The sequence below is a fragment of the Paenibacillus sp. N3.4 genome, from assembly GCF_008017805.1.
In the GTDB taxonomy this organism is placed as follows: Bacteria; Bacillota; Bacilli; order Paenibacillales; family NBRC-103111; genus Paenibacillus_E.
The window spans coordinates 115,344-173,014 of sequence record NZ_VRTT01000001.1 but is presented as its reverse complement, the minus strand read 5'-3'; the positions used below and the strand labels follow the sequence as shown (position 1 = coordinate 173,014).

At 44.9% G+C, this 57,671-nt stretch carries 44 protein-coding genes and 2 pseudogenes (1 of these 46 only partly in view); 36 read left to right on the top strand and 10 right to left on the bottom strand.

Going from position 1 to position 57,671, the window contains the following annotated elements:
• Positions 1-129: 129 nt before the first annotated feature.
• From FU659_RS36730 to FU659_RS00710, 6 genes are all read left to right on the top strand, one after another.
• On the top strand, positions 130-546 hold the full coding sequence (locus tag FU659_RS36730; RefSeq protein ID WP_261807530.1) for an efflux RND transporter permease subunit: 417 nt from the start codon (positions 130-132) through the stop codon (positions 544-546).
• On the top strand, positions 462-3,242 hold the full coding sequence (locus tag FU659_RS00725; protein ID WP_315971260.1) for an efflux RND transporter permease subunit: 2,781 nt from the start codon (positions 462-464) through the stop codon (positions 3,240-3,242). The genes FU659_RS36730 and FU659_RS00725 overlap by 85 nt, the downstream gene beginning before the upstream one ends.
• A 14-nt stretch (positions 3,243-3,256) precedes the next feature.
• Positions 3,257-4,543: an efflux RND transporter periplasmic adaptor subunit gene (locus FU659_RS00720; RefSeq protein ID WP_147945774.1), complete on the top strand. Its 1,287-nt coding sequence runs from the start codon at positions 3,257-3,259 to the stop codon at positions 4,541-4,543.
• Positions 4,544-4,579: 36 nt separating this feature from the next.
• Positions 4,580-6,160, top strand: a complete 1,581-nt coding sequence (locus FU659_RS00715) for a hypothetical protein (protein ID WP_147945773.1) — start codon at positions 4,580-4,582, stop codon at positions 6,158-6,160.
• The gene (locus FU659_RS34990; protein WP_187273819.1) at positions 6,157-6,294 is read left to right on the top strand and encodes a hypothetical protein; all 138 of its coding nucleotides are present in this window, start codon (positions 6,157-6,159) and stop codon (positions 6,292-6,294) included. The genes FU659_RS00715 and FU659_RS34990 overlap by 4 nt, the downstream gene beginning before the upstream one ends.
• 205 nt (positions 6,295-6,499) lie before the next feature.
• On the top strand, positions 6,500-9,013 hold the full coding sequence (locus FU659_RS00710) for a hypothetical protein (RefSeq protein ID WP_147945772.1): 2,514 nt from the start codon (positions 6,500-6,502) through the stop codon (positions 9,011-9,013).
• 157 nt (positions 9,014-9,170) lie between these two features.
• Here FU659_RS00710 and FU659_RS36725 read toward each other — a convergent pair whose 3' ends face one another.
• From FU659_RS36725 to fabF, 3 genes are all read right to left on the bottom strand, one after another.
• Positions 9,171-9,299, bottom strand: coding sequence for a hypothetical protein (locus FU659_RS36725; RefSeq protein ID WP_261807529.1), 129 nt, complete (start codon positions 9,297-9,299; stop codon positions 9,171-9,173).
• A 283-nt stretch (positions 9,300-9,582) separates the two neighbouring features.
• Positions 9,583-9,981, bottom strand: a complete 399-nt coding sequence (locus tag FU659_RS00705; RefSeq protein ID WP_147945771.1) for a helix-turn-helix domain-containing protein — start codon at positions 9,979-9,981, stop codon at positions 9,583-9,585.
• Positions 9,982-10,080: 99 nt separating this feature from the next.
• Positions 10,081-11,316: a beta-ketoacyl-ACP synthase II gene (gene fabF / locus FU659_RS00700; RefSeq protein ID WP_147945770.1), complete on the bottom strand. Its 1,236-nt coding sequence runs from the start codon at positions 11,314-11,316 to the stop codon at positions 10,081-10,083.
• Between the two features lie 228 nt (positions 11,317-11,544).
• Between fabF and FU659_RS00695 the strand changes: the two genes are divergently transcribed.
• From FU659_RS00695 to FU659_RS00645, 11 genes are all read left to right on the top strand, one after another.
• Positions 11,545-12,405 (top strand): helix-turn-helix transcriptional regulator, encoded by an 861-nt coding sequence (locus tag FU659_RS00695; RefSeq protein ID WP_147945769.1) that lies wholly within the window; start codon positions 11,545-11,547, stop codon positions 12,403-12,405.
• 361 nt (positions 12,406-12,766) lie between these two features.
• Complete coding sequence (locus FU659_RS00690; RefSeq protein WP_147945768.1) at positions 12,767-13,363, top strand: TetR/AcrR family transcriptional regulator; 597 nt, start codon at positions 12,767-12,769, stop codon at positions 13,361-13,363.
• Between the two features lie 42 nt (positions 13,364-13,405).
• Entirely contained in the window at positions 13,406-15,175 is a 1,770-nt protein-coding gene (locus FU659_RS00685; RefSeq protein WP_147945948.1) for a sensor histidine kinase, read from the top strand.
• Positions 15,147-16,754, top strand: a complete 1,608-nt coding sequence (locus tag FU659_RS00680) for a helix-turn-helix domain-containing protein (protein ID WP_147945767.1) — start codon at positions 15,147-15,149, stop codon at positions 16,752-16,754. Before FU659_RS00685 ends, FU659_RS00680 begins: the two co-directional genes overlap by 29 nt.
• Before the next feature lie 277 nt (positions 16,755-17,031).
• On the top strand, positions 17,032-17,901 hold the full coding sequence (locus FU659_RS00675) for an ABC transporter permease (RefSeq protein ID WP_147945947.1): 870 nt from the start codon (positions 17,032-17,034) through the stop codon (positions 17,899-17,901).
• Between the two features lie 15 nt (positions 17,902-17,916).
• Entirely contained in the window at positions 17,917-18,807 is an 891-nt protein-coding gene (locus FU659_RS00670; protein ID WP_147945766.1) for a carbohydrate ABC transporter permease, read from the top strand.
• Positions 18,808-18,867: 60 nt separating this feature from the next.
• Positions 18,868-20,406 carry an ABC transporter substrate-binding protein gene (locus FU659_RS00665; RefSeq protein WP_147945765.1) on the top strand — a complete coding sequence of 513 codons (1,539 nt, stop codon included), beginning with the start codon at positions 18,868-18,870 and terminating at the stop codon, positions 20,404-20,406.
• Positions 20,407-20,526: 120 nt separating this feature from the next.
• On the top strand, positions 20,527-20,733 hold the full coding sequence (locus FU659_RS00660) for a hypothetical protein (protein ID WP_147945764.1): 207 nt from the start codon (positions 20,527-20,529) through the stop codon (positions 20,731-20,733).
• Between the two features lie 14 nt (positions 20,734-20,747).
• Positions 20,748-21,383: a sugar phosphate isomerase/epimerase family protein gene (locus FU659_RS00655; RefSeq protein WP_261807528.1), complete on the top strand. Its 636-nt coding sequence runs from the start codon at positions 20,748-20,750 to the stop codon at positions 21,381-21,383.
• Between the two features lie 38 nt (positions 21,384-21,421).
• Positions 21,422-22,522, top strand: coding sequence for a Gfo/Idh/MocA family protein (locus tag FU659_RS00650; protein WP_147945946.1), 1,101 nt, complete (start codon positions 21,422-21,424; stop codon positions 22,520-22,522).
• 383 nt (positions 22,523-22,905) lie between these two features.
• A complete protein-coding gene (locus FU659_RS00645) occupies positions 22,906-23,118 on the top strand; it encodes a helix-turn-helix domain-containing protein (RefSeq protein WP_147945762.1) in 213 nt (70 codons plus the stop codon).
• Between the two features lie 124 nt (positions 23,119-23,242).
• Here the strand turns inward: FU659_RS00645 and FU659_RS00640 are convergent, their stop codons facing one another.
• Positions 23,243-23,734 carry a phage lytic cycle repressor MrpR family protein gene (locus FU659_RS00640; RefSeq protein WP_147945761.1) on the bottom strand — a complete coding sequence of 164 codons (492 nt, stop codon included), beginning with the start codon at positions 23,732-23,734 and terminating at the stop codon, positions 23,243-23,245.
• 477 nt (positions 23,735-24,211) lie between these two features.
• Between FU659_RS00640 and FU659_RS00635 the strand changes: the two genes are divergently transcribed.
• From FU659_RS00635 to phnE, 4 genes and pseudogenes are all read left to right on the top strand, one after another.
• The gene (locus tag FU659_RS00635) at positions 24,212-30,262 is read left to right on the top strand and encodes an immunoglobulin-like domain-containing protein (RefSeq protein WP_147945760.1); all 6,051 of its coding nucleotides are present in this window, start codon (positions 24,212-24,214) and stop codon (positions 30,260-30,262) included.
• A 118-nt stretch (positions 30,263-30,380) separates the two neighbouring features.
• A pseudogene (locus FU659_RS00630) lies at positions 30,381-31,586 on the top strand (hypothetical protein); the annotation flags it as partial.
• Between the two features lie 173 nt (positions 31,587-31,759).
• Positions 31,760-32,533: a phosphonate ABC transporter ATP-binding protein gene (phnC, locus tag FU659_RS00625; RefSeq protein WP_147945758.1), complete on the top strand. Its 774-nt coding sequence runs from the start codon at positions 31,760-31,762 to the stop codon at positions 32,531-32,533.
• Complete coding sequence (gene phnE, locus FU659_RS38645) at positions 32,530-34,104, top strand: phosphonate ABC transporter, permease protein PhnE (protein ID WP_397354787.1); 1,575 nt, start codon at positions 32,530-32,532, stop codon at positions 34,102-34,104. Before phnC ends, phnE begins: the two co-directional genes overlap by 4 nt.
• Positions 34,105-34,160: 56 nt before the next feature.
• Here phnE and FU659_RS00610 read toward each other — a convergent pair whose 3' ends face one another.
• On the bottom strand, positions 34,161-35,132 hold the full coding sequence (locus FU659_RS00610; protein WP_147945757.1) for a phosphate/phosphite/phosphonate ABC transporter substrate-binding protein: 972 nt from the start codon (positions 35,130-35,132) through the stop codon (positions 34,161-34,163).
• 372 nt (positions 35,133-35,504) lie between these two features.
• On the opposite strand from FU659_RS00610, the gene FU659_RS00605 reads away from it, so the two are divergent.
• The 4 genes from FU659_RS00605 to FU659_RS00590 all read left to right on the top strand — a co-directional run bounded on the left by FU659_RS00605 (position 35,505) and on the right by FU659_RS00590 (position 44,043).
• The gene (locus FU659_RS00605; RefSeq protein ID WP_147945756.1) at positions 35,505-37,523 is read left to right on the top strand and encodes an efflux RND transporter periplasmic adaptor subunit; all 2,019 of its coding nucleotides are present in this window, start codon (positions 35,505-35,507) and stop codon (positions 37,521-37,523) included.
• Positions 37,520-40,669, top strand: a complete 3,150-nt coding sequence (locus FU659_RS00600) for an efflux RND transporter permease subunit (protein WP_147945755.1) — start codon at positions 37,520-37,522, stop codon at positions 40,667-40,669. The genes FU659_RS00605 and FU659_RS00600 overlap by 4 nt, the downstream gene beginning before the upstream one ends.
• 36 nt (positions 40,670-40,705) lie before the next feature.
• Positions 40,706-43,567 (top strand): RCC1 domain-containing protein, encoded by a 2,862-nt coding sequence (locus FU659_RS00595; RefSeq protein ID WP_147945754.1) that lies wholly within the window; start codon positions 40,706-40,708, stop codon positions 43,565-43,567.
• Between the two features lie 176 nt (positions 43,568-43,743).
• Entirely contained in the window at positions 43,744-44,043 is a 300-nt protein-coding gene (locus FU659_RS00590; protein ID WP_147945753.1) for a DUF6509 family protein, read from the top strand.
• Between the two features lie 488 nt (positions 44,044-44,531).
• Here the strand turns inward: FU659_RS00590 and FU659_RS00585 are convergent, their stop codons facing one another.
• Together FU659_RS00585 and FU659_RS00580 are read right to left on the bottom strand one after the other, a co-directional pair.
• On the bottom strand, positions 44,532-45,302 hold the full coding sequence (locus FU659_RS00585; protein ID WP_147945752.1) for a hypothetical protein: 771 nt from the start codon (positions 45,300-45,302) through the stop codon (positions 44,532-44,534).
• Position 45,303: 1 nt separating this feature from the next.
• The gene (locus FU659_RS00580) at positions 45,304-46,440 is read right to left on the bottom strand and encodes a GGDEF domain-containing protein (RefSeq protein ID WP_147945751.1); all 1,137 of its coding nucleotides are present in this window, start codon (positions 46,438-46,440) and stop codon (positions 45,304-45,306) included.
• 171 nt (positions 46,441-46,611) lie between these two features.
• Between FU659_RS00580 and FU659_RS00575 the strand changes: the two are divergent.
• The 6 genes and pseudogenes from FU659_RS00575 (at position 46,612) to FU659_RS00550 (ending at position 53,124) form a co-directional block, all read left to right on the top strand.
• Positions 46,612-47,777, top strand: a pseudogene (locus FU659_RS00575) (glycosyltransferase family 4 protein).
• Between the two features lie 20 nt (positions 47,778-47,797).
• Positions 47,798-49,165: a metallophosphoesterase family protein gene (locus FU659_RS00570; protein WP_147945750.1), complete on the top strand. Its 1,368-nt coding sequence runs from the start codon at positions 47,798-47,800 to the stop codon at positions 49,163-49,165.
• A complete protein-coding gene (locus tag FU659_RS00565; RefSeq protein WP_147945749.1) occupies positions 49,071-50,567 on the top strand; it encodes an AAA family ATPase in 1,497 nt (498 codons plus the stop codon). Before FU659_RS00570 ends, FU659_RS00565 begins: the two co-directional genes overlap by 95 nt.
• Entirely contained in the window at positions 50,564-52,300 is a 1,737-nt protein-coding gene (locus tag FU659_RS00560; protein ID WP_187273816.1) for an ATP-binding protein, read from the top strand. The genes FU659_RS00565 and FU659_RS00560 overlap by 4 nt, the downstream gene beginning before the upstream one ends.
• A 65-nt stretch (positions 52,301-52,365) precedes the next feature.
• Positions 52,366-52,650 (top strand): hypothetical protein, encoded by a 285-nt coding sequence (locus FU659_RS00555; RefSeq protein WP_147945747.1) that lies wholly within the window; start codon positions 52,366-52,368, stop codon positions 52,648-52,650.
• Positions 52,651-52,692: 42 nt separating this feature from the next.
• Complete coding sequence (locus tag FU659_RS00550; protein WP_147945746.1) at positions 52,693-53,124, top strand: hypothetical protein; 432 nt, start codon at positions 52,693-52,695, stop codon at positions 53,122-53,124.
• Here FU659_RS00550 and FU659_RS00545 read toward each other — a convergent pair.
• Positions 53,062-54,096 carry a YkvI family membrane protein gene (locus tag FU659_RS00545; RefSeq protein ID WP_147945745.1) on the bottom strand — a complete coding sequence of 345 codons (1,035 nt, stop codon included), beginning with the start codon at positions 54,094-54,096 and terminating at the stop codon, positions 53,062-53,064. The two genes, FU659_RS00550 and FU659_RS00545, sit on opposite strands and share 63 nt — an antisense overlap.
• A gap of 162 nt (positions 54,097-54,258) precedes the next feature.
• Here FU659_RS00545 and FU659_RS00540 point away from each other — a divergent pair, with 162 nt between their 5' ends.
• The gene (locus FU659_RS00540) at positions 54,259-54,867 is read left to right on the top strand and encodes a DedA family protein (RefSeq protein ID WP_147945744.1); all 609 of its coding nucleotides are present in this window, start codon (positions 54,259-54,261) and stop codon (positions 54,865-54,867) included.
• 72 nt (positions 54,868-54,939) lie between these two features.
• On the opposite strand, the gene FU659_RS00535 is transcribed toward FU659_RS00540, so the two are convergent.
• The gene (locus FU659_RS00535) at positions 54,940-55,644 is read right to left on the bottom strand and encodes a superantigen-like protein SSL4 (RefSeq protein WP_261807527.1); all 705 of its coding nucleotides are present in this window, start codon (positions 55,642-55,644) and stop codon (positions 54,940-54,942) included.
• 282 nt (positions 55,645-55,926) lie between these two features.
• Between FU659_RS00535 and FU659_RS00530 the strand changes: the two genes are divergently transcribed.
• Positions 55,927-56,496 (top strand): xanthine phosphoribosyltransferase, encoded by a 570-nt coding sequence (locus tag FU659_RS00530; protein ID WP_147945742.1) that lies wholly within the window; start codon positions 55,927-55,929, stop codon positions 56,494-56,496.
• An 80-nt stretch (positions 56,497-56,576) separates the two neighbouring features.
• Positions 56,577-56,903 carry a hypothetical protein gene (locus FU659_RS00525; protein WP_147945741.1) on the top strand — a complete coding sequence of 109 codons (327 nt, stop codon included), beginning with the start codon at positions 56,577-56,579 and terminating at the stop codon, positions 56,901-56,903.
• 96 nt (positions 56,904-56,999) lie between these two features.
• On the opposite strand, the gene FU659_RS00520 is transcribed toward FU659_RS00525, so the two are convergent.
• Entirely contained in the window at positions 57,000-57,188 is a 189-nt protein-coding gene (locus tag FU659_RS00520; RefSeq protein WP_147945740.1) for a hypothetical protein, read from the bottom strand.
• A gap of 145 nt (positions 57,189-57,333) precedes the next feature.
• Between FU659_RS00520 and FU659_RS00515 the strand changes: the two genes are divergently transcribed.
• Positions 57,334-57,597, top strand: coding sequence for a hypothetical protein (locus tag FU659_RS00515; RefSeq protein WP_147945739.1), 264 nt, complete (start codon positions 57,334-57,336; stop codon positions 57,595-57,597).
• On the top strand, positions 57,584-57,671 hold the start of the coding sequence (locus FU659_RS00510) for an adenosylcobinamide amidohydrolase (RefSeq protein WP_147945738.1). 641 nt of this gene lie beyond the right edge of the window; 88 of the gene's 729 nt are visible here — the first part of the coding sequence; the start codon lies at positions 57,584-57,586; the stop codon falls past the right edge of the window. The genes FU659_RS00515 and FU659_RS00510 overlap by 14 nt, the downstream gene beginning before the upstream one ends.

Genomic DNA, 57,671 nt, shown 5'->3' with positions numbered 1-57,671 from the left:
TTATTTATATTTTCTTCACAGTTGGTTTTTCTTATTTGTTCATATTGGGTTCATATTTCACGTGTATCTTGTAGTAACGAACATTTGATGAAAATGTTGCAAAGCTATGGTTACGAAGGGAGTGCAAGAATGAATCGACTTACACAGTTTTCCATGAAAAATGTCTCGGCATTATTCATCATCATGATCATGCTTTTTGTAGGCGGATTTTATTCATCGACGCAGCTTAAAGTAGAGAACATGCCTAACGTTTCTTTCCCGGTAGTTGCTGTAACGACAACCTACACGGGAGCGCCCAAGGATGTCATGGATCAAATTACGGATCCGATTGAGAAGAAGTTGGCTAACATAGAGGATTTGGACTCTATGACTTCAACATCGAGTGACAATTTCTCCATGATCATTCTGATGTTTAAACAAAACGTAGATACAGACAAGAAAAAGCAGGCCGTTCAAGATCTATTGGCCGCGGTGACCCTTCCGGCAACAGCTGGACGCCGAAAGCATCCACCTTTGGTGCAGCATCCTTTCCGTCCAATTACTTAGTCGCTTATGCGGAGAATGGCATTAGCCAAACGGAGCTCGACAAGAGCTTTAAAGATAAAATTAAACCAGGACTTGAAGGCATCAAAGGCATAGACCATATGAACATAATTGGCGCCCGCGACACCTCGCTCGATATTGAGCTGGATGCGTCAGCACTTGAAGTTTACGGTCTTTCCCCGTCCCTCGTCAGCAACGCGATTAATTCGGCTGCCACGCAAAGCCCGATTGGCAGTGTCGAGATTAGTGGCAATAATAAGATGACGCGTGTAACAGGGAATATATCCAGCTTGTATCAATTAGAACAGGTAGAAATTACAACTCCTAAGGGCGACATTGTTACTTTGGCCCAAGTTGCCAAGGTTAAAGCAATTACGGAGTCTAATTTTAATGGCAGACTGGATGGCAAACCGGCAATTGGTATGATTTTGTACAAAGCTGGAAGCGCCAATGCCGTAGAATTTTCCAGTTCCATCAACAAGCTGATTCAGGAATGGCACACTTCGCTGCCGAATATCATGTTCAAAAACACCTATGATAGTGCGGATCAGATCAAAGAATCGATCTCAGGACTCGTGCGTGAAGGCATTATTGGCGCTGTTTTGGCATCACTTATGATTCTTATCTTCTTACGCAACGTTCGAATGACACTTATTGTTCTCGTTTCGATTCCACTATCCATTTTAATTACTTTACTGCTCATGTCACAGCTGGGCTTAACACTTAATACGATGACACTCGGAGGTATATTCATTGCCGTAGGCCGTGTCGTCGATGATTCCATCGTTGTTATTGAAAATATTTATGCATCGCTGGAAAAAGCGCAGGAACGCAAAGAATCCGTCATTGCGCTTGCCACAAGCCAAGTTTCTATGGCCATTACATCATCAACGTTGGCAACAGTAGGGGTATTTGCTCCGCTCGCTCTGGTAACAGGGGTGATCGGCGGTTTCTTCAGACCTTTTGCCTTGACGATTGCTTGCGCATTGCTATCTTCCTTAATTGTTGCCCTAACGGTTATTCCGATGCTGGCGAAACTGTTGGTACTGCGCAGCAAACCTGGAAAAGGGCATCATGATGAAACAAAGCCTACGAAATTAACGACTTTTTATGAAAAAGTGTTAACATGGAGTCTGAAAAATCGCATTAAAACTTTACTTCTGTCACTACTTTTGCTGGTAGTGAGCATTGGAGGAACGATTCCGTTCCTATCGGTCTCCTTCCTACCTAGCTCTAAACCGCCTACGACGATGTATTTCCAATTGAAAATGCCTTATGAAACTTCCTTCGAGGCTACGGACGCTAAGACAAATGAAATCGAAGGTGTTTTGTTAAACACCAAAGATTCTAACGGCGAGCCTGTGTTTAAATTCGTTGAAGCCTTAGTGGGCTATGCAGGTAAAGATGATGAACGAACACCTTATGCTTCACAGATTTTCGTTCAATTAAATGATAAAGTAGATCCGAATAAAGTGAAGGATGACATGAAAGCATTCATTCTCTCCGAGTTGCCAAATGGTTCAGAAGTTCAGGCAAAATCGATGGAAGGCGACTTCGGCACTTCATCCACTGATTTTGCATACACGCTGCAAGGTGATGATCAACTTCAGTTAGAGAAAGCAGCCAAGTTAGTCAAAGAGAAGCTGAGTACATTCCCTGAGCTTGCCGAAGTCGCAGACAACCTTAGCGATGCTAAAACGGAGATTGAAATTGCTGTCGATCAGAAGCAAGCAAGAGCTTACGGGTTAAGCGCATCGCAAGTTAGAGACACAGCACGAGTCTGGATTCAAAAGCAAAAGCTGGGTGACATGAAATTTGATAATATCGTCTATACCACAACGGTATCTTTGGACAAAACAGATAAAAATACGCTTGAGAAATTAGGCAATATTCCGTTGGCCGGACCGAATGGATCGACGATTTTGTTGAAGGAAGTTGCCAAGATCAATGAAATTAAGGGAGCTGCTTCCCTTTCCCGTGAAAAACAGCAGCAGCTTGTAAAAGTAACTGCAAAAATCAATGCAGCTGATAAAACCGGCGTAAGTGCCAAACTGAGCAAGGCGCTCAAAGAAGTTGAAATGCCGCAAGGTGTAACACCAAAAATTAGCGGTGTATCCTCTGACGTCAATGACAGCTTCAAACAATTATTCGTAGCTATGGCTGCTGCCATATTCGTTGTTTACTTGATCATGGTTCTGGCTTTTGGGAATGCGAGCGCACCTTTCGCCATCTTGTTCTCATTGCCGCTTGCTGTTATCGGTGGTCTCCTTGGCCTTGCCATAGCGAGAGAGCCTTTAACGGTTACCTCGATGATTGGTTTTCTCATGCTCATTGGTATCGTAGTTACCAATGCGATTGTCTTGATTGACCGCGCTCAACAGCTGCGCCATGAAGGCTATACGGTGAGGCATGCTTTGATTGAAGCAGGAAAAGTAAGGCTTCGTCCGATTATTATGACAGCCGGAGCTACCATTATGGCATTGGTACCCCTTGCTTTAGGGATTTCGGGAGAAGGTGGATTGATCGGTAAAGGCCTTGGCGTAGTCGTAATTGGCGGTCTGATAACTTCTACCCTCTTGACACTCGTTGTGGTTCCTATTATTTATGAGTTGATTGAAAGCATAAAAAATCGGTTCGGTCGTATGTTCAAACGCAATAAAAATAAAGAAACCATAACAACAAGTTCGTTAGAGGTATAAAGGGAGGCACACAGATGATCAACGGTAGTACGGAGAAGCGTAAATTCAAATATCGTTCAATGGGCGTAATCGTCTTATTGACAGCAGCAGTCGTTATGGCTGCCGGCTGCTCAGCGCCGGGAGCTAAAGGTGCGGCAACTGTGCAGTTAGCACCAAGAGCGATTAAAACGGATGTCATTAAGAAACAAAAAATCAGCAATCCTATCGAGCAGGTTGCAGATGTAGCTGCAGGAACAGCGCTTGATGTTGTTGCAAAGGCCAATGGAGAAGTAATCGAAGTATTGAAAAAACGGGGAGAGTACGTCGAGAAAGGAGACGTTCTGTTCAAGATTGATAACAAAGATGCGCTTTCGGCAAAAAGTAAGAGCGAGCTCTCTGTGCGAAGCGCGCAAGAATCGCTTCAACAAGCACGCGATAACAAAGTGAACAATCGGAAAGATCTGGCTGACAGCGTGACTAGATCCCAAACAGCTCTTAAGAACGCACAGCAGGATTACAATAAAATTCGTAATGATTATGATGCGGGACTTGTCACTCAGCATCAGGTTGATCAAACCAAACAAGCTTTGGACAGCGCTCAGATGAATCTGGATTCCGCGCAGAGCAAGCTATCTGCTTTTGATAACACGGATTCGATATCTGCGGCGCAAACGCAAGCGCAATCTGCCACGCTTTCCTTAGAGGATGCAACGCGTTCTTTGGATAATTATAGTGTGAAAGCACCGGGAAGCGGTGTGTTGACCGATTTTAATATCGTCGTTGGTCAAACCGTCAATGCAGCTGCAGGTAAAGTCGGGCAAGTGCAGCAGATTGATCCAATCAAATTTAAAACAGAGTTATCCGAAACGAACTATCAACTTGTGAAAGGCAAGCAAGAGCTTGTCTATTACAATCCGGACACACCGGATAAAAAAGGGACAGCCAAGATTAGTTATTTGGCGCCTTTGATGAGTGCTACCACAAAAACATTCACATTAGAGCTGGAAGTTCCGAATGCGGATCATCAGCTTCAACCGGGTAAACGATTTATGGTACAGTTAACGACAGATAAAGAAGAGCAAGTTGTTGCGATTCCATCACTGAGCGTTATCCGTGAAGCATCCGATACGTTTGTCTTCGTTCAACAAGGCGATCAGTATCAAAAGCGCAAGGTAAAACTTGGACGTATAAGCGGTGAATACCAAGAAGTGCTTGAAGGGCTTAAAGACGGCGAACAATTAGTCATCACTGGTCAGAATACATTGAAAGACGGACAAAAAGTAGAGACTACGCAGCCAACAACGACACCAGCAGCTAAGTAACCTTTTGCGAAATCTCAGAATGAGGAGTGTACGAACATGAAAAATAAACCGTGGAAATCAGGCTTAACCGCTTTGATGTTAGGGACAATGTTAGTTCAAGGAGGACTGCCGGTATTCGCGGCGGACGCGGTGCCAACCGTCGTCTCCGCGCCGACTGCCAATTACGGCTTGACGAGTGATATTCGAGCAGCAGTTAAAAATGTTGCTGTGACGCCTACTGCTTTAGGCTCGCAAATCTCTGTTACAGTTCGTCTATATAACGGGGGTACCACACAAAATCGTGTACCGGAACATGAGCTTCGTGTTCATACAGCAAGCGGTATCGTTTATACCCTGAAGCCAAGTGCTGGCAATAAAGATACGCTGCAACCTAGAGAAATCGGCGAACAAGTCTATATGACAACCGTAGATAGTAAAGAAATTACGCAAATTGATGAACTTTCCTTCGTAAATGTAGATATATATGCCTATCCGAAGCTTGAGACAACGCTGCTTTCGATACCAACGTCTTCGGTATGGTATGGAGATAGGAATCCAGCCTCGCAGAATCTGACTTTGCTGGATTGGAAGCAGGCATTCACAATCCCGGGAGTAAATTCAGGATTAGTGTATACCCCTGTAGAAGTTTCTATCCAAAATACGGCTGCGGGCCGCAGTGCGGTTGTGACTGTGCTTGCAGATAATCCGGGGGCAGGCCGCGAAACGGTTCCATCCTTCCGACTGGATGCGCAATCGGCGCTGAAGACCTATGAAGGGAAGCTGGCCGAAAAAGACGCTGTGGTCTTGGAAGCAGGTGAGAAGAAATACATTCATTTTGCGATACCTTTAGAAAATGGCGTTACGTTGTCTAATCTATTGGTCGTCTCCACGGATACTTTTGTGCCAAAAACACCAGGATCCCAAGCTATTACCCTAGCGACTGGAAAGCTAACGATGGCTTGGCCGAAAACTGATCAAGAGCAATCCGCCGCAGTTCCTTATTCAATCGGTCAACCGATTGCTTTTGATGCCTTAACCAAGGTCGTAGATAAGAAAACAGAAGTGTCGTTAATGGAACTTCATTTACACGAAAATCCAGGCGAAGGCTACAAGACGGCAGTTGCTAAATTTAAATTAACGAATACAAGCGATGTACCGACGGCGACGCCAGCCTTTTTGTCGGAGTTGACGAATGCGCAGGGAATCACATATCAAGGTGCTCGTCAAACGAATGTCACAACAATGTTAAATCCTGGACTCAGCTACGTAGTGAGTTATTCTTATATCGTACCGCAATCCGAAACAGGCAAGGATTTCTCCTTGAAGCTGCTTGATGCGCAAGCTGCGGCTCCATTTACGACAACAATCGCAGCTTTACAAACGAGCTTACAAGATGAAGCGACGGATGGCACAATTTCGTTGTACCCATTTGACTTGAAAATTAAAGAATTCACAGTGAACACCCAAACTACGGCACAACTCATGTATACTTACAAATTCCGTATGGATTTGGATATTACGCAAAAGAGAATGTGGTTGTGGATAACAATTTCTCTAAAATTAGATTTGAAATTGTTGATTCGGCAGGACGAGTTGTCGGTTCCAAAGATTCTGCATTATCAGGAACAAACAAATTGATTAGTGGCGTACAATTCGTAGATGCGAGTAATATTAGTTCTGAACAGTTCAGCTATCCCTTTACAGTCAACGTGTATGAGATCTTTGATACGCCAAATGGTACAGCTAAACGTTTATTGAAGGTTATTAAATAAAGATTTGCCAGTTTGACATAGAGGATTCAATCTCTTACTTAAGGGATGAATCTTCTTTTTTTTAATTGAACATAATTTCTGAGAAATACTTCCATCCATATAGTTCTCTTGGCTCATTCCATGTTAGAATAGGCAATAGGTTGAAAGCGCTGTACTACCGAAATCGTCTGTTGTTGAAGAAGGAGGCCGGCATGAGTAGGAAGTTATGGATACGTGGAGCAGTTGGATTGCTGCTAAGCGTCATCCTCATTATTTGCTATATGGCATGGGGGCGAACCATGAACGTCTGACGAGTGTATGGCCTGGTGGCCAAGCGACACTCAACCCACAACCAACGCCAACGCCATCCGAGTTGTTGTCTAGTTCGATTGAGCAAAGATTGAATGATATACGGGAGTGGAAGACAGCGGATCACCGTTTCACAACAGATGCGAAAGAGCCTCTTATTCTTTTACAGAATGATAAGCAAATTGTTTATATGCAAAATAATCAAATCCGGTACGAGTGGATCGGCGGCTCTGGTTTTCAAAATAATCCTTTACGATTCCCGTCAACAAGAACAGGCTATATATGGAGAAATGACAAAACCGCCTATATTGGGTTCCCTTTGACGAACGGGGAGCGCAAGCAGGGCGAATGGTATGAAATCAATCTCACTACTACTGTAAGCAACCCGCTTAAGCGTGTGGGGGATATGCAGATTGCTCCTGAAGGAATTCAGAGCATCACGTTTTCGAACAAACCGGCAGGAGCTTTATTTCTCGAAAAGACTGTCGACCACTACCAGGAGTATTGGATGAACGGACAAGGCAGAGGTCAGCTTTTCGTAAATGATTACTCCGCATCGCAAGATCGCACAAATATGAAACCTCCGGTAGTAAGTGAGGCGGATCGAACTGTTTTAACAAAGGTAAAAGAATTCGATAATTTAACCATTATGGAGGATGAACGAGGACTTCTCATCTATCAGAATGGTTCAGTCAGCCCAAGCATTTATAGACTATCGGGATATAAATTAGGAAGAACGCAGCCGATCAACATCGATACAGCTCTCCGCTCGCAACCTCCGTACACAGGGCCTAATGCACTTTTATTAAGCATAAACAGTATGGAAAACGGAACAGAGAAAGGTCTTCTGCTGCCTTCCACCCATCCAACTCCCTTCATTTTATCTGTCAGGTTAATGGAAGAAGGTTGGACATTACTCAGCGGTCTGAATTTGGTTCGCATGAAAAATGACATTCTTCAGACGATTTCTTATCCTAGCACTCAAGGTATGAAAAGCTTGGAGCCTCATGAAGTGGATTTATCGATGAAAGGCGTCACAGCTATAACACGCGACGGTTCGATGATGCAGGGAACCAAAGATGGAATAAAGCAATACCTATCCTTGTACGATTTAATGAATACGAGAGGCAGCATGCCAGAAGAATCTCTCTGGATGAGTACCTTGGCAGCAGGACGGATTTCGAAGAGCGAAAAGTCAGAGGGTCCGACGAAGGAAGTTATGCTCTTATTTCCTAAACGAGAGGCTCTCGAAAAGGAACAATCACTTAACGCAGCTATTCCTGAGCAATTGCAAAATGCGCTTAAACAGCGCGATTATTCAGGTAGCGGAGATGCTTCCAACAATCGGACCGTACGCCAAGTGGGAGAAGAATGGTACGTGTTGACTGGGGATCGCATGGAGCGCTGGGAAGCATCAGGCGGGTTGAAGGATATGGGCAAACTGCCTGTAAAGCAGCATTGCTCGATAAGCAATTATATGGTTTGCCAGTCTGCGGCAGATTTTATAAGCAAAGATGGTTATTGGTATGTGGCGGATACGTTTGGCAATCGCATTCTGAAGCTGAGTAAGAAATGGGAAATTACAGAAGAGTCCCCCATTCCGATGCCATGGAAAGTAGGCACTAATGAAAAAGGGGAGATAGAAGGATATGGTCTTCAGGGCATAACCTTGTTTACGAACGAATTGGAGAAGCTCTCTACGACCGCGGCACTTCCCCAATCAGTAAGCAAACTGCCTAAAGAAGAAGTGGCTGTGTATCCGGAAAGTTTGTATGAGGATCCAATTGGAGTGCAGTGGTTGTATGAGTCCAGTCGGCTCTACGTGTATGATCCGTTGAAGATGAATCTGCTTACGCATCATGTCGGATCGATGACAAATGCAGTAGGAAAGCCAAAAATCCTTTTATATATGAATAAGATGTTGCTCGTTTTTGACGATCATATCCATGTATTTGACACGAAAGGAAATTGGCAGAAAGAAATTACTTTCCCGCGAACGAAGCCGGACGGCATCTATGATGCAACACCCAAAGGTGAAAATTCGTATGTGTTAGATCGGGAAAAAGGTTTATTGTACATGATTCAAGGCTTCAGGTTATTGCGAATCGATTTAACCAGCGGTGCTGTAACCCCTTTGTTATGGCAACTAAATACGAATATGGGCAATCTCTTGATGGATCGAGAGAAGCTCTATGTAACTCTGCATACTGGGCTTGGAAACGAACAATCGGATTCAAACGAAGAGCTGATTATGATAGATGCCAAAAGTGGAGGGCTTGTGAGATGGAAAATCGGAGCTGGCTTCACAACGGATCACATAGGGAAGGATCACGAGCTTATTTTGTCGAAACCATCCGATTCAACTACTGGCAGTATCGCTAGCGGAAGCTATATGAGCTATAAGCTGAATGAGCAGGGCAGGCCTGAATAAGGGGACTGTTGACAAGATCCATAGATATGACAAAAGACCCGGCCGAAGTGGGGGGCCACTGAAAAATCTCCTTAAAAAAATAGTGAAAAAAGGTTCATCGTTAGAATTAGGGATTGACTTTAAACAATCAGGTTTGAATGGTCCTGTGAATTCGGATTCACCCGTTTTGACTGCGATGGTTGAACGATTGGATTAGGCAAGCGGACATAGCGGCCGTTATTTGCCCTTCATCCCTCGCCTTGCCCTTGCTTGCGGACAGAGGTTCCGTTAAGGGCAGTGAAATCATAGACATCGGCCTCTTATCGCTCGAATAGCGGCGGTGATGTCCGCTAAGCTCCCAAAGAGGTCATTCAAAACTACAATAGCGGCTCTAGAGTCCGTTCATCCTTCGGTTCGTTCATCATCCCAGCCCTCTTGCACTCTGAATCCTTTCGTTAAAATGTTGAGCCTAAAAAAGACGACTCTAAAATTCGAAAAATGAATTTGAGTCGTCTTTTTTGATACAACTATTTAATTCCTTCAGAAAACGGAAGTTTTTCAATAGCCTCCCGAAGTGGCCGAGTCTTTTGTCATTCTGAGGCATATAAATCCGTTTTGGTACTTTGACGGTCTTTCCAAAATAGGACGGTCAGCATGCGCTCGACCCATTCTTTATCTTCCGGTGTGAGTACGAAGCCATCGAACATCAATTCATTTTCCCGAAGGAAGCGGCGCAAATTAACGGGATTACTTTGGAATTCCTGTGTTGATGGTGAAGATTCCAGATATCCGGCAATTTCCATGAGTTCGGAATAGGACGTATTAAGCCCTTCGGATAGTTTCATTAAAACATCCGGCGATGGGATACCCCGATTACCGTTCTCAAGTTGGGAAATATAAGCGGCTGACACCCCAGAACGATCCGCTAATTCACGGATGGTGAAGCCTTTTAGCTTGCGCATATCCTTTAATTTATCGTAAAAATACATGAATTCCCACCTCACGCCTAAAAGTAAACATTAGTAAACATTATTATAGTATCAGTTTACTAAAGTAATTACAAGAAGACGAAAGATAGGATGGATCCGTTATCTGTATTTTTTGAAAATCAATACCGCATTATGCCCACCAAAGCCGAATGAGCTGGATAGCCCGTATTGCAGCTTGGCGTGGCGAGCAACTAAGGGGACATAGTCCAAATCGCATTGCGGGTCGGGATGTTCAAGATTAATGGTTGGCGGGATAATGTCGTTCTGCAGCGTTTTAATTAGGGCGACGGCTTCTACTCCGCCGGCTGCACCCAACATATGACCAATCATCGATTTATTGGCGCTGATCGGTACATTGTAAGCGCCAGAACCAAGCAAACGCTTGATGGCAAGGGTTTCCGATAAGTCTCCTGCAATCGTACTTGTTGCATGTGCATTAATCGTGTCGATTTGCTCTGGCACGAGCCCGGCATCAGCTACAGCATCGCGCATGGCTCGATACGCGCCCATGCCTTCGGGATCGGTCGCCACGATGTGGTAGGCGTCCGAGGTAGACCCATAGCCGACGAGTTCGGCATGGATATGGGCCCCTCGCCGCTCGGCATACTCGAGCGACTCAAGCACGAGCACGCCGGCGCCTTCGGCGGCGACAAAGCCGTCGCGCTGCGCGTCGAACGGGCGGCTCGCCTGCTCCGGCGCGTCACAGCGCGTCGAAAGCGCTGTGGCGTTGCCGAAGCCTGCAAGCGCTAGGTCGGTGACCGTCGCTTCAGCGCCTCCGGCAATAACGACATCCGCGCCTCCGCGCTGGATAAGCTTAAATGCCTCGCCAATGGCATTGTTCCCCGTGGCGCAAGCGGTCACCGGCGCCAAGGAAGGACCTTTGGCGCCGAATAAAATGCTGACCTGTGCAGCCGCCATGTTCGCAATCATCATCGGCACAACAACGGGACTGACACGGCCAGGTCCGCGCGACATCAACAACTTATAGTTATCGAGGATTGTGTGAATCCCACCGATACCTGATCCAATGTAAACACCCACGCGTTCCTCATTGTGTTCATCAATGACAAGCCCGGCATCATCAATCGCTTGCTTGGCGGCAGCAACAGCGAATTGGCAATACCGATCCATCCGCCTAACATCGCGGCGACCGATCGCTGCTTCCGCATCGAAATCGCGGACAAGCCCAGCGAAATCCGTTTTGTAGGCCGAAACATCCATCGTATCAATCTTCCGAATACCGGATTGTCCTTCGACCAATCGATTCCAAAAAGTATCTACATCATTACCCAGGGGTGTAATTACCCCCATACCCGTCACAACAACACGTTTCATTATAGGTTCCTCCTCAGAGTTTTCGAAGAAAACTTGCATCGTAAGCATGAACTTCAGAGTTTTCAAAGAAAACTTGCATCGTAAGCATGAACTTTAGAGTTTTCGAAGAAAACTTGCAGACTCATAGCTAACTTGTGCTATTAGCATGTCATAGGTATTATCCTATTACAAGTAATCGTTTATACTGGTATAATGACTTCTAGGATGAAGGTTAGGAGGCGTTAAAGAATGAAAACGAAGGAACGACTTCAGGCGTTGTCTGATTTTCTGACGGCACACCGAGCGAAGATTCAGCCCAATGAAGCAGGACTGCTAGGTGGAAGCCGCCGCCGAACGCCCGGCTTACGAAGAGAAGAAGTAGCAGCTATAGCGGGAGTAAGTACGACTTGGTACACATGGCTGGAGCAAGGCAGGGAAATTAAAATGTCAGTCCAAGTATTGGACCGGATCGCACTAGCATTGAAGCTGAATGAGGACGAACGCCAATATTTATTCATGCTGGCGTTGGAGCAGCCGGCACCGACCACTTTTATCGATGATATACCAAGTATTAGTCCCGCGCTTAGTCGGATACTTACCGAATTGCACGATTGTCCGACCATTATTTCGGATCGCAGATGCAATATTGTCGGGTGGAATCAAGCGGCAGCGGCTATATTTCTTGATTTTGCGATGATTCCTCTCGAACAGCGCAATATGATATGGCTACTTTTTACGCGCAAAGAATTGAAGACCCTCGCAGTGAATTGGAGCGATTTCGTAAAAGGATTTTTGGCGATGTTTCGTTCTTATTATGGCCAATATTTGGGAGATAATTGGTATAGTGAATTTATCGAACGAATCAGCGAGAAAAACGAAGACTTCCGCACATTTTGGAATCAAAGCGATGTCAGCTCGGCTCCGGAAGTTTTTATTGAATTCCGTCATGCCAAGGTCGGGAAGATGTTGTTTGATCTGACCACGCTTCAGGTGCAGGGTCGAACGGATTTGAGGTGCAGCGTGTATACACCATCTGTTGGGTCTGACACCGATTCGAAAGTAAGGCAGCTAATGAGCAAGCTAGAGGATCAAGATACAGAGGCGAAATAAAGCTGAAAGATGACGTGATTCCCAGGAAATGACTCGCAAGTCAGGAGTAGAAAGAGGAGGTTAATAGTCATGATAAGGTGGTGAGGGAGGTATAAGGTTTCGTCAAGAAAAAGACTTCATAATACGATGAATGAATAGGAGAATAAGGGGAGCCGACGAGATGTCGGTTGTTCTTTGTATATCGCGAATTGTAAACGCTTGCAATAGATTCAACTCTTCGATATAATCGGTTTACAGATAGGTGTTTACACTGTGTAAATAGAGTTGGCTTTGTAGTTTGTTTCTTTGTCGAGGAGTGTTATCGTGAAAAGCAGATGGGAACAAGAATTAGATAAATTAAGAAATAAACAGGCGGCAGGAAATGATACTAGCTGCACAAGAGCTTTTTTTGGAAAAAGATTTGTCAGGTGTAACCATGAAGGACATCGGGCAAAGATTGGGGATTAGTCGTGTTACACTTTATAAATATTATAACTCGATTGATGAACTAGCGTTTGAGGTTCAAATGAAGGTTCTTGAAGATTTATTTGGATTTATTGAGGCACAAAAGAGAAGCGGATCAGCCATAGAAAAAATGCGGAACTTGTTTTTAGCTTGGGAGGATTTTACCAAGAGAAGTCCCAGCCATTTGCGCTTTATTGGACTCTTTGATCACTATTATCTTGAGAAGTATCCAACCCGTGAGTTGGAGGAGAAGTATAAAGAATTCATCAAGAATGTCTTTCCATCACAGGTTTTGCTGATTAGGGAAGGTATTCAAGATGGCTCCATCCGATCAGATCTTGACCCAGCCAAGACTTCGGCCATGCTTGCAAACACGATGATGAGCATGACGCAGCGGATGGCATCTCGGGGAAACATCCTTCGTGTTGAGCAAGAGATTGATCCAGGTGATATGATCTTCCAGTTAATAGACATGATTATGGCCTATTTGAAATCCGAAGCGCCTTCGATCTGATTCAGCTGTATTTTCATGTGAGGGGAGTCCGTCAGCGTGCAAATGCGTACATTGCCTTTCTTAAAGTCACTGCGCTTTAAGCTGATATTCGGTTTGTTCAGTATTGTCATCCCCATTGTGGTTTTTATGATCTACAACAATTTGTATGCCATCAAGGTTGTTCGAAATCAAGTAGCTCAATCGAATAAAAATTTAATCAGCTTATACATGGGGCAAATCGACCGGAATTTGGATGAGGTGGACAAGTATTTATTTACTATCGCTGCGCAAGAGACAGGATTGCTCGTGCTGGATGTGCCTAGAGATCAAAATGCCGATCGATACTCTTTTGCCAAAATTCAATTAAATAATAAGCTCCTAAAAGACCTCCCGAATTATAAATCCATGGATATGTTCTTTGTTTACTCAGAGACGAATCATGATTTATTGACCGTCATGGGTAATCAAGTCAGTTATAGCACGCAGGAAGCCATAGAAAGTAATATGAATCAACTTTTTCAGGAGCAACGTGAGGGTACAAATCAGATCAACTTAACAGAATGGTTCATCCATAAGCTCGGAGGGCAATATTATTTGACCCGAGTGATCAAATATGGGAATGTCTATATCGGAGCGTGGGTGGATGAGAACAAATTAATGGTGCCGCTGAACCTGGTCGATCTGGGGAACAACGGTAGGGCACTGCTGGTCACAGACCAGTTTGAAGCAATGGACAACCAAGCATTTGTGCAAAAAAATCAAATTAACTTGAAGGATGTTGGAACCGATTACAAACTAACCGGAAATGATGAGAAATTTCTAGTCGTAGGTGAAAAATCCACAAAAGGTCGTTTCAGTTTAATGGCTGTCATACCGGACAGCATCATTCTGGAAAATCTTCCTTTCCTTCGCCGAATGGTATCTATCATTTTGATGGGGTCCATCGTTTTGCTTCCTTTCATTTTTATTGTTTTAAGAAAAATCATCTTGGTTCCGATTAATCGGATTATGATGGCTATGAGAAGAATTGAGGACGGAAATTTGGATGTCCGTATCACCTACCGTCCCTCTGTTATTGAATTTGACCAGATGAATCAATCATTCAATCGCATGATCTCGCAAATACAGGAATTGAAAATTAACGTTTTGGAAGAACAGTTAAATCATCAGAAGGCTGAACTTAAGCATTTACAACTTCAAATTAATCCGCACTTCTTTTTAAATGCCTTGAACATTATTTATAATTTGGCGCAGGTAAAGGATTTTACATTGATTCAGGAAATGACGCATTGTCTTGTACAATATTTCCGCTTTATGTTTCGAAGCAACTTGGCCTTCGTTGCTCTAAAAGATGAGATCCAGCATACCCTTAACTACTTTCGTATTCAGGAGATGCGGTTTCCGCAAAATTTAACCTATGATCTCTCTGCGCCTGACAACGTGATGGACGGCTTGGTTCCACCGCTAGTTATTCAAACCTTTGTGGAAAATTCGATCAAACACGCGGTTAGCATGGACAAACAGGTTCATATTGGTATTACCGTTGAAGCGAGAGAGGATCATAGAATCAAAATAAGGGTTCAGGATACAGGCAAAGGATTTCCCGAAGACGTTTTGGCACAGCTGCAGATGGAAATGGAAATCTGTAGCGGAGATGGTCATCATATCGGGATATGGAATGTGCAGCGTAGATTGCGCCTATTGTACCAGGATCAAGCGCAGATTACATTTTCAAATGGAGCAGTTCAAGGGGCCGTGATTGAAATTCTTATCCCCCTATGTGAGAAGGAAGGAGGCGACCACGATGCTTCAATTGCTGGTCGTAGACGATGAAATTCATGCTGTTCGCGGGATAAAAGCAGGGGTACAGTGGGAACTTCTAGGGTTTTCAAAGGTTCATGAAGCTTTTAACATACGACAGGCAAAGGAAATCTTTTTGAGCCAAAAGATTGATGTCCTAATATGTGACATTGAAATGCCGGAAGGTGACGGGTTTCAGTTGTTAGAATGGGTCAAAGAACATGCCATGGAAACCGAAGCTCTCTTCTTAACTTGTCATGCTGATTTCGGATACGCGCAGAAAGCGATTCAATTGGGAAGTATGGATTATATGCTCAAACCGGTCCGTTTTGCGGAATTGGAAAAAGCAGTTCGAAAAGCAATCGAACAATTGGAAAAGAAAAGGGACTTGGTCCAATTTAATGATACCTATAAGCATTACTATCAATTATGGGAATCGTATCAACCCATGGTTGTTGAGCGTTTTTGGCAGGATCTGATTCATAGGTCTATTCCTTCTAATAGGGCTCAAATTAAAGAAATTATGGCGAAGCAAAATATACCTTATTTCGAAACCGTTTCATTTTTGCCGATATGGATCAGTGTACAGCGCTGGCATAAAAAATTGACGCTTCGTGAAGAAAAAATAATGGAATACGCTTTACGCAATTCTTTGGAAGAATTGGCTGTAAGGAAAGAGGCCGGAGGCCAAATTGTTCAGGTGAAAAGCGGAGGATTGCTGGTCATTTTGTCCGTAGAACCTGATAGTAGGATGGATAAAGGGATGCTTAGCAGCGAATTGCAAGGTTACATCCATGCTTGCAACCAATACTTTTTCTGTGATCTTTGTTGTTATATCGGTGACTCCGTTCCTACGGAAGGAATGTTAGAGATGTTCGAATTATTAGTTACGATGGAATCTAACAACGTTACGCAAACGAATAAAGTATTTTTCTTGAGTGAACAACGATGGAGCTTCGATACGTTACCGCTGCCCAAAATGAACAGTTGGGCTGAAATGCTCAAGAATGGCTGCAAAGCCAAGCTGCTGAAAGAAATTGATTATAGTTTAAACGCGATGAGGCAGTTGGAAAGACTAGATGCTAAATTGCTGCGCGAATTTTACGAGGATTTTTTGCAAATGAGTCATCATGTCTTGCATTATAAAGGATTGAGGGCACATCAGGTTTTTTCAGAACAACTCCTGTCTTTGCAAGCATCGTCTATTACCCGTTCCATTGCTGATCTTAGACATTGGCTCACTACGATGGTAGAAGAGGCGACGAGTCATATTCACGCCAATGAGGAATGCCAAACTGTTGTTGAAAAAGCAAAGCAATATATCCATCAGCACATCAACGAAGACGTTTCTCGCGAGGATATCGCTAGTCATGTGAATATGAACCCGGATTACCTGACAAGAATCTTTAAAAGAGAAACGGGCTTGACGATTTCTGACTATGTTCTTCAGGAAAGAGTAGAGTTGGCAAAAGATTTGTTGATGAGGACGGATCTTCCGATTGGCAGTATTGCCTCATCGGTGGGCTACAATAATTTTTCGCATTTCTCTAAAATGTTCAAAAAAGCGACGGCGATCAATCCTCAGGATTATCGTAAATTAAATGACGCTTAACCTTTTCATGGTAATTGAAAAATGAGGTCGTTCCCTTCTCGGATTCGATCTTTTTTTGTTCAAAAAAGAAGTCGGAAATGCGATAACAGGAAGTCGTCAAACAGGTAGAGCGCACATCGTTAGTTAGATATGATGAAGATATAACGTAAGAGAGGGGAACAGTATGGGGACAACAACAACAAGTTCTGTGACAACGACAGCTGCAGAGATTTCGGTGAAGAAATTAATAGCCCGAAAAAAAGTGCGTAAAGTATGGAGGTACGCGCCTTTATTTGTCATGGTCCTACCCGAAATTATTTATCTGATCATCAATAATTATTTACCGATGTTTGGCTTGATTATCGCGTTTAAAGACATCAACTTCACGAAGGGGATATGGGCCAGCGATTGGGTTGGATTTAAAAATTTTGAGTATTTGTTCAAAACCTCCGATGCCATGCTGATTACCCGTAATACGATCCTGTATAACTCGGCATTTATTATCATCAATTTGGTCATCGCAGTCGGCGTAGCCATTTTGCTGAATGAAGTGAAAAAGAAGTTGTTTGCCCGTTTTTACCAAAGCGTGATTCTCATTCCATACTTGATTTCCATGGTGATTGTCGGTTATCTCGTACTTGCCATGCTAAGTGGAGAAACCGGTTACATTAATAAACAGGTTCTGCCATTGTTTGGAGTGGATCCAATCTCTTGGTATAGCGAAGCCAAATATTGGCCGTATATTTTGACCATTGTGAACATCTGGAAGCATGTAGGCTATTTATGCGTTATTTATTTGGCCGCGATTATCGGCATCGATCCTGAATATTACGAGGCGGCAAGGATTGACGGAGCGAGCAAATGGCAGCAGATCACGAATATTACAGTGCCTTTAATTATGCCGGTTATTGTCATTATGACACTGCTGCAAATTGGTCGTATATTCTACTCTGAATTCGGGTTGTTCTATCAAGTACCGCTCGACACGGGCGCGCTCTTTCCGACAACCAACGTTATCGATACGTATGTCTATAGGGCTTTACTGAGATTGGGCGACATCGGCATGTCTTCGGCGGCGGGACTTTACCAATCCGTTGTGGGATTCATTCTCGTTCTCATTTCGAATTATGTCGTGAGTAAGCGAAACAGCGATAACGCTTTGTTTTAATAAGGGGGAATTCAGTTGAAAATAAAACGCGATCTGTACCAATGGTTCATTCATGTTTTCTTTATTGGAATTGTTTGCCTCTGTCTGCTTCCGTTTTTTCTGCTCGTAATCACATCTTTTACGGATGAGATGACCATTGTACAGGAAGGGTATTCGTTCCTTCCGAGTAAATTGAGCCTAGCCGCTTACGAATTTTTGTGGAATGATTCCGCAAACATATTTCGTGCTTATGGAATCACCATTTTGGTGACGGTAGTTGGTACGTTTGTAGGACTATCGATTACGGCTTTATGCGCCTATCCCTTATCCAGAAAGGATATGCTGATTCGCAAGCAGCTCTCGTTTATCGTGTTTTTCACACTGCTGTTTAACGGCGGCTTGGTTCCCACCTATCTGGTATACACACAATTGTTCGATATGAAAAATACGCTGCTTGCCTTAATTATTCCTGGTTTGTTATCAAACGGATTTTTCGTGCTCATCATGCGAACTTTTTTTATGAATTCAATTCCTACTCCAGTTATTGAATCAGCATCGATAGATGGTGCCGGGGAATTTAAAATCTTCTTCCGGATCGTGCTTCCGCTCTCTCTTCCGATTCTGGCAACTGTAGGTTTGATGCAAACGATCGGATACTGGAACGATTGGTTTAACGGACTAATCTATGTGACCGATAGCAAGCTGTTTAGTTTGCAAAATTTATTAAACCGAATATTGTTAAATGCGCAATTTTTGTCAAGCAATGTGAGCAGCAGTACAACGGAGCTTGCTGCCAGCAGCAATGTTCCAATGGAATCTGTGCGGATGGCGATGGCTGTTATTGGGACCATACCGCTACTGTGCGCGTATCCATTTTTTCAAAAATATTTCGTCAAGGGTCTCGTCATTGGGGCAGTCAAAGGTTAAGGCTATACTCGGCATCTGCCGATTAGCATAAATGCTATATAAAAATAGGGAGGCTATGAAATGAAAGGGAAACAGAATAACGTCCAAAAAGTACTGGCGGGAATGATAGCGGTTTCGTTGCTATTAACGGCTTGCGGTGGTACTAGCGGTGGCTCTACCGCTACAAAAGTGCCAAGTGCGACAGGGGAAACAGGAAAGACGAAGTCGGAATTAAAGCCTTATGAACTAACAGTGGCCTACTATAAAATCGGTAACATCAAAGATCAGCAGGAAGTTCAGGATGCGGTTAATAAAATAACGAAGGAAAAAATTAACGCAACAGTTAAGTTTGTACCGATTGATCCTGCTGCGTACCAGCAACAAATCAATCTAATGCTTGCGAGCAATGAAAATTTGGACCTGCTAGTCACTTTGACAGGTTTGGGCTACGGTACGCAGGCGGCAAAGGGACAACTTGTTCCTCTAGAGGATTTGCTTAAGAAATATGGATCGGATATTGCCAAGGTAGTCACACCAGAGATTCAGAAAGCTACCACGACCAGCGGTAAGCTTTATGGCGTCCCTAGCGTTCGTGACTGGGCATCCGATTATGGCATTCTGATGCGCAAAGATATTGTCGATAAATATAAAATTGATTTGAGCAAGATCAAAACCTTCGATGATTTGGATCCCGTTTTCAAAATCGTGAAAGATAACGAGCCGAACATGGCGGCTATTATTCCTGAGGGTGCTGGCTTCTCGATCATTCAGACTATTGCACCAGGATTCATGGATCCTTTAAACGATGATAACGGTGTACTCCCGGGTCATGATAATAACCTGAAGGTAGTCAATTGGTTTGAATCAAAACAATATGCGGATTTATTGAAAATGGTCAGAAGATGGTATTTGGCCGGATTCATCCCGAAGGATATCGCTACCAATAAAGTCCGCCCGGAAGATCTTGTTAAGGCTGGGAAAGCTTTTGCCTTTGTAGCTCATATGAAACCTGGCTATGAAACGAAGGAGGCCATATCGACAGGCACACCGATGGTTGCAGCTCGTATCATCTCGCCGGTCACTTCTACGTCATCGATTGCTAATGTTATGTTCAGTATCGCCAAAAACTCGAAAGATCCGGAGAGAGCAATGATGTTCCTTAACCTTATTTACTCCGACAAAGATTTGATCAACTTGATCGATTATGGAATTGAAGGAAAGCATTACGTTAAAAAGGGTGATTTAATTGGTTTCCCGAATGGCGTAGACGCCCAGAATGCGACCTACAGCCCGAATCACGGTTGGGAATGGGGCAATCAATTCCTTTCCTATGTCTGGGACAATGACGAGCCGAATGTCTGGAAAAATCAGGAGGAATTCAACAAATCGTCGAAAAAATCGAAAGCGCTCGGTTTCAGCTTCACCGTCGATCCGGTAAAAACGGAAGTGGCTGCTGTTCAAAGCGTGAAGGATCAATTCAAAATAGGCTTGGAAACAGGTACGCTGGACCCTGATAAAAATTTGCCGGAATTTATAAGCAAACTGAAGGATTCGGGCATCGACAAAATTTTAGCCGAAAAACAAAAGCAGCTTGATGTATGGGCGAAAAACAATAAGTAGTTTGGTCTTCAACCAAAGATCCCTATATTAGGTTTTATCGCTAATAAGAAAGCGGTTTTTGGGAACCGAAAACTTATACGTTTATGTGATCAAAAATTTTACACAAAAGGAGTAGTTAAAATGAGCATTTCAATTGGGGTAAATTTATTTTCCGTGTTTCAAGCACTGAACAACGACTATTTCGGCACCCTTGAAAAGGTAGCTGCAGCAGGCTATACAAATGTGGAATTAATCACGACTAATTTCATGACAGGTGTCCGATATAGTGATTCATTTCATTTGCAAACGATAAAAAATAAGCTGGACGAATTAGGGCTTAAGCCATAGCAGCCCATGAACGATTGGACCAAGATGCTAAAAATTGGGATCAGTTGATTCAAGAAAATGCTGAGCTTGGATGTAAAGCAATTGTATTGCCTTCAGCATGGATTAAAAATCGCGAAGACACTTTAAAAACAGCGGAGCAGTTAAATGTGATCGGAAAAAAATGCAAGGAAAACGGGTTGCGATTTTATTTTCATAACCACTTCCATGAATTTAAAAGATGGGAGGACACAACCTTATATGACATTTTGGTTGAACATACAGACCCGTCTTATGTCAAATTTGAGTTGGATATGGTTTGGGTTATTCGGGCGGGCCTTGATCCTATTGCCGTTCTTGAAAAATTAGGCATCCGATGCGACATCATCCATCAGAAAGATTTAAATAAAGAGGTCCTCCATGTAAACGTCTTTGATGCTCTTCAGCCAGGCGATGAAGATTTGGATATGATGCAGCTATATCGAGGCAAGGGATATATTCAAGCAGGCGATTTTGTGGATCTTGGAACCGGTGTAATAGACTTCAAAGCTACCTATGAAAAAATAAAAGAATTGGGCACAATCCAATATGCCTTTGTTGAAAATGAGGGTATAAGTGAAGATAAATTTAAAAGCATAGAGAATGATTTGAAGTTTTTACAGAAGTATATTTAGTTCTGTCAAATAGCGACAAGATAAGGGAGTGTAAGATGATGTCAACAAGCAAATTGAAAATCGGAATCATAGGCTGCGGTGGCATTGCCAACCAAAAGCATATGCCTTCACTAGCGAAGCTTACTCATTTGTGTGAAATGGTAGCTTTCTGCGATATCGTTGAAGAGCGGGCTGTGAAAGCTGCAAAGGAATTTGGATCGGGACAGGCCAAAGTCTATCTAGATTATAAGGAATTATTGCAAGATGAGTCTATCGATGTTATTCATGTGTTAACTCCCAATCTCCAGCACTCCTTCATCACGATAGCTGCGCTGGAGGCAGGAAAGCACGTCATGTGCGAAAAGCCGATGGCCATTAATTCTGCTGAAGCTAAAAAGATGTTGGAGGCAAGCCGAAAGACAGGGAAGATATTAACCATTGGGTACCAAAATAGGTTTAGAGATGATTCGCAAGTATTGTACAATGCCTGCCGCCATGGTGAGTTCGGTGATATATATTTGGCCAAAGCACACGCCCTTCGTAGACGTGGAGTTCCAACCTGGGGCGTCTTTACAGACAAAGAGCAGCAGGGTGGCGGACCGTTGATCGACATTGGCACGCATGCGCTGGATTTATCTCTCTGGTTCATGGACAACTATAAGCCTAAATCAGTTACAGGATCGGTTTTCCACAAGTTAGGGGATAAGTTTGAAGGCAACATGTTCGGTCCTTGGGATCCAAAAAGCTACGAAGTAGAAGACTCCGCTTTTGGATTTATCAAGATGGAGAATGGTGCTACGATATTCCTGGAATGCGCATGGGCGCTTAATATTACCGATACCAGAGAAGCCATGACTACCCTGTGCGGAACAGAGGGTGGAGCGGAAATGAAAGGCAATTCTGCTAGGGGCCAAGGTGAATTGGTTTTCAACAGCGCCAAGTATGGAAAGCTAGTCGAAACCAAGGCTACTACCGGCGGAGGCATTGCTTATTTCGATGCAGGTGCCGAAGATCCAGGTGTGAAAGAAGCTAGACAATGGTTGGAGAGTGTTCTCCATGACACAGAGCCACTCGTCAAACCTGAGCAGGCTTTTGTTGTTACGCAGATTTTAGAAGCTATCTATGAATCGGCAAAAACAGGGAAAACGATTGAATTTTAATGATTGTTGTTAAATTAAGTGTTACATAGAGATTCGCTCCCGCGTTATTACGCTATGGGGCGATTTTTTTTGCAGCAAGTCGAAGCAGTGCAGATGGCTATGTCAAGCTTTGAATGTTAGGCAGCGCACCTACTAACGAGGGAGGCAAATAAAGGATTCTATGTCGAAGTTGCAGTTCAACCAACGTGTGCAAATTGCGCTGGCATGCTTTTATGCGAGCGATAATTAAAGGCAGTGCATTGTCAACTAGGGATTTTAGTTTCTGGCTGACTGTTCATTTTACATCGGTTACTAAAGTGAACAAAAATGGTTGCATTAGTAAAATATAATGGTATAATGGTTACTACGGGAACAAAATGAGAACGGGGGCATCCAGTAGACCTATGAAAATTATGGCCAAGACCGATGCATTTATTAAAGCGCGAATTATTAAAGGATACTCCCAGCGAGAATTAGCGAAGCATTCGGGCTTAAGCCATGCTTATATAAGCCTACTGGAACGATCCGTGAAATCGGTAGGACCTGCGACAGCGAAGAAACTAAGCGATTTACTGGGGATGGAATTGGAAGATTTGTTTCGCATAGAGCTCTCGTAGCTGCAGAGAGATTTGGCTGTTGTTGTATATAGGATTGACCCCAAAACCCAGAGAAGTCACACCAATACCCTCAGTTCCACGATAAATTCATGGGCCTGAGGGTATTTGTCATGGTTATTACTTTCTAAGCATAGACGAGCTCTTTGCTTTCAAATTTCTCTGTTGTTAAGTGTGTTAACTCCGGCGTCCGGAATAACTCAGATAATCGCCTTAGACGCATATATATCGTTCGTAGAACAACGGATTCCAACTCTCTAATCATGCTTTGATTAGCGACGAAATCCTCAAGACTTACTTTAATTAGATGATCGCTGTTTCGCAGATGAACGGAAATGGGCTTGTTCGTAGATGATCCGTTATGAATGACATAATTCGTTTGAAGGACCGCACTTTGGAATATTTCTGCACATCTTTTAGTTACGGGTACTTGTCGTTTCATTCCAGACGAATCCAGAACAGTTAGCAGCTGATTTTTAATATCCAAAGCCTCACTTTTGATATTCACCAATTCGTTTGCTTCAATACCTTCGAGTAATAAGCGAATAATTACTGCATCTTGCGGGTTGACACATTGCGACTCAATCTTTTGAATTTTTTCTAATGTACGAATATCCATTCAACATCCCTTCTGTCTACACATCCTTATAGCGTATGAACAGTTAATTAATGTTATGTCAAAATTTACTGAATTTAGTTGGTAAATAATCGTTGTCGTATTTATGACACAATTAATGGGTTTCTATTTTAATAAAGTATTTTTTATACAATCATAATAATTTTAGTTAGGTAGCGTTTCATCCCAGTAAACATAAGCTTTTAGACTAAATCTACTCGGTAAGAAGGCTATTTTCCATACATTCACTCAGCAAATTTCGATAATTATTTACAAACACTTAACGTGAACTTTCCGTTTATCTTGGTATAATTCATGGGTATCTCTAGAAATAAATACGGTGTGATGCATTCAATGTCCTATGTAACTTACAAAAGGAGGGACCTGCAAATACACGAATTTATAGGTTACAAATGGTATCATTCTTTATTAATTTTTTAGAGTATGAATTAAAAAAAATTTCGAAGGCGGGATATACACTTGAAGATATTTCCAAGGGCGCTTAAATTTTCTCTGGCTGCCGCACTTATTGTTCCTAATGTTGTAGCCTTACCCCATGTTAGCTTTGCTGCACCCTCATCAGACACATCCAAGCACTGGGCTAAAGATCAGATAGGTATTTGGACAGCACTTGATTTGGCGGATGGTTACCCAGACGGAACTTTTAAGCCTGATAACAGTGTTACTAGAGCAGAATTTATGGCATTAGTAAATAGAACTTTTAACTACACGACAAAAGCAGACATTAAATTTAAAGATGTAGCCATTTCGGACTGGTTCTATGCAGATGTAGCAAAAGCACAGGCTGCTGGATATATTGAAGGCTATGAAGATGGCAGCATGAAACCGCTCGAAACGATCTCTCGTCAAGAAGCTGCTGTTATCGTAAGTAGAATTAAGAAGCTCCCAATTGCAAATTTAAACGGTACTCCAACAACATTCGTAGATGCTGCACAGATTGCAAATTGGAGCAAGGCCCCGATTCAGTCAGTCGTTCAAGCAGGATATATGAACGGATATCCGGGACAGTTGTTTAAACCTACTGGACTCATTACTCGCGCAGAGGCAATTGTTTCCTTGGATCGTGCAGGAGAGGTATCATCCCAAACAACTGTTTATGATAAAGCGGGAGTTTTCTCTGATAAAACGCTTAAAGGCAATGTTGTTGTCGCAGCTTCTGGCGTAGAATTGAAAAACGTTGAAATCAGCGGCAACCTAGTTGTTGCCGAAGATGTGGGCGAAGGTAATGTTAACTTAAGCAAGACTAATGTAAAAGGCAAGACAGTGGTAAAAGGCGGCGGAGCGCATTCTATACATTTCAATGATAGTGCGATTGGCCAATTAAAAGTCATTAAACCCAATGTTAGAATTGTTACAACAGGTTCCACATCTGTTGAACAAACGGAATTATTAACTTCTGCCAGATTAGAAGAAAGTAATCTAACCGGCAAAGGATTTAGGGATGTAAACATCTCAACTTCTGGAAATGTTCAGCTCGCTGGGGCATTTGAAACTATTCAATTTACGGGTCAATCGTCACTAGAATTAGTAGAAGGCACGATTAGCACATTGACTGTTCCTTCTTCAGGACAAGGCTCAACGCTAACTCTTGGCACAGGCGCAGGAGTTGATAATCTGACGCTGGATGGAGCTGCTAAGGTTTCGGGATCAGGAAGTATTAAGAAGGCAACAATTAATGTGAATGGCGTAACCATGGATAAAAAGCCAGAAACTCTAACTATTCGTGAAGGAGTTACTGCAACAATCGGCAACCAACAAGTAGATAAATCGACTGGTAACAGCGGTGGCAACAGTGGCAATAGTGGCAACGGTGGAAACGGTGGCAACAATGGCAACAATGGCGGTGACGGTGGCAACCCAGGAACAGGCGACCAAGTCTCCACTGCACCAATTACAGCGCAAATTACAGTGGTAAACCATCCTGTTGGCACAGCGGATACAGTAACTGTAACCGGATTGGCTGCAGGAAATGTAGTAAAAGTATACAGTTCCTCTACAGATGCTACAGTAATCGGAACTGGAACAGTTGCAGTTGGTGAGACAAGCGTGACTGTTTCCATACAACAGTTGGGAGCTGAAGCAGGTAAAGTCTTCGTATCTGTGACTTCGACCGGAAAAACGGAGAGTACAAGAACTTCGAAAGATTATTTGGCAGAGCCAATTGTCGATGAAGTTACTACTGCACCTAGTGCAAATCAAATTACAGTGGTAAACCATCCTGTTGGCACAGCGGATACAGTAACTGTAACCGGATTGGCTGCAGGAAATATAGTGAAGGTATACAATACCTCTACAGATGCTACAGTAATCGGAACCGGAACAGTTGCAGTTGGAGAGACAAGCGTGACTGTTTCCATTCCACAGTTAGGAACTTCAGCAGGTACAGTCTTCGTATCTGTGACATCGGCCGGAAAAACGGAAAGTGCAAGAACTTCGAAAGATTATATGGCAGAGCCAATTGTCGATGAAGTTACTACTGCACCAAGTGCAAATCAAGTTACAGTGGTAAACAATCCTGTTGGGACAGCGGATACCGTTACTGTAAATGGATTAACTGCAGGAGATGTAGTGAAGGTATACAATACCTCTACGGGTGGTACAGCAGTCGGAACTGGAACAGTTGCAACTGGTGCGACAAACGTAACTGTTTCCATACCACAGTTGGGAGCTGCAGCAGGTACAGTCTTCGTATCTGTGACATCGACCGGCAAAACGGAAAGTGCAAGAACCTCTAAAAATTATATAGCAGAGCCGCCAGTAGACCCTAATGCTCGTTCGATAGCAGATTTTAGAGGACAAGCGGATAACGAATTGCTGACAGGTACCATTAAAGGAACCGTCACATCTGCCCCTTATGATGTAACGGCTGGTAAAAATAATTTCTACGTTCAGGACGGAACAGGCGGAATTCTTGTTTTCAATCCTGTAACCACAACGCCCGTAGTCATTGGCGATGAAGTTCAAATCACAAAGGGTAAAAGATTAACATTCAACGGTGAAGCGGAACTTACTGAAGGTGAATTCATTAAAACAAACAAGAATGCTCCAGTAACACCTACTATCGTTAATCTTAGCGATCTTTCAGCAAACCAAGGTAAAGTCGTTACGGTGAAGAATGTTCCGGTTATTAGTATTTCACCTAAAATGTTTATTGGAACATCTGCTCCAGGTTATGAAGTATTTTTGACAAGATTTGGCGTTACCACTTCAGGTATTGTAGTTGGTGATAAAGTAGATGTAACGGGAATTGTCTCTATCTTCTCGAACAATCCTCAACTACTTCCTCGAACATCTTCAGATATCCTGAAATCGAGCGGAGTGTCTGATGCTGACGCGGTATCGGCTGATAAAGAAGGTATTAACTTCGAAGATTTAAGCGCTGTGGTTAGTAACTTGGATTTACCTAGCGAAGGAGCAAGTGGATCCTTAATCACTTGGGTATCCAATAATCCAACCGTAGTTACGAATGCTGGTGTCGTTACCCGTCCGGCTAAAGGAGAACCTAATGGACAAGCCGTATTAACTGCTACGATTCGCAAGGGATCGGCTATTGCGACCAAGGATTTTCCAGTCATTGTTCTTCCTGAAATCTTAACAAATGTGGAAGCAGTCGCTAATGCCAAGGCATCGTTGGCTTTGAGCTACAACGGTTTGGAGAATTCCATAATCTTACCTGCTAACGGAACGGATGGAACGGCTCTGACTTGGTCATTAAAAAATAGTTCCCAATCAGGTATTGTTGATATCGCTACAGGCGCGGTAAATCGATACGATATTACCTCCGACGCCGATGTTATTTTAGTGGCTACTATTACTAAAGGAATGACGAGCGATAAAAAAGAGATTATGATCCATGTAATCAAAGGGCAGCAAATGCCAAAAGTGAATTCGGTTAAAGCTAACCAAGTAGTTGTAACTGGAACTGCAAAGGCTGGGACAACTGTGACTGTAAGTACGGGTCCGGTAGTGTTAGGTACAGCAGTTGCAGATCCTATCACAGGTGCTTTCAGTGTATCGATTCAGAATCAATCTGAGGGTACTGTACTAGAAATTATTGCTACCGGTACTGGCTACACAAGCGATGCTGCCTACGTGCTAGTTGTGAATGCTGGCGCAATGACAGATAAAGAAGCTGTAGATGGAGCTTTAGCTGCTCTAACGGATAACAGTATCAAACAATTGAATACAAGCTTAAATGATGTTAAGACTTCTCTGAATCTTTCAAGTTCCGGTTTGAATGGAACGACAATCGTATGGTCATCTGATAAGCCTTTAATTCTGGGCACGAATGGTTCTATAAAAAGACCTGTTTTAGGAAGTCCAGACGCGGTCGTGACACTAACTGCAACCATTAGCAAAAACGGTACACAATCCGTCAAAACTTTTGAAGTGACCGTTAAAGCACAGACAGTGGCACTGACAGTAGTTAGCTTCAATGATATTACGGTATCAATTAGCAAAGGAACTGCTTATTCCTTACCTGCAAAAGCGACGGCTAATATGAGCGACGGTACCACGGACCAGTTGGATGTGGTATGGAATCCTTCGACGGTGGATACGAGCGTTGCAGGAACGTATAATTTCGTAGGCTCAACTACAGGATATACAGCTACAGTTAAATTAGCTTTGACGATTACTGAGGCTCCGGCTGCCTTAACGGTTGCTCAGGCTCTAGCTGCACCTGCAGGTACTACAGTAACTGTAGAAGGCTATGTGCAGAATGTTGAAGCCAATAAAGATAACCCTGGGTATGGTATCTTCTTGCATGACAAGATAGGAGAGAACCACAGTACTACCGATTTTATTATTAAGCTACAAAGTGGTGACCGGGCAAAATTTAGTGCTGCAGCCGCAGCTAACAAAAAGATAAGAATCACAGGAGCATTGAATGACAAAGCGTATTTTTCTCAAAAAGGTTTCTCAGATAAAGACTACAAAGAAAGTCCTGTATTTGTTGACGAAGCCCCTAAGCCAAATGCAGCTCCAACAGCTTCCAATGTACAAATTGCGGGTACAGCCAAAGTAGACCAAACGTTGACAGGTTCCTACACTTACGCAGATTCTGAGAATGATGCAGAAGGTACCTCCACATTTAAGTGGTACCAAGTAAATGGCTCGACGGAAACAGCTATTGCTGGCGCAACAAGTAAAACCTATGTTGTTCAACAAGCAGATGTAGGTAAAACGTTGAAATTTGAAGTCACGTCTATTGCAATCGGCGGAACAACGAACGGTACCGCTGTGAGAAGTTTAGCTTCAGCCATTGTTGAGGCAGCACCTGCACCCAATGCAGCTCCAACAGCTTCCAATGTACAAGTAGCGGGTACAGCCACCGTTGGTCAAACATTGACAGGCTCGTACAATTACGCAGATGCAGAGTCTGATGCAGAAGGTACCTCCACATTTAAGTGGTACCAAGTAAATGGCTCGATGGAAACAGCTATTGCTGGCGCAACAAGTAAAACCTATGTTGTTCAACAAGCGGATGTAGGCAAAACGTTAAAATTTGAAGTCACGCCTATTGCAAGTGGCGGAACAACGAACGGTACCGCTGTGAGAAGTTCAGCTTCAGCCATTGTTGAGGCAACACCTGCGCCCAATGCAGCTCCAACAGCTTCCAACGTACAAGTAGTGGGTACAGCCACCGTTGGTCAAACATTGACAGGCTCGTACAATTACGCAGATGCTGAGAATGATGCAGAAGGTTCCTCCACATATAAGTGGTACCAAGTAAATGGTGCGACGGAAACAGCAATTGCTGGCGCAACAAGTACAACCTATGTTGTTCAACAAGCGGATGTAGGTTTGACGTTGAAATTTGAAGTTACGCCTATTGCAAGCGGCGGAACAACGAACGGTACCGCTGTGAAAAGTGCAGCTTCAGCTGTTGTTGCAGCAGCAGTTGTACCAAATACAGCTCCAACAGCTTCCAACGTACAAGTAGCGGGTACAGCCATAGTTGGTCAAACATTAACAGGCTCGTACACTTACGCAGATGCTGATACTGATGCAGAAGGTACCTCCACATTTAAGTGGTACCAAGTAAATGGCGCGACGGAAACAGCCATTGTTGGCGCAACAAGTACAACCTATGTTGTTAAACAAGCAGATGTAGGTAAAACGTTGAAATTTGAAGTTACGCCTATTGCAAGTAGCGGAACAACGAACGGTACCGCTGTGAAAAGTTCAGCTTCAGCCGTTGTTGTGAATACGGTAGCTCAAGCATTATCACTTATCGGTACACTTGTAACAGTGGAAGGATATATACAGACTGTAGAGGGAAATGGAACTAGTCCAAATTATGGTATCTTTTTGGCTGACAGTGTAGGAAACGCCAGTACTAATACCAATGCTCTAATTGTTAAGCTAAAAACTGGAACAGATCAAGCTACATATAATAAAACAGCTGCTGGTAGTAGAAAAGTGAGAATTACAGGTACATCTGCAGTTTCAGCGTATATGGGCTTGAAGGGATTCGCTACCTACGCAACAATTGAGTTTGTAAATTAACTATTAGTATAAAGTGAATTGATTCAATGATGAGGCCTTCGTTGGAGTATGGAAATATAGCAAACCCCAGCGAAGAGCTTTCTATCAAGTTCTTATCAGCGGGTAAACAGGAGGATCTATGAAATTATTATCTAAACCATATTCAAAACTAACTGTTACTGTCACACTTGCGCTGGCGTTAACCTTAACAGCAGCAGTAATTCCCTACGCTATCTTTGCGGAAGGTCCTACAAATACGGCTCCAACTATTGCTGCAAAAGGTACGCCGAACGGCAAAAAGGTCTTATTCGATAATGCCCACGGGAACACAACAGGTGCGTCTGACTGGGTCATTGACGGGGGGTTCTCCGACTTTGCTAATGGGATCGCGAATGCCGGATATTTCGTTAAAGAATTGCGCCAAACCAAACTTATGACCTACGATGATCTTAAAGATTATGACATTTTTGTAACCGCAGAGTCCAACGTTCCCTACAAAGTCTCCGAGCAAGCTGCTATGTTGGAGTATGTGAACAAAGGCGGTTCAATCTTCTTCATCGCCGATCATTACAATGCAGACCGTAACAAGAATCGTTGGGATGGATCAGAGGTTTATAATGGTTACCGTCGTGGAGCATGGGATAACCCGGCAAAAGGAATGAGCACAGAGGAAGCGAATTCTGCAGCCATGAAGGATGTTGTGAGCTCAGATTGGTTGTCGGATAACTTTGGAATCAAATTCAGATATAATGCGCTGGGCGATTTAAGTGCGAACATTATTGTTGCACAGGATCAGGCATTCGGAATTACAAAGAATGTTAAATCGGTAGCTATGCATGCAGGAAGTACATTGGCTGTTACAGATCCAAATAAAGCAAAAGGTATCGTTTATGTTCCAAAAAATCCTCCCAAATGGGCCACTGGTCCTGTAGACAAAGCTGTTTACAACGGTGGAGGCATTGAGGAAGGCCCATATGTAGCTGTTGCTAAAGTGGGTAAAGGAAAAGCAGCTTTTATCGGGGACTCATCTCCGGTAGAGGATGCATCACCTAAGTACAAAAGAGAAGATAACGGTAAAGCCAAGACTACTTATGATGGATACAAGGAAGAAAGCGATGGTATTTTGCTGCAAAACGTCATTGAGTGGTTAGGCAAGAAAGAAAATTTCACTAGCCTTTCACAGGTTCAAGGACTTGCATTGGATCAAAAAACGCCATTGCTTACTTCTGGCAAAGAGAATGAGATACCTCAACAATCCATTGAGCCTCTAGCAGAGCCATGGGCTGCTCCGGATCCAGGTTACAAATGGTGGGATCCATCTACATTCGCTGCGGGTTCATACGGAAAGTAAACAAAGTAGCAAAAAAGATAATCCTTCGAGGCTACTGAAAGAGGGCGTAAACTCTACAAATGTAGAGTTTACACCCTCTTTACATTTAGTGGGTTTTAGACGCGGAAAACTTAAGAAAATTTTGTCTGCTATTTTTAACATTATTATCTAATGAAAGTAGGATTTATATGATTGCGTTTAAACATCTTTCCAAAGTTTATCCTAACGGAACGATCGGGCTGAATGATATTAATCTGACGATTCATCCTGGGGAATTCGTTGTTATTGTTGGCCTTTCAGGAGCGGGCAAATCGACGCTGTTGCGTTCTATTAATCGTTTGCATGAAACAACGGATGGAGAAATATTAATTGACGGAAAGTCAATAACTTTGGCAAAAGGCGCCGAATTGCGTCGTATGCGCAGGGATATCGGGATGATTTTCCAAACGTTTAATCTGGTCAAACGCTCATCTGTTATTCGCAATGTTTTATCTGGTCGTGTAGGGTATCATTCGACGTTCAGAACCTTACTAGGTTTGTTCCCTAAAGAAGATATCGAACTTTCGCTAAAAGCGCTGGAGCGTGTCAATATTCGGGAAAAAGCTTATTCACGAGCTGATGAATTGTCAGGTGGTCAACAGCAGCGTGTTTCAATCGCCAGAGCATTGGCACAGGAAGCCAAGATTATTCTTGCGGACGAGCCTGTGGCATCGCTTGACCCATTAACGACCAGACAAGTGATGGATGATTTAAAAAGAATTAATACGGAATTAGGCATTACAACAGTTGTAAATCTTCACTTTATTGACCTTGCACGTGAGTACGCGACACGGATTATCGGACTTCGTGCAGGTAAAGTTGTCTATGACGGACCTGTGGCTGATGCGACGGATGAGGTGTTCTCAGAGATTTATGGCCGGGCCATTAAGAAGGACGAGCTGCTGGGGGGGCAGGAAGGATGAGTGTAACAATCGTCAAGAAGCCGCCTCGGACGAAGCTGTATCTTACGGTCCTGATAATGGTTCTTTTCCTGATCGGGAGCATTTATCAAACGGAAGCGACACTAACGAAGCTCGTATCCGGTACACCGGAAATTTTAAAGTTTATTGGCGAAATGTTCCCGCCGGACTGGCAGTTTTTTGCTGATATTTGGAAACCAATGGCGGAAACCCTGCAGATGTCGATTATTGGAACTGTTGTAGGTGCTTTGTTCGCCTATCCCATGGCGCTCCTTGCTGCTCGTAACGTTAACACCACGCCATGGTTGTTCTATCCAGCAAGGTTCATTATGAATCTGTTTCGGACCATACCGGATCTGCTATACGCGGCTATCTTCGCAGTATTAGTCGGATTTGGTCCAACGGCAGGCACACTTGCGCTGATATTCTTTACGTTTGGGATTCTGTCTAAGCTTTCGTATGAATCGACCGAGGCGACTGATCCTGGACCGCTAGAAGCCATGACGGCCGTTGGTGCAAACAAGCTCAAATGGATTCGTTTTGGTGTCATCCCGCAAGTTGCGCCTACGTATCTGGCTCATTTATTGTACACCTTTGAAGTCAGTATTCGGGCATCGGCTATCCTCGGTTTAGTAGGGGCAGGTGGGATTGGCTTGCTGCTAAAAAACACGCTTGATCTATTCCGCTACGATCAAGCCTGCGCGATTGTCATTTATACGTTGTTTGTTGTTGTAATCATCGATCTAGTTAGTACCCGATTCCGCTCATATTTGTTAAAAGGCAGCGCAAAACCAATGTCAGCCTCACGTTCACGCACATACTCGATCATAGGTTGGGTGATTGTCGTGGCTTTATTGGTTTGGTCTGTAACAGGTTTGGAATTGTCCGGTTTTCAGCCAACCACATGGATTTTGATGAAATCGATGATGACCGGATTGATGCATCCAGACTGGGCTTATGTTTATATTCCTGATGGAGAGGATTTACTGCGCTCTCTTCTTGAGACGTTATCGATTTCTTATTTGGGCAACTTTGTCTCCGCTGTTGTTTGTCTCCCGTTCGCCTTTTGGGCAGCGGCAAATATGAGCCGCAGACGGGCTGTTTCCGGCTCCGGTAAATTATTTTTAAGTGTCGTTCGTACGATACCTGAAGTCATTATGGCCTTGATCTTTATTAAAGCTGTAGGACCTGGGGCGTTTGCCGGGGTCATGGCGCTGGGGCTCCACTCGGTAGGGATGCTTGGCAAGCTTTATGCAGAAGCCGTTGAAAATATGGATATGGGGCCTACAGAAGCAATGACGGCGGTCGGAGCGAACATTTGGCAGAAGATGGCGTTCGCTGTTGTTCCTCAGGTGATCCCTGATTTCATTTCTTACACGTTGTATCGTTTTGAAATCAATGTGCGCTCTGCGACCCTATTAGGGATCATTGGAGCGGGCGGTATCGGTACACCTCTGATCTTCGCACTTAACGCGAGGCAGTGGCCACGGGTAGCTATTATCCTCATAGGAATCATTGTAACGATCTCCATCATTGACTATATTTCAGGAGAACTTCGAAAACGGATTGTTTAAAACAACAAAAGAGACATCGCATATACACATGCGATGTCTCTTTTGTTACTTCGATATTACTTCAAGCCCATTTCTTTGTTAACGCTGCGTACGATGTCGAATTTGGAATCATCTGTAGCTACATACCCTTTATGGGAGTACACATCGAAAATGATTTTTTGGCCTTCCGGATCGTTACCGATTGCGATGAAGGCGTCTGTAAGTTTCTTTTTCCATGCTGCGTCCATATCGGAACGAACCGCGATGGTATCATTAGGAATTTTATCAGAGAAGCTAAGAACGCGAGTTTGTTTGAATACATCCGGATAATCTTTCGTCATGTTGGTACGGATGTCTTGGAATACGCCAACTGCGTCAACTTGATCGTTGAGCAAAGCGATAACTGCTTTGTCATGACCTTGGAATTGTACGCCGGTAACGTCTTTAACCGGATCAACGCCCGCTTTTTTCAGAACAAATCCTGGATATACATAACCAGCTGCGGAGGTAACACCTTGCCAACCTATTTTTTTGCCTTTGAGATCGGCAACGGATTTAATTGGAGAATCAGCTTTAACCAAAATTTCTGATTTGTAGAAATCTACAAGATCTTTCGTTGGTTGACCAGTTGTATCATCCACGCCTAGACGTGTGGCTTGTACAAGCAGGTCTGCTGCTTTACGGTTATCATGCGCAACAACATAGTTGCTTGGAGGCAAGAAGCCAACATCCACTTGTTTGGAAGCCATGGCTTCAATTACCACGTTATAATCAGTTGAAACGGAAACTTTAACGGGGATACCCAACTTGTCCCCTAGAAGTTTTTCAAGTGGTTTTGCTTTAGCTTCAAGTGTTTCAGCATTTTGGGATGGAACGAATTGCACTTTCAATTCTTTGGGTATGAAGCCTGTTGCTGCCGGAGTTGCGGATACTTTCGTTGATTCTGCCGGTGATGCGGCTGGCTTAGTCTCTTCTTTCTTAGCACAACCTGCTAGCATGCTAGCTGCAACCAACATGGACAAACTAATTACTGTAAGTTTTTTCTTCAACTCTTTCTACCTCCGATAAAATAATTGCTTCTATATAAGTAGCTCTATAAGACTACCACATATAACATAGAAAACAGTGTAAAGTATTTGTAAAATGGCACATTCATCAGCAGTAACCTTGAAGGGCAACGAAATAGTTTGAATTTAGGTACAGTTAGGGATTTTTAGACTCGAACTGGAAATTAACTAGAAAAGATATAAATATAACCTGAGATAGTAAGTCAATACCAGGACTTTATGCCTAAAATACGAGGGATTATTTCGATATTTACACATTTTTTACATATGAATCACACTTCTATCACGAAAGTCAAGTAAAGTGGGGAAGAGCGATTGCCCAAATGAATAGAAGTAGACGGAGGTTTCCATCCCATGAGGAAGTACAGTTCACTCAAGAGTACCACAATCATCGCAGTTCTCACCGCGATAACCGTCACCATAGCGGGGTGCAGCACGCCCAGCAGTACCGCTAAACCAGGGGCAAACGGCCGTTCAGGAACACGCCAGATGACAGTAGAAACACAGCAAGTTAAATTATCCGACATTGGCGGCGGACAAGTATTCACAGGCTCCATAACACCAGCGTTCACGACGAATTTGTCTTCGAAAGTGAATGGCCGAATTACGTCTCTAGATGTCAGCATAGGAGACAAGGTAAAAGTCGGACAAGCGCTGGCGCACATTGATACGACTACGCTTCAACAATCCTTAGAGCAGTCTAAGAGTGATTTAGCAGTAAGTCAGATTCAATACAGCAAAGCTGTGAATGATCAAGCAAATAGTCTCGCGGTAGCTCAGAAAGCATTAGCTGTGCAACAAGCGGCTTATGAGAAAGCTATAAATGATCAAAAGAATGCCGTAGCTTTGGCACAGACGCAACTAAACAATGCCATAGCCACGCAGCAAAATTCCGTTGAATCCGCTAAACAGGGAGTTTCCACTGCTCAAGTAGGTTTTAGTAAGGCGCAAGCAGATGCAGCAACAGCTGTTACTGTAGCCCAGACGAATCTGAATTCGCAGCTGGATAGTTTATTAACATCACAGAATAACAATATAGATACCTATCAACTCGCAGTGCAGCAAGCGGTTGTTGCCTACAATTCGGCGGCTCAGTCGGGAAAAGATATGGATGGCGCACTAGCCAAATTGCAGAGTACACAGTTGACCCTACAGCAAGCTCAACAGTCGCAATATAAAGACACGCAATCTGCGCAGCAATCGCTGACCAGCTTGCAAAATGCGCTTTTAACCGCACAAAGCTCGCAAGCCGTCCAAGTGGCACAGGAAGCGCTGAATACTTCCTTATTAACGCTTGCCAATACGCAAGTAACGGCGGCTGCTCAAATTGATCTTAGCCGTACGCAGCTAGCGCAGTCTCAATCCTCGCAAGAAATTGCAAAGAATAGCGCTGAAGCCACGCTGGATCAGTCCAAGCAATCTGTGAAAACAGCGCAATCGACAGATGCTCTTCAAGTAAGCGCAGCTCAGCTTCAGCAGACTCAAACGAAGTTGAAATTGCTAAGTGAACAGCTGCAAGATGGCGTTCTTACAAGTCCCGTCGACGGGATTGTAAGCGCTGTTCTTGTACCAGTTGGACAAAATACAGGACAATCCGCTGTAGTGTCGATTGCAGCACTGGAGCCGGTTCTTGCGACAGTGAACGTATCGGAAGCATCGATTGGCAAAGTAAAAGCTGGTCTTTCAATGTCTGTGAAAGTACCGACATTAAATAAATCGTTTGATGGGACCGTGTATGCCGTACATCCGACGATGGATCCAACATCCAAGTCCTATCTGGTAGATATCAAATTAAATGATGATAAACATGAATTGCTGCCGGGGATGTTCGCCGAGTCTTCACTGAAGAGTGAAGGCAAACAATCCATTGTGGTTCCTGCGGATGCGGTTCTTAGCCAACCAAGCGGTAACGCGGTGTTCATCGTGAAAGATGGCAAAGCTTCCAAGGTGCTCGTCAAGGTTGGGGTAATGACCAGCTCATCGTTCGAAATTACGAATGGTCTTAAGGTCGGAGATGAACTCGTTGTCAAAGGACAAGAATTGCTTTCCGATAATGTACCAGTTCAAGTGAGTCAACCTGGGCAGGATAACGGAGCCGGTAAAGGGGCGGGTCAAGGACAGAACGGACAAGGCCAAGGGAAAACAGGTGGTCAGGGCGGTCAAGGTCAAGGTGGTCAAGGCGGCCAAGGCGGCCAAGGTCAAGGCAAAACCGGAGGCCAAACTGGCCAAACTGGCCAAACCGGCCAAACCGGCGAACGGCCAAGTGGCCAAGGTCAGAACAGGACTGGCGGCCAAGGTGGCCAAGGTCAGTCCAAAGATGGTCAAACAGAGGCTAAGCCGAGTGCAGCGCCGAAAGCGGGGGCTGGACAGTGAAATTAGCTAATTTCTCCGTTCATCGTCCTGTCACGATTTTAATGATTATGATTGGGCTGTTGATTGTTGGGTCGATCGCAGTTCCCCTCTTGCCGGTGGATCTCTATCCGAATTTGGAGATCCCTTCTGCAACGGTTTCCGTTTCTTGGAACGGTGCTTCACCGGGCCAAATCGAGCAGCAAATAACGAAGCCCATTGAGAACGCGATGGCGACTGTCACAGGGGTAACGAGTATTTCGTCCAACTCGCGAACGGGATCAAGCAATGTTACCCTGCAATTCAATTATGGAACGAATATTGATCAGGTCACATTATCGATGCGTGACAAGCTGGATCGGGTGCGAAGGCAGCTCCCCTCAGATGCTGACGCTCCTGTTGTGTCTCGGGTAGATCCTAACAGCACACCGATTATGACACTGGCTTTGTATGGCAAAACCGATCTTGTTACGCTTCGCGATGTGGCGGACAATATCGTCAGCCCGGACGTTCAGCGTTCGGATGGCGTTGCATCCGTAGGCGTGACAGGCGGACGAGTAAGACAAATTCAAATTCTGGTTGAGCCTAGCAGGCTTCAATCGTACAATATTTCCTTCAGCACACTCGTTTCAGCGCTTGGGAATGACAACTCTTCCACAGACGCGGGACTTGTTAATAAAGGAAAGCAACTGGTGCCTTTACATATCGATGGAGATTTTAAATCCATTGCGGATATTGGCAAAGTGCAAGTGCAGCTGGGCAAAGGGCAAACGATAGCGCTTAGCGAGCTGGGGCAGATCATTGACACTTATCAAAATGTTACCTTGGAAGCACGCAAAGACGGAGAGGCTAGTGTAAGTCTTTCGGTTCTTAAACAATCGGACGGCAATACGGTGTCCGTATCCAGCAACATACAGAAGTCTTTGAAGGATATTCAATCCAAGCTGCCTGAAGGCGTGCATGTCGCGATATTGAATGATTCTGCTAAATTCATTCGTGATTCCTTGCAGACGGTTGTTGAGCATACTTTGCTCGGCGGTGTTTTCTCCGTCATTATTTTGTTATTTTTCTTGCGGAGTATCCGAGCAACGCTCATTATAGGCGTGGTTATTCCGATTTCCATTATAAGCACGTTTAGTATGATGTATTTTGGTCACCAAACGATTAATACGATTACGCTGGGCGGTTTAGCGCTCGGTCTCGGCTCGCTTGTCGACTTCGCGGTTGTTGTTCTGGAAAGCATTTTCCGTAAACGACATGAGGGACTTTCTCCCGAAGAGGCAGCCAAAGTGGGGACAGCCGAGGTTGGTACTGCCGTTATGGCGTCCGCGCTTGCACAAATCGCCGTATTTGCGCCTACGGCCTTTATTAGCGGCCTCGTGAAGCAATTTTTCTGGCCGATGGCACTCGTTGTCTGCTTCTCTCACATAGCCGCTTGGTTCGCTGCTGTGACGCTAGTTCCGATGCTGGCAGCTAAAATATTACGCAGCAAAGTGGATGAAGATTTGCCGGAAGGAAGATCATTCAATCCTTTAATTTGGTTCGGACGCGGCATGTATCACGTCACGAATTTTTACGGTAAAATGCTGAAATGGTCTTTAAAGCACCGATGGGTGATTCTGAGCGTTACGATCCTCCTTTTCGCTGCAAGTGTATACTCCGTTCGTTTTGTAGGTAGTGAATTAACGCCAAAAACCGATCAGAGTCAAGTCAATTTGAATATCAATTTACCGCAAGGCACCGATTTTGCAGTGACCAATCAAGTGGCTGCTACCATTGAGACCAGATTGAAGGATGTTCCTGAAATCGACTCCGTCTTTACTTCGGTTGGTTCTGCCGGAGGCGGTGCGTTCCAATCTTCTGCGACGAACACAGGAAGCATTCAGATCAGGCTGAAGCCTGTTAGCGAGAGGAAGAAGACGACCGATCAAGTTGCCGAGCAAATTCGCACGCTAACTACCGGCTTCGCCGGCGCGCAAATTGGCGTTAGTGTACCGTCAGGTGTGAGATTGCCAGGTCTTGGTGGCGGCGGGAACTTTGGCGGTGGCGATATTCAGGTCAATCTATCCGGACCGGATTTGACGATCCTGCAAAAATTGGGTGACCTCGTTGCCCAAGAGATCACATCCGTTGATGGCACTCGAAACGTACAAAATACATTAGATCGTTCGATCCCCCAATTCAATCTAACGATTGACCGGGATGCAGCCGCGCACTACGGGGTTTCACTGAGAGACGTAATGACGGCTTTACGTACCGCTTATCAAGGCAGCGTGGCTACACAATTTAAGACAGCGAGCTCACAAATTTCCGTGCTTGTGAAATATCCGAACGATTTCACGAATAAGCTGGAAAACTTTAATAACATTACGATTAATACCTCTGGCGGTACGGTTGTACCCGTTAGTTTGATTGCCAAGGTAGAACCGGGAACAGGTCCTGCACAAATTCGCAGACAAGACCAGAACCGCGTTGCCACGGTGCAAGCTTCCGTTTTTGGAGCTTCGGTGGGGGAAGTATCAGCTCTCGTGAAACAGAAGATCGATGCGATTCAACCACCTGACGGTTATCGGGTTACGATGGGTGGGCAGCAAACGAGCCAGAATGATTCTTTTAAAAGCTTATATTTGATCCTCATTCTCTCTGTTGTCTTAGTTTACATGGTTATGGCGAGTCAGTTCGAGTCGTTATATGGTCCATTCATCATTATGTTCTCTTTGCCTCCAACTTTTATCGGAGCTATCTTAGGGCTTATCGTGACGCATCGCACCATTAATATGAACTCGATTATCGGGATGATTATGCTAATTGGTATCGTCGTGAATAACGCGATTGTTTTAATTGACTACACGAACCAGCTGCGCGGCAAGGGAATGCCTTTGTATGAGGCTTTAATGGAAGCGGGTAAAGTGCGTCTGCGTCCTATTCTCATGACAACGGCGACAACGGTGCTGGCTATGCTTCCGCTTGTGATTGGGTTTGGCGAAGGGGCGGAGACACAAGCATCGATGGCTACTGTCGTAGCATTCGGCTTGACACTGTCCACGCTCGTCACCTTGGTGCTTGTACCTGTCGTTTATACGTTGCTTGACGGCTCGATGAACGGAATCAAGAAACGTTTTAAACGTAAACCAACGATTTCCCAAGAACCAGGAACAACATCGCTGTAAGGAAGATTTCAGTCCAACACATGAAGGAGCAAGGTCATGAACATAGTGAGACGCAATATTACCTTCTGGCTGCTAGGATTTCTGCTGCTTGGCATCGTACCCACTTTCTCAGGATTTCCTGAGAAAGCTTGGGCGGATGTGAGCGCCGATAGTGCCGGAGCAGCAAATATCAGCCCTACCACGATTTTGCAGATCGAGGGTGGTAAAGGCTTTACGGTTCTGCTGAAGAAGGATGGCACCGTGTGGACATGGGGCAACAATTTACGCGGTAAGCTTGGTGGCGGATTAAACAATCGCAATCAAGCGACAGCGATCAGCAGCTTATCCGGCATTACGGCAATAGCCGTGGGACAGTCGCACTCCTTAGCCTTGAAATCCGACGGAACCGTATGGGCATGGGGCGAGAATACATTCGGGCAGCTCGGGGACGGTACGACGATTGATCGCACAACACCGGTTCAGGTACCCGATTTAACCCATGTGACGGCCATTTCCGCAGGTAATTTCCATTCCGTTGTTGTTAAAGATGATGGCACGGCTTGGAGCTGGGGGGACAATACGTATGGGCAGCTTGGCGACAGTACGAATAAAGGAAGTAATAAGCCGGTACAAGTAAAAGGCAACATTGCTTCTGTTAAAACGATAGCCAGTGGCGCTTATCATACGTTGGCTATCGATCAAGATGGCGTTGTATGGGCTTGGGGGGACAATTATTTTGGCGAGTTGGGTTATGGCTATGACCAAAATCGGTTGAACACCCCCATTAGGTCCACTAGCTCGAACTGGCATATTACACAAATTGCAGCCGGCTTTGACTTTTCACTAGCGCTCAAAGATGATGGCACCGTGCTGACGTGGGGGCTTATTGATTCAGACCCAACAGCGATGTACAACGCGGTCAATACACATACGCAAGATGAAAATAAGTTTCCGGTTCTAGTTATTGGCCTAGATAACGTCGCTCAAATTACCGCAGGCAATTCCCATGCGGTAGTCTTAAAAAAAGACGGCAGTGTCTATGCATGGGGAGTGAATACATCGGGTCAGTTGGGAGTTGGAATTGGCTTTGATGGGAAAACATGGAAACAAACGTTTCCTAACCAGGTAAAAGGTTTGCCTGAAGTGGCACGTGTGGGCGTAGGCTCGAATTTTACATTTGCGATTGGCAAAGATGACAGCCTTTGGGCTTGGGGAAACAACAGCTACAGTCAACTTGGTGACAAAACGCTGAATAACCAGCCGTCACCGATACTAACACAGGTGAATGTTTGGCTAAACCCTACTGTTCTCAAGCCTGGGGAAGGAAATGTGTTACTTAAAAACCCTAAAGCAGTGCCTTTGGCTGCCGGAGAAAGTGATACCTTTGTTCTCAAAAACAATCGTTTATACGGCTGGGGAAGCAATACGTTTGGTCAATTAGGAGATGGTACGCGAACATCCGCTAGTTCACCGCAGGCTTTAAGTTTGGATGGAGCCGTTTCGATTGACGCCGGAGATGCTCACACGGTTGCCGTTAAACAAGACGGCACTCTCTGGACGTGGGGCCAAAACTTCGCCGGTCAGTTGGGTGACGGCACTACGACAGCTCGTCCAACGGCTGCGAAAGTAGATTCATTAAGCGGTGTGATCGCAGCTGCCGCGGGAAGTAACCACACGATTGCCTTACTTAACAACGGTTCCGTTTGGAGTTTTGGGGACAATACGTATGGGCAGCTTGGACATGATAAAACAGCTGCAGCGAGTCAAATTGTGCAGTTGTCCAATATTGTTAGCATTGCCGCAGGCTCTAATTTCAACTTAGCCCTGGAAAATACAGGGAAACTTTGGGCTTGGGGAGATAATACCAGCGGTCAACTCGGTGACGGGACATTGGCAGGTAAACAGCAGCCTGTACAAATCAATGGCGTTACAGGGGTCATTGCGATGTCAGCGGGTAAAAACTTCGCACTCGCTTTGAAGGATGATGGTACCGTTTGGTCATGGGGCTATAATGCTTTTGGCCAATTAGGTGATGGCACAACGACGAACCAAACGAAACCCGTAAAGGTAATAAATCTACCGTACATGAAATCCGTTCATGCAGGCAGCTATCACAGCATGGCACTTGGAAATGACGGCAGCGTATGGACATGGGGTCAAAACCTGTTTGGTCAGTTAGGCGACGGAAGTAAAATCAATCAGAATAAGCCCGAACAAATCAAAGGTATCGGTACAGCAGATACGGCAGCAGCGGGCGGCTCACACAGTATAGTTCAAGGTATGGACGGCAGTATATGGGCGTGGGGCGGGAACTATTCGGGTCAGCTCGGCGACAATACGTTTTTGAACAGAGCTTTACCTGCGATTGTGACGGGTTTAAATGCTAAATTTACTGATGTAGATGGTCATTGGGCTAAAGATAACATTCTCCATGCCGTGGAAAAAGGCTATGCGAATGGCTACAGTGATGGCAGCTTTCGACCGGAAGCTTCGATTACGAGAGGTGAGTTCCTTAAACTGGTCGTGACCTCTCTACATCTATCCACAGCTGATTCCGTCAAGGATCAAGCTTGGTATCAGCCCTATGTGGATGCTTTGAAAAAGGCGGGCATTGTGCAAGAGAGTGATCTTCAAGAATCGTGGGACCTTCCCATTACTCGGCAAGAGATTGCAGCTATCGCACTGCGCGCAGTCAGCCCTGAACTGCAAAAGGCAAATGCCGTCGTTCAGCCGAGCTTTGTCATGAGCGGAGCTGTTACTAAAGGGATACTGCAAGGGATGAATGGCGGGAAGCTGGCTCCGGATGAGGCCACGACCAGAGCGCAGGCTATTATTGTTATTGATCGTATGTTACAAGTTCAGCAAGGCATTACCCTCCCAGTTGATCCCTTAGCTGTGGAACAAGCTAAACAAAAATAGATTTATCGAAGCACATGCGACGCATGTGCTTCTTCTTGTCGAGCATCTAAAACGACCAACCTTGTCATCTGTCAGCATCCGGCCTCGCAAAGAATTGTACTTTCGTAGCAATATGGTTATGTACTTGCTGCCAAATCAGGTATACTGGAGTTTGCAGATGAAGAAAGGGTGGGACGATGTTTACGATAACAACTTACACAGTGGAATTAGTGAAGGATCCGTTTGGGATTTTGACCGGACAACGATATGAATTTTTGATCGATATTGAAGTCGAAGAGGATGACGAGTTATACTCCGAAAGCGGATTATATATCAGGGCAATCTATAACGTGGAAGAGGGCAAGTCGGGGCTTATGAAATATGAGCTCTATGAGAAAACGACACAGCTGTATCTTGACTTCGATTTGGAAGATGATGAAGTAGAGATCGTCACAGCTTTTTGTAAAGAGCATGTTCAAGAGGCAAATGAAAACTAACAAATGAGAATACGATTCGGATAATGAAAAAGACAGTCTGGGTGCTTCGCATCCTGGCTGTCTTTTTTGAAAATTTATATGTTTTGGGTTTGGGTTAAGCGGAAGCTTAACCTTATTTAATCTTGTTAAACATGTGGAGTCAAACCTACTTAAGCAGATGGTTAGGGAATGACTTCGCAAAGTGATATGTTTGGAAAGATAACGCTGTTTTTCAGTGTTACAGTAATCATTCCAAGCAGTAACTCCACTTTAACGCTGAAAACCGTGCTTACAGATAGAGAAGTTGATCAAAAGTGACACATTTGGAACTGTAACACTCTTTTTCAGTGTTACAGCAATCAGTTCAAGCAGCAACTCCACTTTAACGCTAAAAACCGTGCTTACAGATAGGATCGTCAGGATTTTCTGGAGGTTTTTTTTACACGCAAGAATTTAGGTTTCTATTTGATTGTTAAAGGTGATCCAATGGGAAAAAGATGGTGAAGCTTTTATTTTACAATTTCAAGCATTTGGTAGACTTCGCGACCGTCTCCTTGCAGCTGATGTTGACGACTTTTCAGCTGAGAAGAGCCGTCGCCGTCCAGAAAAACACCATCAATTAACTGACCTGGAGCCACCTTTTGCAAGATTGCGCTGCGGAACTGCTCGATGGTACAGGCCGTCGGGGTTACGATGAGCCAAACATGGTTGCTAGTGTCATAGGCTACCGCAGATCGGAGACGATTCTCGTCGTAAGCAGGCATTTCCTCGGCAATCATTTGCGCTTCCCAACCGATGGCATCTGCGAGCCGCATACTCACGCCACCTTGCGCCCAGTAGTGGTTCCTATCTGTTACTTTTAGTTCGCCTGCGTGCTTTACAACTTGAATATAGAAGGCCCTTAAAGCTTGATCCCAGATTAAGGTTCCACGCGCGACATCCGTATTGTACCAGCCGGTGCCATAATCGTTGGCTTCGCCCTTAGCAGGTCGATCATTTGTAACGGCGATGCTAAGTAGATCCCCATTATAGAAAAATCCCCCGTTAATCCCATACTGCGCCGTTTTCGTCACGTTTTGATCAATGGCTCGAAGCGCAATATTGTCAGGTTTCGTTTGTAAGACATGGAGAACGACCCCGTTATTTGCTTTGAGCTTGGCATACGTATACGCATGGGGCTTATGACTATCAGCTATCGCTAAGGGAAACAAAACCGATGATAACAACAGCCCCACAAGGGGGAAAAGTAACCATAATAATACAGTGCGAGATTTGGACATGTTAAGCAAATTTCACCACCTTGTTTTTACCGCTGGTTTTAGCTTTATACATAGCCTGGTCGGCTTGTTTAATAAGCTCTTCCGCACTAACCCCATTTTTGTATTTGCTATAGCCAATACTTGCGGTTACAATCGTTTCTTTTTCGATTCGACTGCGAATGCGTTCGGCGAACGCATCCATTTTGACACTTGGATCCGTCACCATAACGACCATTTCCTCACCGCCGTAACGGCCGGCAATCCCACAATCCTCGGCTTCTTCCTTCATAATCTGGGCAACCTGCTTCAGGACATCATCTCCCATCTGATGGCCTTTCGTATCATTCAGCTTCTTAAAGTTATCAATATCGCTGAAGAGGATATAAACAGGGAGATGACGCTGTACGTGCTGGGTGACTCGATTATAGAAAAATTTCCGGTTGAATAGCCGGGTAAGTCCGTCTGTTATAGAAGAATTGTAGATAGCTTGCATTAATTCGACAACACGTTCAAAAAGTAGCATGAAGAGTAAGAAATAATAAATCACGGGTAAAATATTCCCGGCTAGGGAGAGCCAAGGCTGCGCATTGCTATACATATAGGCATTGACCAGATGAACACCCTGCATGAAGAAGAATACGGTTAAAGCCATTTGATATTTAATTTGTTGACCCGTATAAGGAGGAATCATATAAAAGCATAGGAAGATCAGCAAAAACACGTATAATTCTAAGCCAATATCCTGCAGCAGCATGACTTGCTGCAGGGTTCCGCTATACAGCTTGGGAACGATAAAATGAAGAATGGAAACAACGAAACCCATAATAATTAAACCATAGAATAAGATGTATTGTTTGCGATTAGTACGGTTGTACAACTGATAAATACCCATATTAATAAGAATGAAGGAGATAATTTTGAGCATCATCAGCATATAGTTAGTTAAACTTGTATCGATGGTGCTTAGCTTTAAATATAATTGGAGTAAATAATGGATGCCCACGATAATAAGCGAAATCGTCATGGACATATAGCCCTTTTTACGACGATCCAGAAATAACCGCAAAGAAATCACGAACATAAGAACAATAATGACAAAGACGATGATATTCGATAAGAGTGAGGCTAAATTACCGAATAGGAGATCAGATGCGGTCATACTTTCCTCCAGATGTCTATTTTTTCGACAAGTAGTGACTCTATTATAGAGGAAAAAGAGAGAGAGGGATAGAATCGATTAATAGGACCCCAAGATGTTCTCTTTTATATTAGACGCGCACCAGTTACAATAAGAAGGTAAGCTCAAGGATTTGGGAGAGGGGCTCATGCAATGAACATATTGCAAGCATTATTTTTTCCCCCGGAACAGCCGGGTGGGGTTTCATCCATGGTGCCATATATTTTGGACCGTTTTAATAAAAAGGGTTGGGAGATGGAATTATTTTCGCTGCCTAAGCGCATTCGCGGCAAAGGGACAGAGGAAGTGGCATTCACCACTTTTGATTGGCGGAAATATGCAGGCAACCCGATCGTTGATAGATATATTCAAACCTACAAAGATTACGTTTGGTGGACAAAGCTGAGAATTTCCAAGAAATTTGATATTATACATGCTCACCATCCGATTGCCGCATTGGCAATGAAACAAATCTATCCAGAGACGCCGGTCATATTGACCATTCACTCCAGTTTCGAGAGAGAGCTTATTCTTAATGGACGGATTCAGGAAAATGGCATCGAGCATCAGTTTTTAACGCAAATATATGGTGAGCTTGAAGCCAAGGTCGATCAGATCATTACGGTGTCGAATTCTTTCAAGCAATACATCTCAGAGTATGTGCAGGACAGCGAGCGGATCGGTGTTATACCAAACGGTTTTGACGAGAAACGGTTTCGCCCCATCTCACATGAAAATCAAGTCACTCAGTTCATTACGGTTTGTCGTCTCGTTCCTGCTAAAGGGCTGGATACCCTGTTAATTGCTTGCGGTGAGCTTAAAAAGCGCGGTCATCCTTTTGTTTTGCATATTATTGGAGACGGACCGAGTCGCGAGGAGTTGGAAAAACTCGCCGTTGCCCATCATATTTATGAGGAAACGATTTTTTATGGTTATATGCTGCACCCGGAGGAGTTTATGCCGTTTTTTGATGTCTTCGTGCTGCCTTCCAGGGCGGAGGCATTCGGTTCTGTGTTTGCGGAAGCTGCGTTGTGCTGGCTGGCCTTGATCGGTACGAATGTAGGCGGGATTGCTGAGCAAATTGAACATGGACATAACGGTTTACTGGTTCCTGTTGGCGATGCGATGGCGCTAAGCTATGCTTTGGAAAAGTCGTGATTGACCCGACATTCCGCTACAATTTAGCGCGAACAGCTTGGGAAAAAGCCAAGAAAACCTATTCCTTGAATCGTGTTTTACGACAATTAAAGAGTGTGTATGAAAGTTATCAGGTTGCCAAAGAAGCGGATAACGAAAGTGAACCTTTTGAAAATAGTTAAGTTAGGAAGGCGTTAGCACAATGAAACGACTGCGGTTTATGCATGCCGCCGACTTGCATTTGGACAGTCCGTTCAAAGGCATGTCGGCGCTGCCCGAACGGATTCGTGAGCGAGTCCGAGAATCGACGTTTGGAGCGCTGAAGGAACTGGTCGCTTTAGCGATTCAAGAACAGGTGGATTTTGTACTGATTAGCGGGGATATTTATGATTTATCCGATCGGTCTTTGCGCGCTCAAATTCGCTTTCAGAAAGCGATGGAGCAAATAACCGCGCAGAGTATTCCTGTGTATGTGATCCATGGCAACCATGACCCTGAGGATGGACGTGCGGCGAAACTGGATTGGCCGTCTAATGTCCATTTTTTTGCGTCTGAACATGTGGAAACCGTCCAGGTGGCAAAACCCGGTCGGGGCGTTATTGCTCAGATCCATGGCATATCCTATCGCAGCGCGGCTGAAACAGACAATTTGGCAGTTCGTTATAAAAAAGGGAACGAGCCTGTCTGCCAAATCGGTCTCTTACATACGAATGTAGATGGCGATCCCGGTCATGACAATTATGCTCCTTGCAGTAAGCAGGATCTATTAGACGCAGGGATGGACTACTGGGCGTTAGGTCATGTCCATACGGGGAGAGTGCTTCATGAGCGCCCGGCGATTGTGTACCCGGGCAACCTACAGGGAAGAAGTATACGGGAAACGGGTCCTCGGGGATGTTATCTCGTCGAGATGCAGGAGAATGGACAAGCAGATTTGACCTTTCAAGCGCTGGATCGGGTTCGATGGTTTAAGCAACCGTTGTCAGTGGCGGGGATTCAAACGGAGCAGGAGCTGAAAGACTATCTCGGGGAGCAGCTAGAACGGATTCGGATTGAAGCAGACGGACGTGATGCGGTTGTCCGAATTGTGCTGGAAGGACGGGGCGCTGTACATGCGCTGCTGCGTAAGGGCCGGGCGATCGAGGAATTGCTCGCTGAGCTGCGTGAAGACGAGTCCGAGCGAAGCCCATTCGTTTGGGTTGAATCGATCGAGGATCGAACGGGGAGTGAGCTCGATCTGCAAGCTTTGCAGCAGGAGAAGAGCTTTATCGGCGATCTGCTGCGGTTGACGGAGTCGCTGCGGCATGATGATGCAGCGCTTGCAGACTTTGCGCGCGATGCGTTGGCCGCGCTGCAGAACTTGCCGCAGGCAGCCGGTCAACCGGCTGCGGCTGAGCCTGAACAGCTGCGCGAGTGGCTGCGCGCCGCGGAAGAGTTAGCCGCTGACCTCTTGTCGGCGATGGGGGGTGGCAGGGATGAGAATTGTCTCCATCCATGTGGAAGGTTTTGGCAGCCTGCGCGAGCGGCTGCTGGATACGGACAGCCCGCTTACGCTGTTTTATGGCGCTAATGAAGCGGGCAAGAGCACGCTCATGGGCTTCGTCCGCGCGGTGCTGTTCGGATTTCCGACGCGGCAAAACCGCTCGGAACGTTACGAGCCGCTGGGCGGCGGCGTCCATGGCGGCGCTTTGACCCTGCTCGATGAGCAGGGGCAGCGCATTCGCGTCGAGCGCTATGACGCGCCCGCCGCAGGCGGTAAACGAGCCTCAGCGGGGCTCGTTAAGGTAACCCTCGGCGATGGCACCGTCGGGGGGGAAGATCTGCTGAACACGCTGCTGGGCGGCCTCTCGGCCGACCTCTTCCGCAGCTTGTTCGCTTTTGGTTTAACTGAGCTGCAGGAGCTGCGCACCCTGCAGACGGAAGAGCTCAGCGGCTATCTGTATAGCGCTGGGCTTGGCGTAAGCGGCTCGGTCATCATGGAGGCCGAGCGCAAGCTGACGGCGCAGGCCGATGGCCTGTATAGGCCCAGAGGGCGCAATCAGGAGATTAACCGTCTCCTGAAGGAGCTGGAGGGCCTGGAGCAGACGCTGCGCCGCAGCCGGGATCACGCAGCCGACTATGATCGGCTGCAGGCAGAGCGCCGCTCCGCGGAGGAGCGGATTGCTGATCTGGAACAGCAGCAGGAGTCGCAACGCGCGGAGCTGCACAAGCTCGGCCTGGCCGTTAAGGCGCGAAGCGGATGGATCCGCTTACGGCAGATCGACCAGGAGCTTGCTTCGCTGCCTGCGCTGGAGGGCTTCCCCGAGCAAGCCGTCACAAGGCTTGAGGCGTTGGAAGCCGAACAGGAACGCATTCTGGCTGAGCGCACACGTCTTTCCGTAAGGCAGCAAGGCCTGCAAAGTCAGCTTCGCGACATCCAAATCAAGCCTGAGCTGCTTGTCAATCAGCTCGAGTTGAATCATTGGCTGGAGCAAGCTGCTGCATATGAAGACAACAAACGCAGCGCTGAGCAGCTGCGCGTTGAACAAGAACATGGACATGCGCAGCTGGATAGGCTGCTTAAACAAATAGATAGGGATTGGGAAGAAAACGATCTGGCAACATTTCCGGTATCGATCTCACTGCGTGAACAGGTGCGGTCTTACAAGGAACGCTTTCAAACTTGTCGGGCAGATCAGCTGCGTCTCAGAGCGGAGCTGGATAGTTTGCGCCAGCAGCAGGAACGCATACAAGATACCATACGTTTACAATCTTCTGAGCGTGCGATTCAAGCTGAATGGGCTGAGTTTGATCCTACAACGGCGCTGCAAAGATTAACAAGGGAATATGCGCGTTGGCAATTGGTAGTCCGCGAGGTCCAACATCGTCATGAACGTGAAGCTGCGCAGAAGCAGTTCCGGATTGGTCTTGAAGAAGCTGCGCAAACAAGCAAGACCGCTTCGCATCATTTCAACAGCGCCTTCTGGTATTGAGCAGTTTTTTGGCTCTGCTAGCCCCTGCTTTACTGTTTTGGCAGGGAAACCGAGTGGCAGCCCTCTGCGCTTTTCTTTTATTCGCCGGCGCAGCGGTGTATATCTTTGTTGGGAATGCTTCTTCTAAAGGTAACCGTTCATCCAGGACGACTGCGCTTTCTTCTGCAGGGGATGAAGCTGAAAGCTCGAAAAACATAGCCCGCATTGAGGCTGAGCTCCACCAGTTAGAACAGAGTATCCGACAGCAGGCACAGCTGTTTTTTCAGCAGTCCTTGGCTTACCATGAAGCGGCAGCGACTACAACCTCAGCCTCTCCAATGTCTTCCAGAAATCTCGAGATTTCCATCCTAGAGCTTCAACCGCAATTAGATGCTTGGATGCGTGAAGCCGAGCAGAGTAAACAACAGCGAAGCGAGCGGCAGCGTAAAGTGCAGAAGCTGCAAGACGCTCAGGAAACACTGGAAGCTTTATTGGAGCAGGAGCAGCAGCGCAATCTGGTCTATCAACAGTTGGAAACAGACATGGATAGGCTTGAGACGAATTGGCGAAATTGGTTGCAGTCGTTTGCCTTAAGCACACAGCTATCCCCTGATGCGGCACTGGAGACGATTCAAGCTGTGGAACAGGGTCACGAATTGCTTCGCCAGCTTCGCAAGCAGGATGCTAAACTTGAGATGCTTCTAACGTCGGTTAACGACTATGAGAAGACAGTAGCCTCCTTGCTCGGTCTCCAAGAATCTAAACGTCAAGAGCCGGTTTTTGCCCTGAAGCACTGGAAAGAACATGAGCAGGAGCAATTGAAGTTTCTTTCAGACAAACAATATCTAGATCAACTTAACGCGGATATTGAGCAAGAATTAACGCTTTTAGAGCAAACAGAGCAGCAGTCGCAAACGAGGCTTGATCAGCTTTTGCATGATGCCTCTGCTCTTCATGCTGAAGAACTGCGCAGACATCATGGTGAGCAGGAGGAACGTAAAAAACGAATCGAGGAACGCGCTCATCTGGAAGCTTCGCTTGAAGTGTTGGTCAGCAAAGGACTGCTGGACAGCTTTAGCGTTCTGCTGGAGACGCATGGCGAAGAGGATCTATTGCTTGACATGGCTACCCTCCAAAACCAGCTTGCTGACACCTCAGAGCAAACCAACAATTTGCGTGAAGAAGTAGGGAAGCTTGCCGGACAAATCGAGAAGCTGGAGCAAGGCTCAGCTCATGCCGATCAACTCCTTCAATTGGAGGCTTGTCGGACTTTGATTCGCACACAAGTTCAGCAGTATGCCGTTGCGTCATTCGCCTCTTTGCTTATGAAGAAAGCCCGTGATGTCTATGAGCAAGAAAGACAACCAGGTGTGCTTTTACGGGCATCCGACTATTTTGCTGTTATGACGGGTGGCGCGTTCACCCAGGTTAAGGCTCCTTTTGGAGAGCAGCGTCTAGTGGCTATACGAGCGAACGGACAGTCGCTGGATACGAGTCAGCTTAGCCGGGGAACAGCGGAACAGCTCTATTTATCGATGCGATTTGCGCTTGCCGGAGAATATGCAGGGAAAGCCATTTTACCGCTTGTGATGGATGATATTCTCGTTAATTTCGACGAGCAGCGGATGGAAAGCTGTTTGCGTGTTCTAGCGGATTTAAGCAGCCGTCACCAAATATTGTTGTTTACTTGTCATGGGCATGTACGAGATGCAGCGGCAAGAATCATTCCAGGGCACCGATTCATTCACTTATAGCAACGAGAATTTGCGGGTAAGGATGGGTAAGTACATAGGTTGTAGATAAAGGTGGAGGCATCCATATGGAATCAGGAAACGATAAGAAGAAAGAGCACCGTGAAATTACATATCAGGTCGGTTGGAAAAAAGGCAAAATAGAATGGCATGATGAGGCTTCCGAAACCATCTTGAGCAAACAATTACAAGATCATGAGACGGAGAAAGTGAAGGGGATAAAAAAGTTGGACATTTTCTGGTTGCCGGCTATGGGTCTCCCGGACATGGTTGTTTTACCGTTGCTGTACAGCCTTCCCATTTTCTGCTTCGTATTGACTCTTATTCTTGTTTATGGGTTAAGGCATGGGTAGTTACAGACGATCATTCGTAATGGAAGGGGGAGGGAATAGGTTATGAACATGATATTAGCCCTTGTAGGCGGGGCGCTCGGGTTATTCATAACAGGTGTCGCGGTCTATACAGCATGGATGGTACATCAGCTTTGGAGGCAGCAAGCGGCTGCGCCGAAGCCATCCAGTCAGTCTGAAATTGCTGTGAAGTATTTTTCGAAATGGACGATTATGGATTATGCAGTCGTCAGTTTATTCATTATCGGTCTATTATTATTGCTTGCTGAATTGTTTGCTGTTATGCGCGATCAAACTGCCATTGCTAACTTCCATTTCTCCTACTTGCTTACTGGCATTATTATTTCGGCCATGGGTATGCTTTTATTGTTTGCAAGGCTTATTGTCGTGCTCGGCTTTATTCAATCCGGCGCTTTACATCGCACGGTTGCGCCAGACCATCAGAACCAGCCAAACGACGCTAATAGCACCGAATAAGGGATATAAACCGGAAAGTAAGGCTTTGAAGCCGATTAGACTAACGAAGTAGCTCAGCGTTAAGATGCTGATGAGCAGCACTTTGGGGTGCCATTTGAGGCGCTGCTGCAGCTGCACGGACAACCCATAGGCATCGGCAATAAACGTTGTGAAAATTTCTCCGTAGATGACAAGTAGATAAGCGATTTGCGGCACTGAGCCTAATCGATTAATAATATTGCCCATAGGGATTTCATATTGAGCAATACCAGGCATTTGTGCGGATAATGCATAATGTGCAGAAAGCAACAGCAGCCCAATTCCCGCGCCGCCTAGCAGTCCTCCCCAGAACAGGACGTTTCGGTCACGAATAGCGGCTCCCATAGGGACAAGCACAGCTTGGGCCATAGCGAGATTAAATGCGGTATAGAGAAATGGCGCAAACCATATTTTCATAAGGGAATGATCGCTAGTTGTCGTTAACCAGTTTCCTGAAGCCGGAGAATGCCAAGTGTAAACAACAATAACAAGACTAAAAAGCAGCATAATGGGAACAACAATGGAATTCACCGTCATGATAGCCCCGATGCCTCGCGACAAGACGAGATAACCGAAAAATAATGTAACCAACAGTCCCGTTTGATAGGAGAGGTGAAGCTGCTCTTCAAAAACGGTGCCGGCGCCTGCGAGCATAACGGTCGTTATACCGAAGAGAACAAGCATCATAAACAAACTAATGAAGTTGCCTATCCGCTGACCAAAAACAACCCGGTTCATATCCTCATAAGAGGCTGCTTTCAGATCATGTGCCATTAGCATTAGTTTAATGCCAATCCAAACAAATAGGATGGTGGAAAGCGCAATGGTCAAGGTCGCCAGCCAACCGTAGCGTGTGAAAAATTGCAGAATTTCTTGTCCGGAGGCGAAACCAGCCCCGACAACTGTGCCAATATAGGTAAAGGCAACACGGATAATCTGTGATCCAGTTCGCATAGTTGGCCCCACTCTCCGTCATTTCTTACCACATAAGAAAGGTTTTCTCATAGTACAAGGTATGTTCAGAATGACGAGCACATGACAGGAACTTGGGGCAAGCTCCTGTTTCTGTTAAAATGGAAATGAATAGGATTAGTTTGATTCGGGAGTGAGTCTTTCATGAAAGAAGCTCTATATGATTTCATTGGGCATTATGGTTATATTGCCCTTTACTTGCTGTTATCCGCTGGTATCGTTGGGGTGCCCATTCCGGATGAAACCTTGATGGCTTTCGTAGGATCATTGACGGCTCCTGGGGGACCTTTTGATTTTGTAACAACCTTGCTGGTCATATATGCCGGAACTATGACGGGAATGATTGTTAGCTATCTGATTGGTCATCGTGTAGGCAAGCCCTTTCTATACCGGTTTGGCAAATGGTTCAAGCTGACACCGAGTCGAATTGAGCGTGCAGAGGGCTGGTTTAAAAAGTATGGATTATGGACCGTATTCTTTGGATATTTCGTGCCGGGTGTACGTCACTTTACTTGTTATTTGTCAGGTGTCAGTGGGGTGAAGTTTTATAAGTATTTGCTCTATGCCGGTACGGGAGCGCTGCTGTGGTGTACAACTTTTTTAACACTTGGCCATTTTATCGGAAGCAATTTGGACGGTTTATTTCAACTGATTCACCAATATGTGGGCATAAGCTTGCTGATCATAGCTGGGTTAGCCTTTGTCATTGTCAGTATTTACTTACGCTATCGGAAGCGGAGAACGGCGCACTAGCAAGAGAATGGAAAAAGACCATACTTTCGTCCTAAAGGATCGAAAGTTATGGTCTTTTCTTGTGGTGCAGCCTTAGCGGTTAGCGAAAAGCTTTATGGATTGGATGGTGCTTTCTTGCGGATCCAAATCGAGCCTCAGCAAAGTGCCTTGCGACTTGTAAGAAAGCACGTAGGCTGTATTCGTGTCCGGTTTGCCGAGAATGTCAATCGCGTCCTGGGCTTTCTGGCCGAGATGTAAACCACGCAGTCCAGGATCAATTTCTGTGGAATGAACATCAACAAATTCTAACGTATCTTTCTTATTAAAGCCTACGGAAAAATCAGTAAAATCATACACCTGAAGGGCATCTTCATCTTCATCCATGACGAACTGTTTCTTAGGCTTTCCGAATCGTTCTAGAATGACGCTTTTGCTTGTTCCAAGCTTCAAGCCCATCAGGGTTGGCTTTTCCTGCTGATAAGCATCCTCTTCTTTAATTTTGGGCTTGACTGTCGGCTTGGGAGCAGTCGAAGTTTGCGGAAGATCCGAGTAATCGGATTTGTTCGTATTTGCGACTTGTGCTTCATGCTTTGACACATCTTCTGGTGTCGGTGCAGGTGACGAGACAGCACTGCTAGGGAATGGATGCTCAGGTGTCACGGTTTGCGCATAAACAGAAGGCGTATATGTAGGAGGCTGTAAGGAAGGTGCGGATGACTCTTGGCAGCCGGCTACCAGAAGTGAAGCCAACGCAACAGGCATATAGCCTAGAACTTTAGGTTTAAAGAGGTTGTTCATCGCCATCTTTCCTTTCTTTGCCAATTCGTTTCATTTTAAATAGAACATTACTTATCATACTGCTTATCGCCTGTTAATCTCAATGCTTAAATGTGAGCAAATAGAGGCGAATTGAATAAAATGGCATATTTTTTTGGGATTGGAACACTTATATGTATATAGACACCTAATGGGCTAAGAAAGTTTCACTGCTAAAGACCTAAATTCAAAAATTGGGACTTGAAACCTACTTCATCAATATGGTAACGTACTCATAATAGACAGGTTTAGGGGGCCAGTATCATGGAACTATTAAAGCAGCGGATCTTAGAAGTAGGTGTCGTTGTATCGGATCAAGTGCTAAAATTGGATGCCATTTTGAATCATCAAGTGGATCCTGTGCTTATTATGGAAATGGGCAAAGAGTTTGCTCGATTGTTCAGGGAGACGAAACCGGACAAGGTGTTAACCGTTGAATCGTCAGGGATACCGATTGCTTTAGCAACAGCGCTGCATCTTGAAGTTCCTATGGTTTTTGCCCGTCGTAAGAAAACATTGACGATGGATCAAGATACGTTCAGCGAGCGCGTTCCTTCCTTTACCAAAGGGATTGTGACCGACATTATGGTATCATCTCATCTTCTTCACAAAGGTGAGCGCGTTTTATTGATTGATGATTTTATCGCTAACGGAGACGCGGCTAGAGGCTTAATTCGCATTATTGAAAAGGCCGAAGCGGAACTTGTAGGTGTAGGCATCGTAGTTGAGAAATCATTTCAGGCCGGTGGAAACTCAATCCGTGAACGCGGTATCCGGCTAGAATCCTTGGCTAGAATCGCTTCACTAGCGAATGGGAAAATCACTTTTGACTGATTTTACATTTCATCAGTGGCTTCCCTGAAAACGATTTATCCTTTATAATGGTAACATGGTAAGAGAGGAGGCTAACATCTATGGGTATTGAAAATGGTTCCATCGAATATTTTATGACGAAGCTTGGGGAAGCCAAAACTCATTTTGAACGTGCTCTTGATTGTAAGCATACAGAGTTTGATGACCTGTATCCCTATATGATTGAACACCCTCAATTTTTCTGGTACAAACGCTATGTCGCTTGGTCGGAGTTGTTGACCATTGTGAAGCTTTGCACAGAGCTTAGCATAGAGTGGGAACAAAACTTTTCCGTGGCACAAGTGGAATATATTCAGAAACGCGTAATGTCTAGCAAAGTCCTTGATTTCTGGTTCGAGACGAACGATTCCAAGGAACATGTCAGCTAATTGCACCCCCATATACCAAAGAGGCCAATGTATCCGAAGAGGATGCGTTGGCCTTTTGTGTGATGCTGTCTGAGCAAATATGGCGTCAATCATTGCTTAAACGCCATCCTCCAAAATATGAATGCTCTCAATATGTCGTTTCGTTGCTTCCGAGCCAAGCTTGTGTATCGTACGATAGATGTCCTTTAAGCAATCGTCATATTCTTCATTAAATTCATTAGATTCATTTAGTTTCCCTGGCAGCCATGAGGTGCCGTAGATAGCTTGTGACGTATTTTTATCCATCTTAAGACTCTCCCATCCTACACGAGTACGTTACCCTTTAGTGGTCATGATTAACTTAACCGAAAAAGGGCTTGCTTATGTAAGTTTCAACTGTTCAGGAATTGGTGTATGCTAAAGAGGATATTTGGATGTTGGGGGTAGAACTATGATTACTGATGAGCAATTAGATTTATATCGTGTGGAAAGCACATTCCTTCGCGTTATTCGCGATGTTAACCCTACCAATGATGTGAGGGGAATTGTGGTGGCCTGGGATGATGACAGCGTCTTGATTCGTAAAAAGAATCGCCGCGTAGTCAAGCTATCGCGTCACTATGTGTATCAACTTTATAGCGAGGAAAGACCGCCTGAATATATGTTACCCCAGGAGCCTGTGGAGCCGGACGGAGTCTCGGATGACACCGAATAGTCAAGCTGACAGGAATGAGGCACTTATACGCGGTATTCAGATGCAGTATGTCGAATCATCCCATGGAACCTACC

Coding starts and splice junctions, on each gene's coding strand:
- FU659_RS36730 (WP_261807530.1), top strand. CDS start 130: ATGAATCGACTTACACAGTTTTCCATGAAAAATGTCTCGGCATTATTC.
- FU659_RS00720 (WP_147945774.1), top strand. CDS start 3,257: ATGATCAACGGTAGTACGGAGAAGCGTAAATTCAAATATCGTTCAATG.
- FU659_RS00715 (WP_147945773.1), top strand. CDS start 4,580: ATGAAAAATAAACCGTGGAAATCAGGCTTAACCGCTTTGATGTTAGGG.
- FU659_RS00710 (WP_147945772.1), top strand. CDS start 6,500: ATGGATACGTGGAGCAGTTGGATTGCTGCTAAGCGTCATCCTCATTAT.
- FU659_RS36725 (WP_261807529.1), bottom strand. CDS start 9,299: ATGATTTCACTGCCCTTAACGGAACCTCTGTCCGCAAGCAAGGGCAAG.
- FU659_RS00705 (WP_147945771.1), bottom strand. CDS start 9,981: ATGTATTTTTACGATAAATTAAAGGATATGCGCAAGCTAAAAGGCTTC.
- fabF (WP_147945770.1), bottom strand. CDS start 11,316: ATGAAACGTGTTGTTGTGACGGGTATGGGGGTAATTACACCCCTGGGT.
- FU659_RS00695 (WP_147945769.1), top strand. CDS start 11,545: ATGAAAACGAAGGAACGACTTCAGGCGTTGTCTGATTTTCTGACGGCA.
- FU659_RS00690 (WP_147945768.1), top strand. CDS start 12,767: ATGATACTAGCTGCACAAGAGCTTTTTTTGGAAAAAGATTTGTCAGGT.
- FU659_RS00685 (WP_147945948.1), top strand. CDS start 13,406: ATGCGTACATTGCCTTTCTTAAAGTCACTGCGCTTTAAGCTGATATTC.
- FU659_RS00680 (WP_147945767.1), top strand. CDS start 15,147: ATGCTTCAATTGCTGGTCGTAGACGATGAAATTCATGCTGTTCGCGGG.
- FU659_RS00675 (WP_147945947.1), top strand. CDS start 17,032: ATGGTCCTACCCGAAATTATTTATCTGATCATCAATAATTATTTACCG.
- FU659_RS00665 (WP_147945765.1), top strand. CDS start 18,868: ATGAAAGGGAAACAGAATAACGTCCAAAAAGTACTGGCGGGAATGATA.
- FU659_RS00660 (WP_147945764.1), top strand. CDS start 20,527: ATGAGCATTTCAATTGGGGTAAATTTATTTTCCGTGTTTCAAGCACTG.
- FU659_RS00650 (WP_147945946.1), top strand. CDS start 21,422: ATGTCAACAAGCAAATTGAAAATCGGAATCATAGGCTGCGGTGGCATT.
- FU659_RS00645 (WP_147945762.1), top strand. CDS start 22,906: ATGAAAATTATGGCCAAGACCGATGCATTTATTAAAGCGCGAATTATT.
- FU659_RS00640 (WP_147945761.1), bottom strand. CDS start 23,734: ATGGATATTCGTACATTAGAAAAAATTCAAAAGATTGAGTCGCAATGT.
- phnC (WP_147945758.1), top strand. CDS start 31,760: ATGATTGCGTTTAAACATCTTTCCAAAGTTTATCCTAACGGAACGATC.
- phnE (WP_397354787.1), top strand. CDS start 32,530: ATGAGTGTAACAATCGTCAAGAAGCCGCCTCGGACGAAGCTGTATCTT.
- FU659_RS00605 (WP_147945756.1), top strand. CDS start 35,505: ATGAGGAAGTACAGTTCACTCAAGAGTACCACAATCATCGCAGTTCTC.
- FU659_RS00595 (WP_147945754.1), top strand. CDS start 40,706: ATGAACATAGTGAGACGCAATATTACCTTCTGGCTGCTAGGATTTCTG.
- FU659_RS00590 (WP_147945753.1), top strand. CDS start 43,744: ATGTTTACGATAACAACTTACACAGTGGAATTAGTGAAGGATCCGTTT.
- FU659_RS00585 (WP_147945752.1), bottom strand. CDS start 45,302: ATGTCCAAATCTCGCACTGTATTATTATGGTTACTTTTCCCCCTTGTG.
- FU659_RS00580 (WP_147945751.1), bottom strand. CDS start 46,440: ATGACCGCATCTGATCTCCTATTCGGTAATTTAGCCTCACTCTTATCG.
- FU659_RS00570 (WP_147945750.1), top strand. CDS start 47,798: ATGAAACGACTGCGGTTTATGCATGCCGCCGACTTGCATTTGGACAGT.
- FU659_RS00565 (WP_147945749.1), top strand. CDS start 49,071: ATGAGAATTGTCTCCATCCATGTGGAAGGTTTTGGCAGCCTGCGCGAG.
- FU659_RS00555 (WP_147945747.1), top strand. CDS start 52,366: ATGGAATCAGGAAACGATAAGAAGAAAGAGCACCGTGAAATTACATAT.
- FU659_RS00550 (WP_147945746.1), top strand. CDS start 52,693: ATGAACATGATATTAGCCCTTGTAGGCGGGGCGCTCGGGTTATTCATA.
- FU659_RS00545 (WP_147945745.1), bottom strand. CDS start 54,096: ATGCGAACTGGATCACAGATTATCCGTGTTGCCTTTACCTATATTGGC.
- FU659_RS00540 (WP_147945744.1), top strand. CDS start 54,259: ATGAAAGAAGCTCTATATGATTTCATTGGGCATTATGGTTATATTGCC.
- FU659_RS00535 (WP_261807527.1), bottom strand. CDS start 55,644: ATGAACAACCTCTTTAAACCTAAAGTTCTAGGCTATATGCCTGTTGCG.
- FU659_RS00530 (WP_147945742.1), top strand. CDS start 55,927: ATGGAACTATTAAAGCAGCGGATCTTAGAAGTAGGTGTCGTTGTATCG.
- FU659_RS00525 (WP_147945741.1), top strand. CDS start 56,577: ATGGGTATTGAAAATGGTTCCATCGAATATTTTATGACGAAGCTTGGG.
- FU659_RS00520 (WP_147945740.1), bottom strand. CDS start 57,188: ATGGATAAAAATACGTCACAAGCTATCTACGGCACCTCATGGCTGCCA.
- FU659_RS00515 (WP_147945739.1), top strand. CDS start 57,334: ATGATTACTGATGAGCAATTAGATTTATATCGTGTGGAAAGCACATTC.